Annotated in this window: 40 protein-coding genes and 2 pseudogenes (1 of these 42 running past the window's edge); 20 read left to right on the top strand and 22 right to left on the bottom strand. The window is 72.2% G+C overall.

The features are described from left to right. Together ACFY0I_RS32305 and ACFY0I_RS32300 are read left to right on the top strand one after the other, a co-directional pair. Positions 1-737, top strand: partial view of an alpha/beta fold hydrolase gene (locus ACFY0I_RS32305; RefSeq protein ID WP_388902385.1) — the 3' portion only. Its footprint begins 820 nt before the window's first position; 737 of the gene's 1557 nt are visible here — the last part of the coding sequence; the start codon falls outside the window, past its left edge; the stop codon is at positions 735-737. A 12-nt stretch (positions 738-749) separates the two neighbouring features. Continuing rightward, on the top strand, positions 750-2375 hold the full coding sequence (locus ACFY0I_RS32300; protein WP_388902383.1) for an alpha/beta fold hydrolase: 1626 nt from the start codon (positions 750-752) through the stop codon (positions 2373-2375). A gap of 66 nt (positions 2376-2441) precedes the next feature. On the opposite strand, the gene ACFY0I_RS32295 is transcribed toward ACFY0I_RS32300, so the two are convergent. From ACFY0I_RS32295 to ACFY0I_RS32285, 3 genes and pseudogenes are all read right to left on the bottom strand, one after another. Further along, positions 2442-3875: a serine/threonine-protein kinase gene (locus ACFY0I_RS32295; RefSeq protein WP_388902381.1), complete on the bottom strand. Its 1434-nt coding sequence runs from the start codon at positions 3873-3875 to the stop codon at positions 2442-2444. Beyond that, on the bottom strand, positions 3872-4681 hold the full coding sequence (locus tag ACFY0I_RS32290; RefSeq protein ID WP_388902380.1) for a serine/threonine protein kinase: 810 nt from the start codon (positions 4679-4681) through the stop codon (positions 3872-3874). The genes ACFY0I_RS32295 and ACFY0I_RS32290 overlap by 4 nt, the downstream gene beginning before the upstream one ends. 477 nt (positions 4682-5158) lie before the next feature. Continuing rightward, a pseudogene (locus ACFY0I_RS32285) lies at positions 5159-5317 on the bottom strand (M23 family peptidase); the annotation flags it as partial. A gap of 1226 nt (positions 5318-6543) precedes the next feature. On the opposite strand from ACFY0I_RS32285, the gene ACFY0I_RS32280 reads away from it, so the two are divergent. From ACFY0I_RS32280 to ACFY0I_RS32265, 4 genes are all read left to right on the top strand, one after another. Then, on the top strand, positions 6544-9645 hold the full coding sequence (locus ACFY0I_RS32280; protein WP_388902378.1) for an amino acid adenylation domain-containing protein: 3102 nt from the start codon (positions 6544-6546) through the stop codon (positions 9643-9645). Positions 9646-9755: 110 nt separating this feature from the next. Then, positions 9756-15383 carry an amino acid adenylation domain-containing protein gene (locus ACFY0I_RS32275; RefSeq protein WP_388902376.1) on the top strand — a complete coding sequence of 1876 codons (5628 nt, stop codon included), beginning with the start codon at positions 9756-9758 and terminating at the stop codon, positions 15381-15383. Then, a complete protein-coding gene (locus ACFY0I_RS32270; protein ID WP_388902374.1) occupies positions 15380-18718 on the top strand; it encodes an amino acid adenylation domain-containing protein in 3339 nt (1112 codons plus the stop codon). The genes ACFY0I_RS32275 and ACFY0I_RS32270 overlap by 4 nt, the downstream gene beginning before the upstream one ends. A 95-nt stretch (positions 18719-18813) precedes the next feature. Next, complete coding sequence (locus ACFY0I_RS32265; RefSeq protein WP_388902372.1) at positions 18814-21873, top strand: AMP-binding protein; 3060 nt, start codon at positions 18814-18816, stop codon at positions 21871-21873. 212 nt (positions 21874-22085) lie between these two features. Here the strand turns inward: ACFY0I_RS32265 and ACFY0I_RS32260 are convergent, their stop codons facing one another. From ACFY0I_RS32260 to ACFY0I_RS32220, 9 genes are all read right to left on the bottom strand, one after another. Beyond that, positions 22086-23072 carry an endo alpha-1,4 polygalactosaminidase gene (locus tag ACFY0I_RS32260; protein WP_388902370.1) on the bottom strand — a complete coding sequence of 329 codons (987 nt, stop codon included), beginning with the start codon at positions 23070-23072 and terminating at the stop codon, positions 22086-22088. After that, a complete protein-coding gene (locus ACFY0I_RS32255; RefSeq protein WP_388902368.1) occupies positions 23069-23731 on the bottom strand; it encodes a spherulation-specific family 4 protein in 663 nt (220 codons plus the stop codon). Before ACFY0I_RS32255 ends, ACFY0I_RS32260 begins: the two co-directional genes overlap by 4 nt. Beyond that, the gene (locus tag ACFY0I_RS32250) at positions 23728-24633 is read right to left on the bottom strand and encodes an NAD-dependent epimerase/dehydratase family protein (protein WP_388902366.1); all 906 of its coding nucleotides are present in this window, start codon (positions 24631-24633) and stop codon (positions 23728-23730) included. The genes ACFY0I_RS32255 and ACFY0I_RS32250 overlap by 4 nt, the downstream gene beginning before the upstream one ends. A 7-nt stretch (positions 24634-24640) precedes the next feature. Beyond that, positions 24641-25354: an NDP-sugar synthase gene (locus ACFY0I_RS32245; RefSeq protein ID WP_388902365.1), complete on the bottom strand. Its 714-nt coding sequence runs from the start codon at positions 25352-25354 to the stop codon at positions 24641-24643. 82 nt (positions 25355-25436) lie between these two features. Beyond that, positions 25437-26438 (bottom strand): GDP-mannose 4,6-dehydratase, encoded by a 1002-nt coding sequence (locus ACFY0I_RS32240; RefSeq protein WP_388902363.1) that lies wholly within the window; start codon positions 26436-26438, stop codon positions 25437-25439. 75 nt (positions 26439-26513) lie between these two features. Further along, the gene (locus tag ACFY0I_RS32235) at positions 26514-27923 is read right to left on the bottom strand and encodes a hypothetical protein (protein ID WP_388902361.1); all 1410 of its coding nucleotides are present in this window, start codon (positions 27921-27923) and stop codon (positions 26514-26516) included. Next, a complete protein-coding gene (pelF, locus tag ACFY0I_RS32230; RefSeq protein ID WP_388902359.1) occupies positions 27920-29617 on the bottom strand; it encodes a GT4 family glycosyltransferase PelF in 1698 nt (565 codons plus the stop codon). Before pelF ends, ACFY0I_RS32235 begins: the two co-directional genes overlap by 4 nt. Before the next feature lie 81 nt (positions 29618-29698). Continuing rightward, entirely contained in the window at positions 29699-31834 is a 2136-nt protein-coding gene (locus ACFY0I_RS32225; protein WP_388902357.1) for a hypothetical protein, read from the bottom strand. Between the two features lie 400 nt (positions 31835-32234). Continuing rightward, positions 32235-32759 (bottom strand): hypothetical protein, encoded by a 525-nt coding sequence (locus tag ACFY0I_RS32220; RefSeq protein WP_281210893.1) that lies wholly within the window; start codon positions 32757-32759, stop codon positions 32235-32237. Between the two features lie 608 nt (positions 32760-33367). On the opposite strand from ACFY0I_RS32220, the gene ACFY0I_RS32215 reads away from it, so the two are divergent. Beyond that, on the top strand, positions 33368-34069 hold the full coding sequence (locus ACFY0I_RS32215; protein WP_388902355.1) for a M24 family metallopeptidase: 702 nt from the start codon (positions 33368-33370) through the stop codon (positions 34067-34069). Positions 34070-34194: 125 nt separating this feature from the next. Here the strand turns inward: ACFY0I_RS32215 and ACFY0I_RS32210 are convergent, their stop codons facing one another. The 3 genes from ACFY0I_RS32210 to ACFY0I_RS32200 form a co-directional block, all read right to left on the bottom strand. After that, the gene (locus ACFY0I_RS32210) at positions 34195-34581 is read right to left on the bottom strand and encodes an excalibur calcium-binding domain-containing protein (RefSeq protein ID WP_388902353.1); all 387 of its coding nucleotides are present in this window, start codon (positions 34579-34581) and stop codon (positions 34195-34197) included. Positions 34582-34585: 4 nt separating this feature from the next. Beyond that, entirely contained in the window at positions 34586-36187 is a 1602-nt protein-coding gene (locus ACFY0I_RS32205; RefSeq protein WP_388902351.1) for a prepilin-type N-terminal cleavage/methylation domain-containing protein, read from the bottom strand. Between the two features lie 68 nt (positions 36188-36255). Continuing rightward, positions 36256-36900, bottom strand: coding sequence for a hypothetical protein (locus ACFY0I_RS32200; protein WP_388902350.1), 645 nt, complete (start codon positions 36898-36900; stop codon positions 36256-36258). 342 nt (positions 36901-37242) lie between these two features. On the opposite strand from ACFY0I_RS32200, the gene ACFY0I_RS32195 reads away from it, so the two are divergent. Both ACFY0I_RS32195 and ACFY0I_RS32190 read left to right on the top strand, forming a co-directional pair. Beyond that, a complete protein-coding gene (locus ACFY0I_RS32195) occupies positions 37243-38418 on the top strand; it encodes a hypothetical protein (protein WP_388902557.1) in 1176 nt (391 codons plus the stop codon). A gap of 320 nt (positions 38419-38738) precedes the next feature. Next, positions 38739-40730 carry an FG-GAP-like repeat-containing protein gene (locus tag ACFY0I_RS32190; RefSeq protein ID WP_388902348.1) on the top strand — a complete coding sequence of 664 codons (1992 nt, stop codon included), beginning with the start codon at positions 38739-38741 and terminating at the stop codon, positions 40728-40730. 179 nt (positions 40731-40909) lie between these two features. Here the strand turns inward: ACFY0I_RS32190 and ACFY0I_RS32185 are convergent, their stop codons facing one another. Continuing rightward, complete coding sequence (locus tag ACFY0I_RS32185; protein WP_388902347.1) at positions 40910-41461, bottom strand: PadR family transcriptional regulator; 552 nt, start codon at positions 41459-41461, stop codon at positions 40910-40912. 154 nt (positions 41462-41615) lie between these two features. Then, positions 41616-42434, bottom strand: coding sequence for a prepilin peptidase (locus ACFY0I_RS32180; protein WP_388902345.1), 819 nt, complete (start codon positions 42432-42434; stop codon positions 41616-41618). Here ACFY0I_RS32180 and ACFY0I_RS32175 point away from each other — a divergent pair. Then, positions 42433-42555, top strand: a complete 123-nt coding sequence (locus ACFY0I_RS32175; RefSeq protein ID WP_388902343.1) for a hypothetical protein — start codon at positions 42433-42435, stop codon at positions 42553-42555. The two genes, ACFY0I_RS32180 and ACFY0I_RS32175, sit on opposite strands and share 2 nt — an antisense overlap. Before the next feature lie 22 nt (positions 42556-42577). On the opposite strand, the gene ACFY0I_RS32170 is transcribed toward ACFY0I_RS32175, so the two are convergent. After that, on the bottom strand, positions 42578-42907 hold the full coding sequence (locus ACFY0I_RS32170) for a competence type IV pilus major pilin ComGC (RefSeq protein WP_388902342.1): 330 nt from the start codon (positions 42905-42907) through the stop codon (positions 42578-42580). A 325-nt stretch (positions 42908-43232) separates the two neighbouring features. On the opposite strand from ACFY0I_RS32170, the gene ACFY0I_RS32165 reads away from it, so the two are divergent. From ACFY0I_RS32165 to ACFY0I_RS32140, 6 genes are all read left to right on the top strand, one after another. After that, positions 43233-45026 carry a GspE/PulE family protein gene (locus ACFY0I_RS32165; RefSeq protein ID WP_388902340.1) on the top strand — a complete coding sequence of 598 codons (1794 nt, stop codon included), beginning with the start codon at positions 43233-43235 and terminating at the stop codon, positions 45024-45026. Positions 45027-45141: 115 nt separating this feature from the next. After that, the gene (locus ACFY0I_RS32160) at positions 45142-46353 is read left to right on the top strand and encodes a type II secretion system F family protein (protein WP_388902338.1); all 1212 of its coding nucleotides are present in this window, start codon (positions 45142-45144) and stop codon (positions 46351-46353) included. Beyond that, positions 46350-46784, top strand: coding sequence for a prepilin-type N-terminal cleavage/methylation domain-containing protein (locus ACFY0I_RS32155; RefSeq protein ID WP_388902336.1), 435 nt, complete (start codon positions 46350-46352; stop codon positions 46782-46784). The genes ACFY0I_RS32160 and ACFY0I_RS32155 overlap by 4 nt, the downstream gene beginning before the upstream one ends. Further along, positions 46781-47305, top strand: coding sequence for a type II secretion system protein (locus tag ACFY0I_RS32150; RefSeq protein ID WP_388902334.1), 525 nt, complete (start codon positions 46781-46783; stop codon positions 47303-47305). Before ACFY0I_RS32155 ends, ACFY0I_RS32150 begins: the two co-directional genes overlap by 4 nt. Further along, complete coding sequence (locus ACFY0I_RS32145) at positions 47302-51192, top strand: hypothetical protein (RefSeq protein WP_388902332.1); 3891 nt, start codon at positions 47302-47304, stop codon at positions 51190-51192. The genes ACFY0I_RS32150 and ACFY0I_RS32145 overlap by 4 nt, the downstream gene beginning before the upstream one ends. Further along, positions 51189-52301 (top strand): type IV pilus twitching motility protein PilT, encoded by a 1113-nt coding sequence (locus ACFY0I_RS32140; protein ID WP_388902331.1) that lies wholly within the window; start codon positions 51189-51191, stop codon positions 52299-52301. Before ACFY0I_RS32145 ends, ACFY0I_RS32140 begins: the two co-directional genes overlap by 4 nt. Positions 52302-52498: 197 nt before the next feature. On the opposite strand, the gene ACFY0I_RS32135 is transcribed toward ACFY0I_RS32140, so the two are convergent. The 4 genes from ACFY0I_RS32135 to ACFY0I_RS32120 form a co-directional block, all read right to left on the bottom strand. Beyond that, positions 52499-53056 carry a DUF1062 domain-containing protein gene (locus ACFY0I_RS32135; protein WP_388902329.1) on the bottom strand — a complete coding sequence of 186 codons (558 nt, stop codon included), beginning with the start codon at positions 53054-53056 and terminating at the stop codon, positions 52499-52501. 532 nt (positions 53057-53588) lie between these two features. Beyond that, the gene (locus tag ACFY0I_RS32130; RefSeq protein ID WP_114041062.1) at positions 53589-53792 is read right to left on the bottom strand and encodes a cold-shock protein; all 204 of its coding nucleotides are present in this window, start codon (positions 53790-53792) and stop codon (positions 53589-53591) included. Positions 53793-54080: 288 nt separating this feature from the next. Continuing rightward, on the bottom strand, positions 54081-54644 hold the full coding sequence (locus ACFY0I_RS32125; protein ID WP_388902328.1) for a winged helix-turn-helix domain-containing protein: 564 nt from the start codon (positions 54642-54644) through the stop codon (positions 54081-54083). 221 nt (positions 54645-54865) lie between these two features. After that, positions 54866-54949 carry a putative leader peptide gene (locus ACFY0I_RS32120; protein WP_388902556.1) on the bottom strand — a complete coding sequence of 28 codons (84 nt, stop codon included), beginning with the start codon at positions 54947-54949 and terminating at the stop codon, positions 54866-54868. Between the two features lie 233 nt (positions 54950-55182). On the opposite strand from ACFY0I_RS32120, the gene ACFY0I_RS32115 reads away from it, so the two are divergent. From ACFY0I_RS32115 to ACFY0I_RS32100, 4 genes and pseudogenes are all read left to right on the top strand, one after another. Then, entirely contained in the window at positions 55183-56388 is a 1206-nt protein-coding gene (locus ACFY0I_RS32115; protein ID WP_388902327.1) for an acyl-CoA dehydrogenase, read from the top strand. A gap of 79 nt (positions 56389-56467) precedes the next feature. Further along, complete coding sequence (locus ACFY0I_RS32110) at positions 56468-56926, top strand: RrF2 family transcriptional regulator (RefSeq protein WP_388902326.1); 459 nt, start codon at positions 56468-56470, stop codon at positions 56924-56926. Between the two features lie 164 nt (positions 56927-57090). Further along, the gene (locus tag ACFY0I_RS32105) at positions 57091-57162 is read left to right on the top strand and encodes a putative leader peptide (RefSeq protein ID WP_388902555.1); all 72 of its coding nucleotides are present in this window, start codon (positions 57091-57093) and stop codon (positions 57160-57162) included. A gap of 289 nt (positions 57163-57451) precedes the next feature. Next, positions 57452-57671: pseudogene (locus tag ACFY0I_RS32100) on the top strand (sulfate ABC transporter substrate-binding protein); the annotation flags it as partial.

Raw genomic sequence — 57671 nt, 5'->3', positions numbered from 1 at the left:
CGGCGCAGCCCGCCTGCAAGAGCCGGTACCCGCGGCTGCGGCAACTGCTGACGGAGCAGGTGCGCAAGCTGGAGGCTCGCCCCCTGACCCTGGACGTCACGCCGCGGGAGAGCGGCAAGCCGGTCAGGACCGTCCTCGACGGCGGCGCGCTGCTGAACCTGATCGTCGCCTCCACCCCCCGGCCCAAGGACATCCCCGCGGCGCTCGACGAACTCGGCCGCGGCAACCCGGAGCGCTTCGCGCAGGCCCGCGCGGGCGGCTCGGTCCAGAGGGTCGGCGAGTTCGCGCACGGCCTGACGAACTCGATCGTGTGCGGCGAGTGGGCTCCCGGGTACTCGGAGTCCGACGTGCTGAACGCAGGGCGCAAGACCTACCCCGGGTGGCCCGACACGGTGCTGGCCCAGGTGCCGCAGCTGCCCTTCCAGTACGAGGCGTGCCGGATCTGGAACGTCGCGGACCGCTCGTCCGGCCAGCGGGTGCCCACGGTCAGTTCGGTGCCGGCGCTCGTCATCTCGGGCACGTTCGACGTGAAGACCGGGGCGAGTTGGGCCAAGGGCGTGGCCCGCGACCTGTCCCGCTCGACCTCCGTGCAGGTCCCCGGAATCGGCCACTGGGTGGTCCCGCAGTCGCCCTGCGCGCAGCGCGTGTTGGCATCGTTCTTCGCTCACCCGACCGATCCCGACACCTCGTGCGTGGACGGTCTCGAACCCCCACCGTTCACCATCGTCCCGAGATGACCGGGAGACCCGATGACACGCCACCACGCGCCCCGTCACCACGCGCCCCGTCACCGCCGCACCGTACGACGCCTGCGCGCCGCTTCGGCCGCCGTGGCGACCGGTCTCCTCGTCACCGGACTCCTCGCGGCGCCCGCACGGGGGCAATCCCCCACCGACGCCACCCCCTCCCCGCAGCCGCCGGTCGGTACGGTGGCGCGGACGGCGGGTGACGCCCGCTTCGAGCCGGGCCCCTGCCCGAGGACGCCGGAACCGGTCGAGGCGCTGGAAGGGGCCCGCTGCGGAACGCTCACCGTGCCCGAGAACCGCGCCAAGGCCGGCGGTCGAACGATCGAACTCGGTGTCGCGATCGTGCCCGCCGCTTCCGACACGCCGAAGCCCGACCCCATCGTGTGGCTCGCGGGCGGGCCCGGCGACGACGCGGTGGGAGAGGCGCAGATGGCGATCGACGGCGGCCTGAACCGCGACCGTGACGTGATCTTCATGTCCCAGCGCGGTACCTACTCGGCCGACCCGACGCTCCTCTGCCCCAACATCGACGAGTTCAACGCGCGCTCGGTCGGCCTCGTGTACGACGCTCCGTCCACCGAACGTCTGCACGTCGCGGCCACGAAGGCCTGCCGCGACCAACTGGCGGGCCGCGGGATCGACCTCGCCGCCTACAACGACATCGAGAGCGCGGCCGACTACGACGACCTGCGCACCGCGTTGGGCGTCGAGCAGTGGAACCTGTACGGGATCTCCTACGGCACGCACCTGGCGCTGACCTCCATGCGCCTGCATCCCGAGGGCCTTCGCTCGGTGGGCATCGACGGCATCCTGCCGCCGTCCAGGGCCGGGTCGGTCGCGACCTGGAGCAGTGCCCGGCAGGGCTTCGACGGCCTGTTCAAGGCCTGTGCGGAGCAGCCCGCCTGCAACGAGCGCTATCCGAACCTGTCGGCCGGCTTCGACCGGCTCGTCCGCGAACTCGAGGCCGAGCCGGTCACCACCACCGTCACGCCGCCCGGCAGCGACAAGCCGGTGAAGGTCGTACTGGACGGCGGAGCCCTGGTGAACTGGATGACGTCCGCCACCCACGTGGCGCCCCAGGTACCCGCCGCCCTCGACGAGCTGGCCAACGGCAAGCCGCAGCGGATCGCCCGGCAGTGGGCGGGCGGCAAGCTCAGCCCCCAGGCCATGGGAAGGGTCGCGCACGGTCTTGTCTACGGCGTCTTCTGCGGCGAGTGGACGCCGTACGAGAGCCAGACGCAGGCGCTGCGCGGCGGACAGCAGGCGTTCCCGTCGTTCCCCCGCTCGGTGCAGGCCCAGGCCCCGCAGCTCACCTTCCTCCGTCCGGACTGCGACGTCTGGAACGTGCCCGCCGCGCCGCCGTCGATCCGGGACGTCACGCGGGGCGACATCCCGACCCTCGCCCTGTCGGGCGGGTTCGACGCCCAGACCGGGGCGGACAACGGGCCGTACGTGGCCCGTACGCTGCCCAGGGCCAAGGTCGTCACGGTCCCGTACGAGCCGCACGTGGTGTTCGCCACCTCGAAGTGTGCCCAGGAGATCGCCGTCTCGTTCTTCGACGACCCGGCCGCACCGAACACGAAGTGTCTTAAGGACCTCGAGCCGCCCGAGTTCGAGATCGGGCGTTGACATCCCCTCCCCCTCCTCGGAGTCGCCGTGGCGGGTCCCGGTGGGCGCCCCAGGAGGTGCCCCCTGTCAGCGCGCCGCCGAGGGGTGCGGGCATTTCGGCAGCGCCGGCCGGTCCTTGGTGCGTACGGCGGGCAGCCAGGCCGACGTCGGCGCGGAGCCGGCCGGCAGGCTCACCCGGTACCAGCGGGTGGACTGCCGGTCCTCCTCGTCGACGATGGGTCGCCCTCCGGGCAACTGGCAGTTCGCGGCGAGGACGTCGCCGTGCCAGACCCTGGTCGGTACGACGTTGTCGGCGGTGTAGGGCCGCAGCGGATCGATCGCCAGGCCCAGACTGCACTGCGGTGCCCGATCGGCCCGCTCCCGGCAGCTCTGCTCCGCGTTGAAGATCCGGACCGTGCCGGCTGCCGCGCCCGCGAGGTCGGGCGGTGCGGGCGTGGCGGCCCGTACCGAGTCCGAGCACAGGGTCGCGCCGGCCATCCCGCACAGCGCGGTGGCGAGGACGGCCGCGCGGGCCCTGCTCCTCAGGCGCCCCGCCCCGAGCCCTTCCTGCCGGGCGGCGATGCGGGCGAGCAGGCTCCCGGCGGTGTGCGGGGCGCGGGCCTCGTGGGTCGGGGCGAGGCAGTCGGCGGCCAGCGCGCGCCAGAACGGGGGTACCGCGTGGTCCATGCGCAGCGGGGCCCGACCCTCGCCGTACTCCTGGACCGCGGCGCCCCGCGCCATGGGCGTGGCTCCGGAGAACGGCGAGCCGCCCGCCGCGAACACCTCGTGGATGACGATGCCCAGGGCCCAGATGTCGGCGCTCGGCCGGATGCGCACCCCGAGTTCACCGAGGGGGGCCCGCCAGCGCTCGGGCGGGAGGTAGTCCAGGGTGCCCATGGGCGGCGCGTAGCCGTGGGTCCCCGTCAGTTCGGTCGCCAGACCGAAGTCCGAGAGCTTCACGGAGCGGTCATCGTCCAGGAGGACGTTCTCCGGTTTGAGGTCCGCGTGGACCCAGCCCGACCGGTGGAGGTGGGCCAGGCCCTCGCAGATTCCCGCGATCAGGCGGCCGCGATCGGCGTCGGGCACCCCCGCGTCGATGAGTTCCCGCAGGCTGCCGGAGGCCCGTTCCATGACCAGGACGATCGCGCCGTCCAGGGCGGGCCGGTCGGGAGCGGCGACGACGAACGACTCCAGGAGGCCGATCAGTCTCGGATGGCCGGCCCTGCGCCCGAGCTCGACCTCGCGGCGGGCGGATTCCACGATCCTGCGTGCCTGCCGCGGCGCGAGCCCGGCGGTCGGCATGATCTTGAGCGCGACCTCGGTGCGGCCCGGAGGCCGGTCGGCCGGGGCGCCGGAGGCCCGTCCCGGGTGCCGGTCGGCCGGACGCGCCGCGTAGACCGTGGACCAGCCTCCGGAACCGATCAGCCCGGTGACCACCCAGTCGCCCACCTGTTGGCCGGGGGCGATCGGGTCGATCCGGTCGCACTCCGTGGTGCCCTCCAGGCCGTGCCGCAGCGTCATCGCACGGCCTCCCGCTCGCGCCCGCCGGACCCCGTGAGGGGCGGCAGCAGCCCGAGGTTCTCCTCCCGTACGAGTCCGAACCGCAGCGCGAGCCCGACGATCTCCTCCCGCTTGCCGTTGCGGCGGTCGCCCTTGCCCGGTTCGTGGGCGTCGGGGAGGCTGATGCGCAGTTTCTCCTCGGAGAGGTAGTCGATGTGCGAGCTGACCGCGCGCGCGGTCAAGGTGGCGCAAGTGGCGTGGCCCCTGAGCCGCTCCACGATCTGGGGGGTGGTGGGGACGGCCACGCGGGACTGGTCGCGCAGGCGCGGCTCGCAGAGCGCGACCAGGACGAGGAAGTACGTGGCCGTCTCGTCCAGGGAGTACGCGGTGACCGTGCGGTTCCCCCAGGGGACTCCCATGGCGTCCGGGTCCAGGTAGACGTGGTCGGGGGCGAACACCTGGAAGGACACGGCGACGTCACCGCGGGTGGGCAGGACCACGCGGGAGAACTCGAACGGGATGGGCGCGCCGACCCTGCGCGGCGGAACCCTCAGGTACTCCCCCGCTCCCTCCGGGTTCTCCACGAGGTAGCTGTGGGTGGTGCTGTGGTTCGTCAGCTGCCAGTGGTCGTCGGTGACCCGGATCTCCCCGGCCAGCCGGGAGATCGCGGGGTCGGCGAGGCGCAGCTCGACGGGGACCGTCGCGGAGCCCCGTCCGAAGCGGGCGACCTCGCCGGGCCCGAGCCGTAACGTCACCGCGTCACCGTGCGGTTCGCCGCCTTCGGCGCCGCCGCTTCCCCGCGGCAGATGAACGACCACGCCGCTCACCGCTCCCCCCGTTCCACCCGTCGCACTTGCCGGACGAGCGGAACGATACTCATCGATCAGGGGAGTTCACCGGCGTAGTTTGGCCACTTCGCCGGACGGCCTCCGGGGGCGGACCGCGCCGGGCCTCCACGACTCGGTCATGGGACCGGCGTGGGTGGCGGGTGCCGGGCTCCGCCCGGCCGTTCGGCCGTAACCCCCACGCCGGGACGCGGGGATCCGTCCTCCCGAACCGGGTACGGATGCCTCCTTCTGGACGTACAAGGTGGGCAAGGTCACTGCGGGTGGCGGGTCGGAACCGGGCTCGGGGGAGATTTGCGGGGCGGGCGCAGCACATGTGCCCCCTTCACTTGGCGAGATCCACACCTTCCCTCAGGGAACGGGAGGGTCCCGCGCCCACCCGACGAGGGGACCGGGCGTCCCCGGAGGCCGCGGCGGCGCGGCCGGCCAGGGATCGTGTGCGGGGTGGTCGGGTGCCGGTCACTTGTGGGTGGGGCCGGGGGTGCTGTTGAGCCAGGCCCATGCGGACCAAGTGGCGAAGCCGGTCTGCCCTCGGTGGAAGGTCCCGGTGTTGTTGGTGCCGAAGACCTCGATGCGGCCGTCGGCGTTGGCGGCGGCGGTGACCTCGGTGCCGCCGGTGGCGTGGGCCGGGTTCAGTCGCTGCTCCCGACCGCCCCACCAGTCCTGCTGCTGGAACAGGCCGAGGCTGGTGTGGTCGACGGCCCGGGAGTAGTTGTTCCTGCTGGTTTCCACGATGATCGTTGCGATGGCGATCGCCGCGGCCCTCGGGTTGAGGCCCCGCTCCTTCACGGCCTGTGTGACCATCCGTGCGCAGGACATCCTGTAGGCGTCCAGGTAGCCGGCCATCTTGGCGCTCAACTCCGGGTTGAGCTGGACGGCCCTGACGGCGTCGGTCGCCGACGGACCGGCCGGATCGCACGGCTCGGTGGGAATGGCCAACCCTTGGGGGCCACTGAAGTACCGGGAAACACCGGTCCGGTCGTCGCCCGGATCCGGAAGGGGGGATGGCGAGCGCGGCGGCGACCTCGTCGTCCCGCAGGCCGCAGCCGACCGCGGAGAGCACCTCGCGCTCCTGGTGCCCGAGCACCGTGGCGGTCCGGCGGTCGGTCGGGGCCGTCGTCGGCATCGCTGCTCCCCGGGCTCCGGACAGGTCGCCCTGCCGGGCGCCGTCGACAAGGTAGGGCCGGCGGCGGCGGTCGGGGCATCCGGAACGATCCGGAGTGGCACGCGCACACGGGCCTGCGGCAGCGGCGGGACCGGGCTTGCCGCACGGCGATCGGCTCGGCGTCCTCGCCGGGAACCCCGTCACATGTGTCACTCGGTGACGACCGACTCTCCTTGATCACCGACTCGCGACGGCTTCGGATGTGCACCAGCGAAGGCTTCGCCCCCCATCCCGGACACGGTCGATCGGCAGTCATGAGATGCGAAATGACGCTCCGTCAAAGTCAATTCCGACTACGGACGTTCAGGCGAACGGGCTTGCGGTTCGGCGCGCGCACGACGGTCGATTCCGAGCCATGGTCAACCCTTGACGGTGTGTGGGTGTTGTGCGAATCTCTCGACAGGTCTGGACCATTTGTCTTCATCGGGCGGAGGCCTGATCCACCGACCACCTCGGGGAACCCGGGATGTTCGGCGGTCCTGACCACGCACGGCCTTCGGCCGGTCCTCGGGGGTGGGCCGGGCGCCACACGATGGCCGAAACCGCTGCCCAACCCATATGCCGCAGGCTGCCGTTGCCGTCCCGCGCCTCGACGTGCGCCAGCCCGCGCCCCATGCCGCGTCCGCACGTTCACCGTGCTGCTCCTCCGCTCCGCTCCCACGTCCTAAGTGAGCCGCCGATGTCCGCAGTCCTCCCACCACCCGACCTCATCCCGGCCTCACCGGCCCAGCAGGGCGTCTGGCTCACCGAACGGCTGGGACTGGCCCACGAGGCGTTCCACATGCCGGTGCGCATCTCCTTCGACCGGATCGACACCACGGCGCTGGCCAGCGCGGTGGCCGCCGTGACCGGACGCCATCCGGCCCTGTCCGCACGGTTGGTGGAACGTGACGGCTGCGTCCGGCAGGAACCCGCGGAGCGGCGGCCCGAACTGGAGCAGCTCGAAGCACCGTCGGACGAGGCCGAGTTGGAGAAGCTGCTGGAGGAGGAGGCCGCTCGTCCGTTCGTCCTGGAGACCGGACCGCTCAGCCGCTTCACCCTGCTCCGACGCGCCGACGGCAGCGCCGAGCTGCTGGTCTCCGCCCATCACTCGGTCTTCGACGGCAACTCCAAGGACGTCCTGACCCGGGACCTCGCAGCCGCGTACGGCTCATTGCCCCTGCCCCCGCCCGCGACCACCGCGGCGGTCGCGCCGGCCGCCGAGCCGGACACCGTGCGGCGGGCTGCCGAGTGGTACGGGCCGCGTTGGGCCGCCGCCACCGAACCGGTACTGCCCGGCGCGCCCCGCACGCCGACAGCGGCCGGGGCCGGTGAGGCGGTCGAGTGGCGCCTCGAAGGTTCCGGAGCAGCCGAGTTGGCCACCGCGGCCGACCTGACCGGGACCACCGTCTTCGAGTTCCTGCTCACGGCCCTGCACGGGCTGCTGCGCCGCTACGGCGGCGAAGCCGTGCCCGTGTCCGTACCGCTCTCCACCCGGACACCCGAACTCGCCCATGAGATAGGGCTGTTCGTCAATGAACTGCCCGTCCACGCGCCTGCGGCCGATGCGGACCATACCTTCGCCGTGTTCGCCGCCGCCGTCCGGGCCGAGCTGCGGGCCGGCTACCCGTACCGCGACGTCCCCTTCGGCACCGCCGTCGCCGGACTGGGCCCCCGCGTCGGGCTCACCCCGGTCTCGCTCGGCTACCGCCGGCGCGGCCCGGACCCCGACTTCGCCGACACGGGTGCCCGGGTGGCCTGGGCGGTGCACAACCGTACCGCCCGCAACACCCTTCACCTCCAGATCGTCGAAGCCCCCGACACCCCGGGCGGCGCGGGCGCTCCGGGCGGCGGCATCGACTTCAGCCTCCAGTTCGACCCGGCCGTGCTCGCCCCGGACGCCGCCCGCCGGATCGCCGGCCACTACCGGACCCTGCTCGCCGGCGCGGTCTCCGCACCCGGTACCCGGCTGCTGGACCTGCCGCTGCTGGACGCCGCCGAACTCCGGGCCGTCACCACCGCGCCGAACGCCACCGACCGGCCCTATCCGGCCGACCGGACCGTGCTCGACCTGTTCCGCGCCCAGGCCGCCGCCACCCCCGAGGCCATCGCCGTCAGCACCACCGGCCGCGCTCTGCGCTATCGCGAACTGCTGTCCCGTACTGCTCAGTTGGCCGCTGCCCTGCGGACCGGCGGCGTCCGCCCCGGCGACCTGGTCGCCCTCCACCTGGACCGCACCGCCGACCTGCCGGCCGCGCTGCTCGCCGTCCTCGCCACCGGCGCGGCGTACCTGCCACTGGACCCCGGCTATCCGGCCGAGCGCCTGGCCCTCGTCCTGCGCGACTCCGGAGCCGTTCTGGTGCTCGCCGACCGCGAGCCCGCGCCCGTGGTGGCCGCCGCCGCCCCCGCGGTCCTGCGGCTCCCGGCCCCCTCGGCGGTCGACCACGACCCGGCCGGAGCCGCCCCCGCCTCCGCTCCCGGTCCGCAGGACGTGGCGTACGTCCTCTACACCTCCGGCTCCACGGGCCGGCCCAAGGGCGTGGCGGTCGGCCACCGGGCGCTGGTCAACCTGCTCACCTCCTTCGCCGACCGGCTCGAATCAGGCCCTCGGCACACCTGGCTCGGCCTGACCTCGCTCTCGTTCGACATCTCCGCGCTGGAGCTCTACCTGCCGCTCATCACCGGCGGCCGGCTGGTCCTGGCCCCCGACGGCCTCGGCGTCGACGGCCCCGGCCTGCTCGCGCTGATCGGCTCCGAGGGCGTGACCCACGTCCAGGCCACCCCGTCCGGCTGGCGGGTGATGCTCACGGCGGGGACCGGCGCCGGCGCGCTCACCGACGTCACCGGCCTGGCCGGCGGCGAGGCGCTGCCGCTGCCGCTCGCCCGCGAACTGCGCGCGCGCACCGCCCGCCTGTTCAACGTGTACGGCCCCACCGAGACCACCATCTGGTCCACCTGCGCCGAAATTCCGGCCGCGCCCCGGCAGATCGGGATCGGCCGCCCGATCGCCAACACCCGGACCTACGTCGTCGACGAGCAGCTGAACCCCACCCCGTTGGGCATCCCCGGAGAGCTGCTGATCGGTGGCGACGGCGTCGCGCACGGCTACCTCGGTCGACCCGAACTCACCGCCGAACGCTTCGTGCCGGACCCGTTCGGCCCGGCCGACGCCCGGCTCTACCGCACCGGGGACCGCGCCGTTCGGACGTCCGACGGCGAACTCGAATTCCTCGGCCGGATCGACGACCAGGTCAAGATCCGCGGTCACCGGATCGAGCTCGGCGAGATCGAGTCCGCCCTGCTGGACCACCCGGCCCTGACCCAGGCCGCCGTCGCCGTCCACACCGAGGAGGACGGTGAGCCCTTCCTGGCCGGCTATCTGGTCCCGGCCGCCGGCGCCCGGCCGCCCGCCCCCGCCGACCTGCGCGACCACCTGCTGCGCACCCTGCCGGCCGCGATGGCGCCGCAGCGCTGGCTCATCGTGGAGCGTCTTCCCCTCACCCCCAACGGCAAGCTGGACCGGCGGGCCCTGCCGGTACCGCCGCGCGAGGCTCCGACGCGGCGGGCCGCCGATGGCGACGACGGGACGACCGGGACGATCCGCCGGATCTGGGCCGAGGTGCTGAACCTGCCCGATGTCGGCCCCGAGGATGACCTGTTCGACCTCGGCGGCCACTCCCTCACGGTGATCCGGATCGCCGCCCGGATCCGCGACGCGTTCGGCGTGGAGCTGGACTTCGACGTCTTCTTCGACGTCCCGACCCCGGCAGGCATCGCCGCCGCCGTCCGCGAGCGCCGGTAGGCCAGGTGACCGGTACGCCGGGCGCGGGCCACTGCCCCGTGCCCGGCCCCCGCCGCGTCCGCACCCTCCCACTCCCCCGCCGAACGCCCGAACGCCCGAACAGGAACCCGATGACGGATACCCAGGACCTGCCCACCGACTGGTCCGCAGCCAAGCGCGCCCTGCTCAGCCGGCGGCTGCGCGGCGCCGCGGCGCCCGCCCGGGTGGTGGAGCCCCGCCCGGTGGGCACGGCGCCGCCCCTCTCCAGCGGCCAGGAACGGCTCTGGTTCATGGACCAGCTCGCGCCCGGCTCCACGGCCTACACGCTGGCGCCGGCCCGCCGGTTCCGCGGCCCCTTCGACCGCGACGCGCTGGACGCCGCGCTGACCGATCTGGTGGCCCGGCACGAGAGCCTGCGCATGACCTTCCACACCACCGAGGCCGGCACCGCCGAGGTCCGGATCGCCGATCCCGCGCCGTTCGCCGCCCAGCACATGGACGTCGGCGCGGACCCGGACCCGCAGGCGCGCGCCGCAGCCGAACTCGGCGCGCTGATCGCCGAGCCCTTCGACCTCCAGGTCGGCCCGCTCCTGCGCGCCCTCGTCGTCCGGATCGCCGAGGACGACCACGTCCTCGCCCTGGTGATGCACCACATCATCGGCGACGGCTGGTCGATCGACATCCTCCACCGCGAGCTCGACCTCCGCCACGCCCACCACGCGCACGGCGCTCCGGGTGAACTCCCGCTCCTGCCGGTTCAATTCGGGGACTACGCGACGTGGCAGCGGGATCGTCTGGAGAGCGGCGCTCTCGCCGCCTCGCGCGAGCACTGGCGCAGCCAACTCGACGGCGTACCGGCTCTGGAGCTGCCTTCCGACCGACCCCGCCCGCCACTGTTCACCTTCGACGGGGCGGCGGTCGAGTTCCGCTGGAACGCCGAGCTCTCCCGCCGGGTGGGTGAGGTGGCGCGGGCACACGGCGCCTCCACGTACATGGTGCTGATGGCCGCGTTCCAGGTCCTGCTGGGCCGGCACACCGGCCGGCGCGACTTCGCCGTCGGCTCCGCCGTCGCCGGTCGTCTCCACCACGAACTCGAAGGTGTCGTCGGCGCGTTCGTGAACATGCTGCCGATCCGAGCCCGGCTCTGCGCCGACCTCGACTTCGGCCGTCTGATCAGCCGGGTCCGCGACACCACGCTCGACGCGTACGCGCACCAGGAGGTGCCGTTCGAGCAGATGGTGAGCGATCTCGCGGTGGAACGCGACGTGAGCCGCGCCGCCGTCTTCCAGACCACCTTCGCCTTCCAGAACTACGGCGGGCGCGCCACCACCACCGCGGGCCCGGAGTCCGAGGGCTTCGGCTACGAAGCCACCACCACCCACGCCGACCTCGCCCTCTACATGCGCGAGGAGGCGGACGGCGGCCTCTACGGTCTGCTCACCTACCGCACCGACCTCTTCGACGCGGGCACCGTCGAGCGCCTCGCCGAGCGGTTCCGGTTGCTCACCGCGGCCGGCGTCGCCGACCCCGCACTGCCGATCGACCGGCTCCCCCTGCTCGGTGCGGCCGAGCGGACGGCCGTGCTGGAGACGTGGGCCGCCGGCCCCCCGCTGCCGGACGGCGGTCCCGCCACGCTCACCGGGGCGTTGTCCCGGGCGGCGGCCGGGACGCCCGGGGCGCCCGCGCTGGTCTTCGAGGACCGCACGCTGACCTACGGCGACCTCGACCGGCGCGCCAACGCCATGGCCCGGCGGCTACGGGCGCTGGGCGTGGGGGCGGACGACCGGGTGGCCGTCTGCCTGGAGCAGTCCGCAGAACTCGCCGTCGCCCTGGTCGCCGTCCTCAAGGCCGGCGGCGGATACCTGCCGCTCGACCCCGAGCAGCCCCCCGCCCGGCTCGCCCACCTGGTCGCCGACGCCGGAGCCAGGGTCCTGATCACCGACAGCGCGCTGCGACCGCGGTTCGGTGACCACCCCGCGGTCGACCTGCTGACGCGCGACGACGACGCGAGCGAGGGGGACGGGTCGCCGCTGGAGGAGGTCTCCGGCGCCGACGACCTGGCGTACGTGATCTACACCTCGGGCTCCACCGGCACGCCCAAGGGCGTCGCGGTACAGCACCGCCAGGTCCTCAACTACCTCGCGGGGGCCGGGGAGCGACTGCGGATCGAACCCGGCTCCTCCTTCGGGCTGTTGCAGTCCCTCTCCTTCGACTTCAGCATCACCATGCTCTACCTGGCCCTCACGACCGGCGGCCGGGTACACCTGCTGCCGCGACGGATCGCGGGCGTGGAACTGGCCGCGGAGATCGAGCGGGCCGGCATCGACTACCTGAAGATGACGCCCTCGCACCTGGCCGCACTGTCCGCCGACGCGCCGCTCGCCCGGTTGCTGCCGCGCCGAGCACTGGTCCTCGGCGGCGAGGCCGGCAACTGGTCCTGGGCGGCGGGCATCGCCGCACTGGGCCGGTGCGCGGTGTTCAACCACTACGGACCGACCGAGGCGACGGTGGGGATCACCGTTCACGAGGTCACCGCCGACGGCGTGGGCGCGCCGGGCAACACCCCGATCGGCAGTCCGCTGGCCGGCGGGCGCTGCTACGTGCTGGACGAGAACCGCGACCCCGTTCCGCCGGGCGTCACCGGGGAGTTGTACGTGGGCGGGGACCGGCTCGCCCGCGGCTACCTCGGGCGGCCGGACCTGACCGCCGAACGGTTCCTGCCCGACCCGTACGCCGACCCGTACGACTCGGGGCCGTCCACGGCCGACCCGTCCGGCGCCGCCCCCGGCGTCCCGGGAGCCGACGGCCCGCGGATGTACCGCACCGGCGACCTCGCGCGCTGGCGGGCCGACGGATCGCTGGACTACCTCGGCCGCGTCGACGACCAGATCAAGGTCCGTGGCTACCGGGTCGAGCCCGGCGAGATCGAGGCCGCGCTCACCGCGCTGCCCGGCATCACCCAGGCGGTGGTCCTGGCCCGCGGCGAGGGCGTCAAGCAGAACCTCGTCGCCTACCTGGAGCGCCCCGCCGGCGGCGAACCACCGACCGCCGCCGACCTGCGGGCCGCCTTGGCAGAGGTCCTGCCGGACTACATGGTCCCCGCCCGCTACGTGGTGCTGGACCGGCTGCCGTTGCTCGCCCACGGCAAGGTCGACCGGAAGGCGCTGCCCGCGCCCGCGGACGCCCCGGCCGCCGGCGCCCACGTCGATCCCGAGGGCGGGACCGAGCAGGTGATCGCCGCCATGTGGGCGGACCTGCTGGACCTCCCCCGGGTCGGCGCACTGGACGACTTCTTCGCACTGGGGGGCCACAGCCTGCTCGCCACCCAGGTGGTCGCCCGGATACGCCGTGCCTTCCCCGACCTGGCCACCCCGGTCGGCGTGATGGACCTCTTCAAGTACCCGACGGTCCGTCGACTGGCCGCGCTGGTGACCGCTCCGGAGGCAGAGCGCGGCCCGCGACGGCTGCTGCACCTGCTCACCCCCGAGCGGCGCGAGCCGGCCGCCAGTGTGGTCTGCGCCCCGTACGGCGGCGGCAGCGCGCTGATCTACAAGCCGCTCGCCGACGCCATGCCGGCGAACTGGGCCCTGCACTCCATCGCCGTCCCCGGCCACGAGCTGGGCGAGGAGGCGCTGGACATCGACGAGGTCGCCCGGCTCTGCGCCGAGGAGATCGTCGCCCACGTCGAGGGACCGCTGGTGCTCTACGGGCACTGCGGGGTCGGCGTCCGGTTGACCGTGGAGATCGCCCGCCGGGTGGAGGCGGCCGGGCGGGAGATCGACGCCGTCCACCTCGGGGGCATCTTCCCGTTCGCCCGCCCGAAGGGACGTGGAGCCGCGCTGGCCGAGCGCTTCGCCGAGCTGTCCGGCCGCCTGCGCAGCGACCAGGGCATGATCAACGCCCTGGCGGCGGCGGGCCTGGACGTGGACGAGGTCGATGAGGACCAGCTGCGACTGATCGTGCGCAACCGCCGGATCGGCACCAAGGGCGCCGAGCGCTACTTCGGCGAGCTGTACGAGAGCGAGGGCGGCCGCATCACGGCGCCGGTGATCGCCGTCTGCGGCGACCGCGATCCGGCGACCGAGTTCTACGAGGAGCGGTTCCGCGAGTGGCACCGGCTCACCGGCACCGCGGCCGTGGTGGTCCTGGACGAGGCCGGGCACTTCTACCTCAAGTACCGCGCCGAGGAGTTGGCCGCCATCCTGACCGGGGTGCACCGCTCGATCGCCACCGGCGAGGAGGCGCGCCACGAGCGCACCGCCGACGCCACGTGGTGGTTGGCCGGCCTGTCCCGCGACGCCGCCGGGGCGCAACCCGGCCTTGAACCGGCTCCCGGGCGAGAAGCCGCACGGCCGCAGGAGTCGGTGCGTGCCGGGACGCCGGGCAAGGCCCGAAAGGGCCGCGAGCGCGGCCCCGTCCGCCCGACGATGGGCCGCTTCCTGGCCGTCGCCACCGGTCAGCAGCTCTCGATGATCGGCTCGGCGCTCACCGAGTTCGCCCTGCCGATCTGGGTGTACCTGCAGACCGGTTCGCTGTTCCAACTCGGTCTGCTCGCGGCCTTCGGCCTCGTACCCGGCATCGTCGTCGCCCCGTTGGCCGGCGCCATCGTCGACCGCGGCGACCGCCGCCGGGTGATGCTGTGGGGTGACGTCGCGGCCGGCCTGACCCAGGCGGCGCTGCTGGCGCTCCACCTCAGCGGCTCGCTGGAGACCTGGCACTGCTACGTGATGATCTCCCTGCTCTCCGCCTCGCTCGCCTTCCAACGCGTCGCCTGGGGCTCGGCGGTGCCGCAGTTGGTGCCCAAGCGTTTCCTCGGCCGCGCCAACGGCGTCGTCCAGATGGCGTTCGGTCTGGCCCAGTTCCTCGTTCCGCTGATCGCGGTCGCCATCCTGAACGTGATCGGTCTCGGCGGCATCCTGGTCTTCGACGTCGTCAGCTACCTGATCGCCACCGGCGTCACGCTGGCGGTGCGCTTCCCCGACGCGATGGCCGCCACCCGTCGCGAGAGCGTCGCCGCCGAGATCCGGGCGGGCTTCCGACGGGCCCTCGGCAGCCGACACTTCAGGGCCATGCTGTTCTGGTTCGCGGTGCTCAACGTCTTCCTCTCCCCGCTCTTCCTGCTCGTCACCCCGCTGGTGCTCTCCTTCTCCTCGACGGCGGCGGCCGGTTGGGTCTCCACCGCGGCCGGTCTGGGCGCCGTCCTCGGCGGCCTGACCCTGCTGGTCTGGGGTGGTCCGCGCCGGATGCGCCTGCGCGGGGTCCTGCTCGCCACGCTCGGCCTCGCCGCCGCCTGCGTCGTCACCGGCCTGCGGCCCTCGGTGACCGTGGTCGCCGTCGGCGCGTTCGGCATGACCTACGGGCTGGCGCTGCTCAACGGCATCTACGCGACGGTCGTCCAGACCAAGGTGCCGATGCGCTTCCACGGCCGGGTGATCGCGGTGAACACCATGGTCGCCTGGTCCACGCTGCCGATCGGCTTCGCCCTGGTCGCCCCGGTCGGCCCCGAATTGCTCCAGCCGCTGATGGACGAGGGCGGCGCCCTGGCCTCCACCGTCGGCGCGCTGATCGGCACCGGCGACGGGCGGGGCATCGGCCTGCTCTACCTGGTGTTCGGCCTCGCCATGGCCGCACTGGTCCTGATCAGCCTCTGCATTCCCGTTCTGGCCCGCTTCGACCGGGAAGTCCCGGACGCCGAGTCCGACGACCTGATCGGCCTGGAGACCCTGCGGGCCCGCACGAAAGGCGAGATGAGCACATGACCTCCCCGAACCCGAACCCGGCCCCGGCCCCGGCCCCGGCCCCGACCGATACCGCGACCGCGTCCTCGACACCGTCCCCGTCACCGACCTCGACCCCGATCGCCCGGTATCCGCTGACCGACGAGCAGCGTCGCCTGTGGTTCCTCCAGCAACTGGGGCCCCAGGACTCCGGGTTCAACATGTACCTGAACCGGCGCTGGAACGGCCCGATCGACCCACGGGCACTGGGCACGGCGCTCACCCGGCTCACCGCGCGCCACCGGGTGCTGCGCACCCGGTTCGCCCTGGACGGTGAGCAGCCCGTCCAACTCGTGGAACCCGTGAGGGACCTCGAGCTCACCCGGATCGCGATAGCGGACGCCGTGGAGGAGTCCTTCACCGCGGCCTGCGCCCCTTACGTCAACGCCCCCTTCGACCTGGGCGAGCGCCCTCCGCTGCGGGCCGTCCTGGTCAGCGCCGGCGAGCGCGAGCACGCCCTGTGCGTGGTGGTCCACCACATCGTCTCCGACGGCTGGTCGTTCACCGTGCTGTGGCGCGAACTGCTCGCGCTGTACCGCGAGGAGATCGGCGAGGGCTCGGCCGAACTGCCCGAGCTGAAAATGGAGTTCGGCGACTTCGCACTCGCGGAACGGGCCAGGCTGGACGGCGGCGGCACCGAGGAGGCGGTCCGGTACTGGAGCGGGCGGCTGGCCGGCGTCGGCCCCCTGCGGATGCCGTTGGACCACCCCAGGCCGGCCGATCCCACCCACCCGGCCGGCTTCGCCGACCTCGCCCTCGGTCCCGACCTCGTCGCCGGGCTCGACGGCCTGGCCCGCGAGCAGCGCTGCACACCGTTCATGGTGCTGCTCGCCGCCTACCAGAGCGTGCTGGCCCGCTGGAGCGGCAGCTACGACTTCGCCGTCGGCACCCCGCTGGCGGGCCGCAACGAGACCGCCCACGAGGCCCTGCTCGGCTACTTCTCCCGCACCGGGGTGATCCGCGCGGACCTCACCGGCGAGCCCGACTTCCGTACCGTCCTGCGCCGGGTGCGCTCCGCCACGATGGCCGCGCTGAGCCATCAGGACGTTCCGGTCGAGCGGGTGGCCGCCGAACTGGGGCTGCCGGTACTGCCCGGTGTCGGCCCGCTCCACCAAGCGGTGTTCGTCCACCAGAGCCAATACGATCCGGCCGGCGCCGACGAGCGGTCCACGCTGCCCGCGGACGTCCGTACGGCGAGCATGGACTCCGGATTCGACCGGGCCAAGACCGATCTGCTACTGGACAGTTGGCGCACCGCGGACGGCGGGATGACACTGTCGTTCTGCTTCGACCGGGAGCTGTTCGAGCGTCCCACGGTCGAGGCCCTGGCACGTCGGATCCGCGACCTGCTCGCCCGCGCCGTCATGGACGTGGAGGTCCCGCTGCACGGTGACTGGTTGCTGACCGGCGAGGAGCGCGCCGCGCTGCTGGCCCTCGGCGCCGGGCCGGCCGTCACCGAGGAAGCCCGCCCGATCCTGCGCGGCTTCGCCGACCAGGTCGCCGTCCGTCCCGACGCACCCGCCCTCGAGTGCGGGGGCAGCGTCCGCACCTACGTCGAACTCGACCGTGCGTCCGATGAGTTGGCCCGGAGGTTGGGGCCGGTGGCCGGCCGCGCGGTGGGCGTCGGGATGGAGCCGTCCTTCGAGCTGGTCACCGCCCTGCTGGCGATCTGGAAGGCGGGCGCCGGCTACCTGCCGCTCGACCCCGCGCACCCGGCCGAGCGCCGCCGGCTGATGCTCCGCGAGGCGGACGCCGCCCTGCTGCTCACCGGAGGCGAACGTCCGGACCTGGGGGTCCCGGTGCTGACCGTCGGCGATCCGGACACCGGGGACGGAGCCTCGGGCGTCGAGTCCGTGGGCGCGGAGCCGGCGGGTGCCGCGCCGTCCGCCGAGGACCCGGGCGGCCTCGCCTACGTCCTCTACACCTCGGGCTCCACCGGCGCCCCCAAGGGCGTCGCCGTCGAGCACGCCGCCCTGGCCGAGCGCGTCCGCTGGATGGCCGGGCCGCAGGGGTACGGGCTCGGGCCGGGCGACCGGATCGTCCAGTTCGCCTCCCTCGGCTTCGACACCCACGCCGAGGAGATCTGGCCGGCCCTCACCGCGGGCGCCTGTGTCGTCCTGCTGCCCGGCGGCGGCCGGATGCTGCCCGACCTGCTGCGCACCGGGGCCGGGCGGTCCGTCACCGTCCTCGACCTGCCGACCGCGTACTGGCAGGAACTGGTGTCCCTCGAAGACCGGACCCCTTGGCCACCGTCGCTGCGCCTGGTGGTCCTCGGCGGTTCCGAGGCGCGCGCCGTGACCCTCGCCCAGTGGCGGGAGCGGCACGGCGACACCGTCCGGCTGGTGAACACCTACGGCCCGACCGAGGCCACCGTCATCGTCACCGCGGGCGAGCTCGCCGGCGGCCGTGCCGGCGCCGGCAGCGGCCCCGCCGCCGAGCGGCGCCCGCCGCTCGGCCGCCCGCTGCCGGGGGTGCGGCTCTACGTCCTGGACGAGCGCGGCGGCCTGCTGCCCGCCGGCTCCGAGGGCGAGCTGTACATCGGCGGGAACGGCCTCGCGCGCGGTTACTCGGCCCGGCCCGATCTGACGGCGGAGTCCTTCCTCCCGGATCCGTACGCCGGCGCCCCGGACGCCCGCATGTACCGCACCGGCGACCGCGCCCGGTGGCGCACCGACGGGCAGTTGGAGTTCCTCGGCCGCGCCGACGACCAGGTGAAGATCCGCGGATACCGGATCGAGCCCGCCGAGATCGAGGCCGCCCTCACCGCCCACCCGGCGGTCGGCCGGGTGGCCGTGCTGGTCCGTGACGGCCGCCGACTGATCGCCTACGCCGTCCTGCGACCGGACCCCGGTCAGGAGTCCGCGTCCGCGCCGCCGGCGGGCGAACTGCGCGAGCACCTGGCGCTGCGGCTGCCGGCCTTCATGGTGCCGGACGCCGTGGTGCTGCTCGACACCCTCCCGCTCACCGCCAACGGCAAGCTCGACACCGCGGCCCTGCCCGACCCGGACCCGGTGGGCAGCGCCGCCGAGTACCTGGCGCCGCGCACCGATGCCGAGGCCCTGGTGGTCGACCTCTGGCAGGAGGTGCTCGGCCTGCCGAGGGTCGGCGTACTGGACGACTTCCTCGCCCTCGGCGGGGACTCGCTCCTGGTCACCAGGGTCGCCGCCCGGATCCGGGCCGGCGTCGGCCTCGACGTGTCGATCCGCGACGTCTTCGAGAGCCCCACTCCCGCGGCCCTGGCGGCCCGGATCGAGGCGCTGCTGATCGCGGAGATCGACGCCCTCAGCGAGGAGGAGGCCGCCGACCGGTTGAACTGACCGCACCTGCCCGCGCCCCACCCCCCTCCCACCGAACCGAACCGAACCGCATCGCATGCCATCGCACCGCATCGGAGAACGCCATCGCCACCACCGTGCCGCCCGCCGCGACGACCGTCCCCGAGCTCCTCGACGCGCGGGCCGCAGAACACCCGGACCACGTCGCGCTGCGGGTCGTCGGCGGCGGGGAACTCACCTACCGCCGTTGGCGCGAGGAGGCGTTGCGCGCCGCCGTCGCACTGGCCGCCGCCGGGGTCGCACCGCGCGACCGGGTGGTGCTGCGGTTCCCCGACGCGCGCTGGGAGCGGTACGCCGTCGCTTTCCTCGCCGTCCAGTACGCGGGCGCCGTGCCCGTCCCGGTCCGCGAGGACCTGTCCGAAGCCGATGCCGCCGCCCTGGCCGCGCTGGCCGAAGCCGGCGCGGTCCTGCGGGAGGGTGGGCCGCCCGCCCTCCCGGGGCCGGCGGACCTGTGTCTGGACGCCCTGCTGGCGGCGCACCCCGAGCCGCCGGCCGGCCCTCCGCACCGGGTCGGCCCGGCCGACCCGGCCCAGGTGATCGGCACCTCCGGCACCACCGGCGCGCCCAAGGGCGTGCTCGCCGCACACGGAAACCTGACCGCGGGCCTGGCAACCCACCCCCGCCGGCGCGCCTACGCGCACTCCCGGCACGCCCTGCACGCCTTCCCGATCGGCACCAACGCGGGCCAGGTGATGCTGCTGGGCGCGCTGACCGCCGCGCCCACCACGCTCAGCCTGCCGCGCTTCGACGCGGACCGGTTCGGCGCCGCGGTGGAGGAGTTCGGGATCGGCACCGCGTTCCTGGTGCCCTCGATGGCGATCGAACTGGTCAACGCGGGCACCGCCGACCGGTACGACCTGAGCAGTCTGCGCCTGGTCAACTCCTCCGCCGCCGCACTGCCCGTGCCGGTGGCGACGGCGCTGGCCGCGGCGCTGCCGGGCGCGACGCTGGTCAACACCTACACCTCCGCCGAGGCCTCGCCCGCGCAGATCTCCACCGTGGTCGATGCCCGCCGCCCCGGCTCGCTGGGCCGCCCGACGGACCCCCGGGACCTGCGGATCCTCGACGCGGACGGGCTGCCGCTGCCCGCCGGGCAGGTCGGCGAGGTCTGGCTGCGCCAGCCCGGACCCGCACGTGCCTACCTGGGCGACGCCGGGCAGAGCGCCCGGGTGTTCCGGGACGGCTGGGTTCGGATGGGCGACGTCGGACGTCTCGACCCGGACGGCTACCTGTACCTGGTCGACCGGGAGAGCGACGTCATCAAGAGCGGTGCGCTGAAGGTCTCCACGCTGCGGATCGAGGAGGCGCTGCACGAACACCGCGCGGTCGCCGACGCCGCCGCGTTCGGCCTGCCGCACCCCGTGATGGGCGCCGTCCCGGTGGCGGTCGTGGTGGCCGGTCCCGACGGTCTGGACCTGGACGAGCTCCGGCTGTTCCTGAGCGCCCGGTTGAGCCGGCCCGAACTGCCGGTCCGGATCCTGCTCGCCGGGGACCTGCCCAGGAACCCGAGCGGCAAGGTGGTCAAGCACCGGCTCCGCCCGCTGTTCGACGCGCCCGCGGAGTCAACGGGGCCCGCGGTCGCCCCCGCCACCCCGACGGAACTGCGGTTGGCCGGGCTCTGGCGGCGTCTGCTCGGCCGACCGGTCACCGATGTGGCCGCCGAGTTCTTCGCGCTCGGCGGCGACTCCTTCCGGGCCGTCCAGCTGGCCACCGGCATCAGCGCCGAGTTCGGGGTCCGGGCCCGGACCGCCGTGGTCTTCGAGCGGCCCTCGCTGCGCTCCCAGGCGGCCTGGGTGGACCACCCCGACCGGCGTCAGCCCGCCTCCGACGGAGCGTCCGCCGGCACGGGGACCGTGACGCCGTACCTGGCCGCGCTCCGTGCGCAGCCGCACGCCGTCGCACTCACCTCCCAGCAGGAGAACTTCTTCCGCTGGATGGCCGAGGCCCCCGGGCGGGACGCCGGCGCGGTGACGGCCCTGTTCCGGGTGGTCGACCGGCTGGAACCGGAAATCCTGGGTCTGGCGCTCACCGAGGCGGTCCGGCGCCATCCGGCACTGCGCACCCGGTTCGAGGCGGTGGGCGAGGGCGTGGTGCGGGCGGTGTTGGACGAGGAGCCCCGGGTGCGGATCACGCTGACCCGGGCCCCCGGGGCCACCGACGCCGAGGTTGACGCCCTGCTGCTGGCCGAACGCGACCGTCTCACCGACCTGGCGCGTGACCCGATGGCACGCCTCCTGGTGGTCAGCCGATCGGAGACCGACCACGTGGTGCTGGTCGCGATGCACCACATGGTCGCCGACGGCTGGTCGGTCGGTGTGCTGCTGGCCGACCTGGGGGTGTTCTACTCCGCGCTGCGGCGGGGCCGCTCCGCCCCGCCGGCCCGCTCGGGCCCGGGCTACGCCGAGTTGGTGGACTGGGCGAACACGCACTGGCCGGTCTCCCGGGCCCACTTCGGGGGCGCGCTGGCCGGGGCGCCGGAGGCCGTCGAGGAGTTCGCCGGCCGCCGGTCGGTGAACGAAGTGCTCACCGCCGCGCACGAGTTCGAGGTACCGGCGGCGTTGGCCGAAGCCCTGCGGGCCCGGGCGGCCGAGCTGGGCGCCACGCCCTTCCTGGCCGTCACGGCGGCCTGGACGGGACTGCTGGCGAGCCGCGGGGGACGTCCCGACCTGGTGGTGATGACCCCGGTGCCCGGTCGCCCGCGCCCGGACGCCGAGCGGACGGTGGGCTGCTTCGTCCAGTCGTTGCTGCTGCGGGTGGACGCGAGCGGGGCGCCCGGTTTCGCCGAACTCGTGGACCGGCTGCGGACGGTCCACAGCGAGGCGCTGGACCACCAGCTGTACCCGTTCGCCGAGTTCAGTCCGTCCGTGCCGTTCGCGGCCTGGCTCCGCTACGAGGCGTGGGCCGCGCCGGCTCAGCTGCCCGGCCTGGCGTGCGAGCCCTGGGAGCTGCCGCGCGGGAGCACCGTGCCCTGGCCGCTGCCGGGCGGTGACCGGGGCGTGCCCGAGCTGACCGTGGTCGAGCAGCCGGACGGCGGCATGCGGTGCTGGCTCCAGTACAACGCGCTGGCCTTCGACCTCCCCGTGATCACCGAACTGGCCGGGGAGTTCACCGCCGCGCTGAGCGCCGCCTGCGGGTGAGCCGCGGTCGCTGCCAACGGGAGGAGGCCCGGCCCCCTCCGCGGGCCCGCCCGGCGGATTCGGCAGATCCGGCGCGCCGGTGTCGAGGAGCCGGGCGTCGTCCGTGGTTTCCGGGCGGGTGGTAGCGCCTCGCGGCGGGTGACCGCGAACCCTCGCCACCCGCCCCGGCGGCCGAGCCGCCGGGGGGAGAGAACCCGCTGAGGTTCCCTCGTTCAGCAGGGTTTGCGCCAGGTGTCCAGCTCCAACTTCTTCAGCATCGACGACAGTTTGAGGCGGCGCGACTCGCCACAGAATCCCGAGGTGGATCCCTCGTATTCGACGTGGAACACGGCCTTGCCGGCCGCGATGAAAGGGGTGAGCCGGTCGCACTCGTCGAACTGGGCGCACTCCTCGTTGACCGCGAAGTCGAAGTGGTCCACCAGTTGCGGGATCTGCGGCAGGTCGTTCTTGAGTCCGACGGACAGTCCGCGCGCGTGGGCGATCTCCGCGATCATCCGGTTGTAGGCGAGTTGATGGTCGGCGGTCAGCGGGAAACCGGTCTTGTTGCCGTAGCCCTCCATCAGGTCGGGTTCGACCGCGTCGAAGCCCTTGTCGCGGCACATGTCGAAGCGCCGTTCCATGATCGGACGGAGCAGGTCGATCCGCCGGATGTCCAACCACTTCTCGCCCTTCCAGCCGTTGGGCTCCCCGAGGAGGACGGTGGGGAAGGCGGTGTGGTCGGGTCGGAAGTCCTCCCAGGCACCGACGTTGACGTAGCAGATCACCTTGCGGCCGTCCCGGTGCAGCCGGGCCACGTCGGCCGCCGTGTTCTCGAAGCCGTCGATGTCGTACACGGGAACGTCGACCGAGGGGTCGGAGCGGCCGTCGAGCTGCCATTGCCAGGCCAGACCGGGTTGTGGTTTCCAACGGGACGCGGCCTGGTCCCCCGGGGCCGGTGTCGTCCCCGGGGCCGCGGAGCCGGACGGCGTACCGGGCGGGGGCGTCGCGCTCCCCGACGCCGATGGCGGTGACGCGGACGGGGACGGGGGCGCGGAGGAGCCGGCGGGCGGGTCGGGCGCCGGGTCACGGGTCGCCGTGGGCCCGGACGGGTCCGGTGCGCCGTCGTCGTCATCGTCGTCGTTCGCGCCGGAGCAGCCCGTGAGGGCCAGGGCGGTCACGAGGGCCAGGAGGCCCAGGCGGGTCGACAGGGTACGGCTCATCGTTCCATCCCGGGGAGTGCGGGGGTCAACTGTTTCCATGGGTTGGGGAGTTCGCCCGTGACCGGTCCCGATACGGCCGCTCCGCGCTCGCGCGCGGTGCGCACGGCGAGCGGGACCAGTGCTTCGGGCACCCCGTAGACGAGGTGACAGAACCGCTCGGGGGCATGGCGCGCCGTCCAGGCGGGTTGGGTGAACGCCGAGACGTACGTCGACCAGTGGCCCTCGAAGGTGACGGTCAGATCGGCGAGGCGCACGTAACCGGCCGCCGGATGGACGCCCGGGTTCAGGACCACGGGTGTCGCGCCCAGCCGGCGCAGCGAGCGGACCAGGCGGCGGGTGGCGGGAAGTTCCTTCGGCGTCGCGGCCACCCGGTCCAGGAAGGCGCCGTGGGCGCCGTACCACTTCTGGTGGCGGATCATCTCGTGGACGACCTCGGCCGGGCCGCGCTCCCCGTACGCGGTGTCCACGTAGCCGAGGAGGCGGGCGCCGGCGGTGCGCAGGGCGGCCGCTGCCGCGGTGAACGCCGGGTCGGGGCGCTCCCCCGGCCCGTCGCCCGGGTTGATCACCACCCCGTAGGTCGCGGAGGCGCCGGTGATGAGGCGGTGCCAGGCGCCCGGGTCCTCCGCGGGGTGGACGTACAGTGGTACGAGCAGCGTCATGGTGTTCGGGATCCCGCCCCGGTGGCGGCCCACAGCGTGGCGAGCGCGTCGCCGAGCGCGTGGACGGGACGCCAGCCGAGGGCCTCGTCGGCGGCGGTGATGTCGGAGCACTGCCAGGACACCTGGGCCGATCGGGCGGATCCGCCCGAGTCCTCCTCGATCCGGCCGCGGAAGCCCGCTCGCTCGGCCAGGACCCGGACCAGTTCGCGGACCGGCACGGCACGGCCGGCGCCGATGTTCAGTACGGGGGGCAGCGAACCGGGCGCGGTGACCGCGAGGGCCACCGCGTGCGCGACGTCGCGTACGTCCACGAAGTCTCGGTGCGCGGAGAGGTCGCCGAGCCGCAGCACCGCTTCGGGGTCCGTTCCGGCGTCGCGCAACAGGGCGGCGATCCGTCCGGGCAGTCCGCTGGGCGGGGCGCCGGGCCCGACCGGGTTGCCCACCCGCAGGACGACGCCGTCCAGTCCGGAGGAGGCGATGGCGACGGTGCCGGCCAGTTTGGTGGCGCCGTACGGGGTGACCGGACGGGTGGCCGCCGATTCCGCCACCCGGGTGTCGGGTTCGCCGGGCCCGTACTCGGCGGCCGAGCCGAGGTGGACCAGGCGGGCCCGGGGCGCCGCCACCCGGAGGGCGGCGCACAGTACGGCGGGGCCGCGGGCGTTGACCTCGGCCAGCGTCACGGCGTCCCCGCCGGTCGCGCCCGCGCAGTTGACGACCGCGTCGGGTGCGGCCGCGGCGAGGACGCCCGCGAGCCGTTCGGGCCGATCGGCGGCGAGGTCGACGCCGAAGTCGGCGTCGGGTGAGCGACCGCCGTCGAACACCCGCGCGCCCGGGAGGGCGCGCAGGCGGTCGACGACATGGGCGCCCAGGTAGCCGGTTCGGCCCAGGACGAGAATGCGCATGAGGTGGTCAGGCTCCCTTGAGCAGCAAGGACTTGCGGCTGGTGAACTCGGCGTTGGCCCTGTCGTAGTCGTCGGGACGACCGATGTCGAGCCAGTAGCCGTCGAACGCGTAGGACTGCGGGAGGTTCTGGGAGGCCAGCAGGTCCAGTACGAGTTCGTCGAATCCGAGCGGCAGCCCGGGGGTGTAGTGGTCGAGGGTGGAGCGGCTGAGGCCGTAGACGCCCATGGAGACGTGGTAGTCCATGCTGGGCTTCTCGGTGAAGGCCACCACACGGCTGGCGTCGGTGGTGAGCACTCCGAAGTCGATGTGGACCTTTCTCGGGTACGTCGCGATGGTCAGCGGCGCCCCCGATTCCTCGTGCCGGTGCAGCACGTCGGCGTAGTCGAGGTCGGTGAGCACGTCGCCGTTCATCACGAGGAAGTGCTCGGGGAGCCGGTCGCGCAGGTTGAGCAGGGGACCCATGGTGCCGAGGGGGCTCTCCTCCGTGGCGTAGTCGATGTTCATGCCCCACTGGGAGCCGTCGCCGACGTAGGCCCGGATGATCTCGCCCAGGTGGCCGATGGCTATGGTGCAGCGGGTGAATCCGGCCGTAGAGAGCTGACGCAGCACGATCTCCAGGATCGCGTGCTGGTCACCGATGGGCACGAGGGGCTTGGGCAGGGCCGTGGTGTAGGGCCGCAGCCGGACGCCCTTGCCGCCCGCCAGGATCACTGCGTACATGGGTCTCCTCCTTGGATTGCGTGGGGGGACGATGAGTTGAGTGACGTGGGGATGTGTGGATCGTCGGCGGAACGCGTGCGGGTCAGATGTTGTAGATGCCGGTCTTGTAGCGGGCCAGGTTGGCCGGGTCGCGGAAGAACTCGACGGTGTGCGCGAGTCCCTCCTCCAGGGTGTGTTCGGGCTGCCAGCCGGTGGCGGCGGTGAGTCGGCTCGCGTCGGCGACCAGGCGCATGACCTCGGAGGCGGCCGGTCGGATCCGTTCGTCGTCCTCGCGCACCTCGATCGGGACGTCCATGACCTTGCCGATCAGCGTGACCAGGTCGGCGACGGAGATCTCGCCGCCGGTACCGGAGTTGAAGGTGCGCCCCACGACGCGCTCGGCGGGGGCGGTGCCCGCGGCGAGGAAGGCCTGCGCGGTGTCCTTGACGAAGCTGAAGTCGCGGGTGGGGCGCAGGTCTCCGAGGGTGATGACGCGTTCCCCGGCGGCGACCTGGCCGATGACGGTGGGGATCACCGCGCGCATCGACTGGCGCGGGCCGTAGGTGTTGAACGGCCTGAGGGTGACCACGGGGGTGTCGAAGCTGGCGTGGTAGCTGTCGGCCAGCCGGTCGCCTCCCGCCTTCGAAGCGGCGTACGGGGACTGGGTGTTGATGGGGTGGTCCTCGGTGATGGGGACGGTCTGCGCGGTGCCGTACGTCTCGCTGGTCGAGGTGTGCACCAGGCGGGGCGTGCCGAGCGCGCGGACGGCCTCCAGGACGTTGAGGGTTCCGGTGACGTTGGTGTCGACGTAGCTGTGCGGTGCCCGATAGGAGTACGGGATCGCGATGAGCGCGGCCAAGTGGTAGGCGGCGTCAGCGCCTTCGAGGAGCCCTCGGACGGATCCGGGGTCCCGGACGTCGCCGAGGACGATCTCCACCTGGTCGAGGACGTCCGGGGCCAGTGTCTCCAACCACCCGTACGAGGAGAAGGAGTTGTACTGGGCCATGGCGCGGACCCGGTAGCCCCGGGAGACCAGGGCTTCGGTGAGGTGAGAGCCGATGAAGCCCTCGGCCCCGGTGACGGCGGCGAGCGGTGCGGAGGTCAACTGGTGTGCCTTTCCGTTTCGTTGGAAGGTCGTACGGGCGTGCGTGGTGGGCGGGTGTGGCGCCACGCCGGGCCGTCAGGCGTGCCGGGCCGGGCGTCCGAGGATCCACACGGTGCATCCGGCCAGGGCCGCCGCGGCAAAGCCGCAGGCCAGGGTGAGGACCCCCGCTCCGGACGCGGGCGCCAGCAGGGCGGCGGCGCCGGCGGCGCCGGCGGCCGCCAGGCAGATGACCGCCGGCGGCCAGGCCACCCCGAAGGCCTGGAGCAGCAGCGCGGTCCACAGGGTGGCGGCGAGCAGCAGCAGTGCGGCGGGGCCGGCCCCGGTCAGCAGGGCCACGGGCAGCAGGAGCAGGAGGTAGCCGGTCAGACAGAGGCCGAGGACCCCGGCCGACCGCAGCAGGAACCCGGCGGGGGTCGCGGCCGCGCCGAGGGCGGTGACGGACAGGCCGCGGAAGCGGTACAGCAGCCATTCGGCGGGGCCCATGCTCACGGTCAGCGCGATGACGGCGTACGGTTCGGCCCGCCCCTCCAACAGCACGAGCAGCGCCGCCCCCAGACCGAAGAGCCCGTACGGCAACGACCGGCGCAACGGCGGCCGTTCGCCCCCGGCGGCGGCGGCCGGGGCGGCGTACGCGGCGCGCAGCGCCCGGGCGACGGCGGCTCCCGTCGCCAGGAGCGCGGCGGCCGGGAGCCCCGCCCGCAACAGGGTTCCCGGTTCCCACCACGGCAGTACGGCGCCGCCGGCGATGAGCGGGGTGAGCGCGAGCAGGAGGAGTCGCTCGCGTCCCAGGACCAGCAGGATGCCGGCGGCGCCCAGGTAGAGCGACTGGGCGGCGGCGGCTCCGGTGGCCGCCCCGCCACCGCCGGCAGCCGCCGCGGCGGCTGCCGTGGCGAGGGCGGCTCCGACGGGCGTGCCGATCAGCAGCGTGCGGGCGGCCTCCCGCTGTCCGGCCACCATCCTCAGGTAGGCCCGGTGTCCGAGGGCCTGGCCCCAGGCCCAGGAGACGATGCCCGCGACGACGAGCCCGGTGGCGTGTCGGCCCGGGTTCCAGAGCGGGGCGGTGAGCAGGTAGGCCAGCCCGGGCAGGGCGAACAGCAGACCGCGCAGCAGGCACCGTACGGTGTCGGGCCGCCACGGGTCCGGGGTACGGGCGGGCTCCGGGAAGACCCGGGGCACCCGCTCGTACAGCGCCGCCGCCAGGGAGAAGATGTTGGGGTGTCCGTAGCGTTCCCGGATCACCTCGGCGGAGAGGCCTTCGGCCTCCAACAGGGCGGCCACCTCGTACGGGTGGACGGCCGGGCCGACGCGGTCGGCCAGTTCGGCGGCGAGCTGGTTGACCGCCTCCTCGTCGGGGCCGGGCAGCCTCAGGGTCAGGGTGGTTTCCGCCCACAGCCTGCGGGGCGGACGCGCGGCGGTGTCCGCCAGCCTCAGCGCCAGCGTGTCCTGGTTGGTTCCGCCGGGTTCGAGTGACATGGGCCCGCTCATCCGGCGCGGCTCCCCGTGCCGGTGGCCGCGGAGATGCCGGCCTCGTGTGCGGGTTGCGCGCCGGGGTCCTGGGCCCACGAGGGCGGTACGGAGGGGCGGGCCCGTTCGTAGCGGCGCGAGCGGCCGTCGGCGACGGACACGGCGGTGAGGACCACGGGCGCCGGCGGCGCGGTCGCGGGCTCGGGTGTGCGTACGTCGGCGGTCGCCCGGACACGCGGGACCCGGGTGAGGCTACGGGTGCGCGGGGTGCGGTCGAGTTCGGGGAGTTCCAGATAGATGGAGCGGAAGGTGTCGATGGTCTGGCGCAGGGTGAACTGTTCGATGACCCGCAGCCGGGCCGCCTCGCCCATGTCGGCGCGGCGCCGGGGGTCGCCCAGCAGTTCCAGGGCGGCGTCGGCCATGGCCTGCGGATCGCGCGGCGGGACCACCAGGCCCGCCTCGCCGACCGCTTCGCGTACGCCGCCCACGTCGGTGGACACCGTCGCCCGTCCGCAGGACATGGCCTCGATGAGGGTGAACGGGAAGCCCTCACTGATGCTGGACAGCATCACGACGTTGCCGGCCGCGTAGGCGTCCTTGATGTCGTCGACCCGGCCCTCGAAGGTGACCGCGTCGGCGTGTCCGAGGTCACGGGCAAGGGTCTCGCACCGCTCCCGGTAGGCCTCCCCGCCGCGCGGGGTCCCGCCGAACAGGCGCAGTCGGGCATCGGGCACGCGTGCGCGGACCAGGGCGAAGGCCCGGATCAGGGTCTCCAGGTCCTTGATCGGGTCGACCCGGCCGGCCCAGCTGAGGGTCGGTGCCTGCGGTTCCGGCCCGGCGGGCGGGAAGGCCGCGGGGTCGACGCCGTTGTAGACGGTACGGATGGCCTGCGGGTCGGCGCCGCCCTGTTCCTCCCACAACCGGTTGTAGCGGTTGCCGGGGGTGACGAGGGCGGCCCGCCTGTAGCTCTCCTCGGCGAGCAGCCGGAAGAAGCCGAGGACGACGGCCTTCACCGGCCAGCGGTAGGGCGCGGTGCGGTAGCCGAGGTAGCGCTCGCGCAGGTAGACGCCGTGTTCGGTCAGCAGCAACGGGACCCCGTGCCGCTCCAGCGCGGCGAGTCCCGGGAGTGCGGCGACGCCGCCGCTGACCGCGTGGGCCACGCCGTGCTCCGGGAGCGGGGCGGCCAGGGGCCGCAGGGCGTGTTCCAGCAGGGAGGTCGCGGTGAGCGCGTCGTGCAGGGTCGGTCGGGCCTCGCGCACGGCGTACCCGGGGCGGTTCCAGACCGCCGCGAGGACGGCGATGGCGTGGTCGCTCCGCAGGAACGGACTCAGTACGCCATCGGCGGCGGCCCGCGCCATCGTGTAGAGCGCGGGGGCGAACCCGGCTTCGGCGCAGGGGTCGAGGAGGGCGGTCAGGAACTGTTCGTAGGCGCCGGACAGTCGGCGGTGGCCGCGCCCGCGGGGGGCGCGACCCTCCGGGGCGGGGCCCCACATCGGGACGGTGCTGACGCCCAGGACGTGCCCGGGCAGGTCCCAGACCAAGGGTTCGCGGCCGGTGCCGGTGACGGCTATGACCTCGAAGTCGACGTCAGGCATGCCCTGGACGAGTTGATCGCACCAGACGCTGACGCCGCCGTGACTGTGGGGATAGGTGCCTTCGGTAAGGAGGGTGACGTGCGTCGCATGCCGTCGGCGCGCGCCGTGGTGAACGTGCATGGGTGGGCTCCACGGCCAGTGTGGTGGGGGTGGTCGGACCGGTCCGGGCCGCGGAGGCGGCCCGGACCGGCGGACGCGGGTTCAGCGCCGGGCGGTGTCCTCGGCGCCCTCGCGCACGGCCGGCGGGACGGGCGTGCCGGGTGCCGGCGCCGTCGCGGGTGCCGGGTGGGCGGCGGCCACCGCGGACGGGGCCGCGGGCGCCGACGACGGCAGGGTGAGGGTGAGCGGCGTGCCGGTCGAGGCGGTCCAGCCGGAGACCCGGCCCGCGTAGGGGGTGCCGTAGGCGGCGCCGCCCCGCTGGGTGCCGGTGGGCAGGCTCGCGGTGACGTCGAGGCCGCTGGGTGCCAGGACGGTGACGGTGTCGCCCACCCGGTGGGCGGTGACCTGGCCCGCCTGGACGGCGCTCTTCCAGGCGCCGCGGCGCTTCAGTTCGACGCCGATGTCCCGCATCCGCTCGTTCACCAGCGGGGTGTTGGCCGCGAACAGCGCGTCGTAGCCGTCGACGACCCCGCTCAGCACCGGGTAGGCGAGGCGTTCCTCGGCCAGGTTGGACTGGTGGATGAAGTGCGGCTTCGGGTCGTTGGCGAGCACGTGCCCGAGCGCGGTGCCGATCTCGGTCGGCACGATCCGGGTGGCGTAGCCGGTGGTGGTGTCGAGGGGTGCGGTGAGGCAGGTGGTGGTGTCCGCGTGGTCCTCGCAGATGCCGCTGCCGCCCTGGGCCCGGGAGGTGTAGATCCAGTTGTACTCGTCCACCGCTTCGGCGGCCGTGCCGACGTTGTAGTAGACGTTCATCGGGTAGCGGGCGACGGTGGAGGCCGAGCCGATCTGGCGCTGCTCGGGGTCGCGGGAGTTGTCCGAGGCGAGCCACTTGACGCCGTTGCCGGTGAGGGAGGGCGCCAGGTTCGGGTTGTCCTGCGGCTGTTGGGGCAGGACGGCCATGCCCGAGTGTTCGCCGGTGACCAGTTCGTCGTTCTGCAGGGGCAGTCCGAAGTTCTGGCCCCAGACCCGGTTGAGGGCGATCTCGTCGTCGATGGCGTTGCGGCTGATCCACTTGGTGGAGCCGTTGGCGTTGGTGGCGCACCGCCAGGGCACCACGCCGGTGTCCTGCTCGCAGCCGAGGAAGGCGTGCGTGTAGGTGTGGTTGATCCAACGGAATTGGGCGCGGTCGGCCTGGAGCTTGTCGGCCAGTGCGTCGACGCCGTTGTTGTCCTCGCGCTGGTCGAGGCTGCCGGCCCCGTTGTAGACCATGTCGAGCGTGATGCCCCGTCCGGCCTGCCAGGTCCTGGCGTACTCGGCGTCGGCGGCGGTCATCCGGATCGGGTTGGGCGTGCCGGCGCCGGCCGCGCAGTCCACGTCGCCGGGGGTGCAGTTGAGCTGGGTGTCCCAGCGGTCGTCGGCTGCGAACACGTCGTCGACGTGGACGGAGAAGTAGTTGCGGGAGGCGCCCAGGTGCACTCCGCCGGTCATCCACTCGACGATGCCACGGGCCAGCAGTCGGTACTGCTGCTGGTAGCGGTTGTAGACGAAGGTCACGACGAGTTCGCGTCGCCCGTCGTGCCGGTACTCGCCGACCAGCGAGCCGCGCCGGGCCGTGCCCGGGATGGGAGCGTCGACGTACGTGGTGAAGTCCGCTCCGGCGGCGGGCTGTGCGAGGTAGGCGTAACTCTCTCCGACCGTGGGCGAGTTGTCCTCGAAGGGCACCGCCCCGTCGAGGTAGCCGAACGGGCCCGCCTGACCGGCGGCGGTGACCGCGGCCCGGACTCCGTCGACGCTGCCCGCGTACCCGCCGGGGACGAAGTACTGGAGGCCGACCTGGGGTCGGGCGTAGGTGTAGGCGTCGACCTGCGGGATCGCGTACGTCTGTTCGTAGGCGGCCAGGGCCGTCATCTCGGCGGAACCCGCCGCGAAGGGGTTGTCGTTGGGCAGGACGACCGCCTGGTACTTGGCGCGCGGCCGGCCGTCCACGGTGTCGGCCAGGAAGGCCGGGTCGATGGTGGGCCGGTCCGACCGCGTGAGGTCGACCTGCGTATACGGCGTGCCCGCCGATTCCAGCTCGGCCGCGATGGCCTGGACGGCCGGACCGCCGTCGGTCACGACCAGAACGCGCAAGTCCACGCGCGGTGTTGTGGTGTCGGCTTGTGCCGTGCCGGCCGGCAGGCCGAAGGCTGCGATGAGCGCGCCCACCGATAACGCGGCGGTGCGTATGCTTCGCTTCATGCGGTGTTGTCCCCTCCCCGGGCAGGGGGCAGCGCGGCTCGCACGAAGCGGACGCCCCCCAAGTGCGCGACGCCGGTGTCCCCCTCAGAAACCAGTCGTCGACGCATCCGTCGGGTCACATAGTGATGCACCTGTGTAGCTTTCGTGGGGATGTCGCGAAAACCGACGGAAAAACACAGGTAACCAACTGGACTCGATCGGGGTTGAGTTGCCCTTCCACGCCGTTCTGTCGCCCCATGCGCCGAGGCTCCGGTCGGCCTTGGGCGCCGGTCCGGAGCCGGGTGGGGCATCGGCGGACCGAGTCGGCCCGCCGACGCCCCGCCCTGATGGTTCGGACCACGTCACCGATGGGATCCAGCAGTTTCAAGCCACCGCTCGGACGGGGAACCGGAACCGGGCGTCAGGCGCAGAGCACCCTGGTCTCGGGCGTGTACACGGGGCCGGCACTGGTGCTCGAACTGTCGCTGAACTCGGCGTAGTAGTAGGAGTAGAAACCTATGTTGCCGTTGCAACCGGAGTCGGCGGCCACCTGGAGGGTCAGGGTCACGGTGCGGCTCTGACCGGGAGCGATCGTCGCGCCGTAGTTGCCGCCGAGGTCGGACGGGCCGACGCCGGAACAGGAGGCGGCGCCGGTCGGGGTCGCCACGCTGCACCCGGTGAAGCTGTACTTCAGGTCCGCGCGCTGGGTGGTGAGCCAGGTCGGCGCGATCGACTGGTAGACGAACCAGATGTCGTAGGTCTTGTTGTTGGTGAGCGTCATCGAGAGGTTCACCGTGCCGCCGGGGGTGACGGTGGCGGCGTTCGTGGTGAACGTCAGGGCGGCCGGCGCCGGGTCGGCGCTCGCCGCGGGGGCGAGTCCGAACAGGGCCAGGACGAAGGCGAGGACGCCGGCGAGGCCGAGGCGACTCTTCAGAGGTGATCGCATGGCCCGGGAGGCTAGGACGACGGCTCGCGCGCCGTCTGCCCCCAGCAGGCGCACGCGGGCGCGGAACGGCCAGAAGTGTGCGCCCCGTGAAGGCTCTCCGGCGAACCTGTGAGCAATGACCACGCACCGTGTACGACCAGCCCACGCACGGTTCACGAGGGGGCGCGCGACGACCGGCCGCGCCGAAGCGCCCCGGGCGCGGGAATGGCGCGTACATAACGTCGCCAAGGTGCGGAATACCGGACACCGGTTGCCCCTCCGTGCCGCCCGAGGCGCCCGAGCCGCGCGGGCCGAGCCGTTGCGGCCGGATCGGACACCGCAGCGGGGGGGCGGCGGCGTGATCACCGTTGTCGCGCCCGCTGCCCCTGTACGACGGACCAGCGCAGGCTGCCCATATCGGGCGAGCACTGGATGATCAACCGGTGATGCCGCGCAGGCAGACGCTGTTAGGTTCGGCCAGGCCGTCAGGGCTCCCCCTTGACGCCGGTCGATCACCACCCCCGCCTCGGACCCGCTCCGGCGCTCCACGGCCGGTTCGGGCGCCGGCCCGGACGCCGGCGGGCGCGGCAGCAAGCGGCGCGAGCATGGGCTCACAGCAAGGACACACGATGGCGACGTTGGACCGGATGGACGTGGGGCTGCGGGCCCTGCACCTGCTGGAGGGCCAGCGCATGGCGCAGCGTCTGTTCGCGCACGTGATGGCCACTCAGGTGATCAAGCCCGGGCGCAGCGAGGAGGAGGTCGACAACCGCATCGCCCTGATCGCCCGGGAGGTGTTCGGCGTACGGGCGAGCCGGGTCCGCCGTAGGTTCGTACGGTCGTGGCCGAGCACCGTGGTGGGCGGGCAGTGGCCGGAACGGGTCATCGGCGCGCAGGACCTGGTCGTACTGGACTTCGAGGCGCTGTTGGCCCCGTACGAGACGGGCTTCGCCCGGACCGTGGCCCTGGGCGACGCCCTTGTGCGGCGCCGCCTCGTGCACGACCTGGCCACCGTGGCCTCCGGCGCCCGGGATGCCTTCCGGGCCGACGCGTCCATCACCGGCCGCGAGCTGTACGCGAAGGTCCGCGGCCTGGCGGCCGGGGCCGGCCGGAATCTGGCCGCCCGGCATTGCGGTCGGCTGACCGGCCCCGGGCCCGCCGCGCATGCGCAGGGGACACGGCCGGAGGACTTCATCGGTCCGGACAACGATCGCCCCTTGCGCCGGACGCTGGAGGAGGGGCGGCGGGCCCACTGGATCCTTCAGATCCACCTCGTCGACGAGCACCGTGGCCCCGCCGCCGTGCACACGGAACTGCTCGACCTCGTCTGACCGGCCGGTGGTCCGTGCGGACCTTCCGGGCCCACGTGCTGCCGGCGGGTGGGCCGGCGGGATTTTCGGACGTATGCGGCGAGCACCGGCACACGCTCGCAGCCGAGGCTCGAGTTCCACCGTCGCTACGTCGGCGGCGGTTTGATCGGCTCGATGATCGGCGCGCCGTCCACGTCGGTCATGAAGTCGCGGTGGACCGGCTTCTTGTCCGTCGGTTTGGGAAGGTTCGGGCACGCGAGGCCGTCGCCGTCCCGGTCGAGTCCGTTCGGGTCGAGTGCGTCCGCCCGCAGCACCGCTTGCGCGTCGGCCTGGCTCTTGAAGGCCTCGCAGTCGACCACGTGCCCCTTGTTGACATAGGGAGCGACGTCGAACGTGGGCCCCGGAGCCTCATGGCCGGCGCACGCGGTCAGCATGATCGCCGCGATCGCCCCGACCGCCGCGACGGAGGTACGACGACCCGGTCGTAGCCCGCGATCCCGGCTCTTGTGGAGGTTGCGTGACTGCTCTGGCATGGTCCTAGGCCGATCCTGTCCGGAACACCGCGACCGTTGCGTCCGCCGGATTGAGCGCGTACAGCTTCGACGTGGTGTTGTTCACGGCCAGCGCGCCGAAATGGCGAGGCTCGCCGAGCGTGGCTTGCGTCAGCAGTGTGGTGCCGTCGGTCACCCCGAGGCCGCCGGGCGCGACCTGCTTGCCGGTCTGCGCGTCGGTGGCGTACAGCTGCGCGCTGAAGACCCTGTTGAAGTTCTTCAGCACGGCGAGCTTGTGCGCCGTGTTCCCCATGGCATTCGAGCCTCTGCAGGCCGGCGCCTGCCCGGTGACCGTCTTCCCTTCCATTCGGCTGATGCGGCCACCGAAAGCGCCGCATTCCGGTGACGATCCGCCGCCGGCATAGATGAAGACCGCCGCCGCCGAGGCACTGTAGACCGCGTACTGGGCACCGTAGGGCGCCTCCGGCAGTTCGTCGATCGTCGTTGAACCACCGTCGCCGGGATTGATGACGATCGTCGTCCCGACCGCCCTCGTACCGTTGGGGCTCTTCAGGTCCTCGACACACCTACCGGCGAGGAGGTAGACGAGGTTGCGGTTCGGATCGAAGGCCGTGATGCCACGGGCGGAGTTGGGCGTGAAGTGCCCGTGGCCGGTAGTGCTGCTGTTGCACCCCGACTTCGTCGGGAACTCCGCCACGACCCTGGCCTGATGGGTCTGCGACGAGATGGCGTAGAGACCGATGTTGAGGCTCACGCCTTTGCCCATGCCCTGCTTCGCGAAGTACACCGCGTGGCGCGCGGTGTCGAAGGAGAAGTTCATGCTGCCGCTTATGTACGCGAGTCCCGCGGAAGGCAGAGGGACCGGTGTCGCCGTCGAGGTACCGGCCGCGATGTAGGCCACCGCCGAATTGACGTCCGAACCGCCTCCGACGTAGACCTCGCCGTTCTCGGGAGAGACGGCCAGACCGCCGACCTTCGTCGTGTAGCCGCTGACGCGGGTCACTTGATTGCCCTTGGCCGTGTCGATGATCGCGACGCCTCCCGTACCCCCGACGTAGACCTGCCCCGTGTTGGGGTTGACCGCGATCCGGTCCGGGCTGGACACGGCGCCGGAGACGTCGATCGGAGCACCGATCGCCTTGTCCGTCCGGCCGTCGATCACGGTGACGCTGTTGCCGACGCTGGACGCGACGTACACGCGGTTGGTCTTCTCATCGACCGCGACGTCGGCCGGACCCGCGCCCACCCTGATCGTGTCCTTCGCGCCCTCCGTCGGTGAGGTGTCGTACAGCGTGTACGACGACTTCGCACCCCGACCGCACTTGTTCTCCTGGCCGACCGTCAACAAGTTGTAGACCGGCTCACCGGCCAGCAGCCCGGCGGTCTTCAGATCCTCGATCGTCCCGTAGTGTCCGTGCTTCGCACAGAAGGACTCCTGCGCTGTTCGTAGGGTCGCCGCGTCCGCGGCGACCGCGCTTCCGCGGCCCTTGTCGCCGATGCCCCTGACGGAGACCACCACGATGGCGGAGAGGACGCCCAGGATCACGATGGTCACGAGCAACTCGATGAGCGTGAAACCGTCCTGGCGTCTCGTGTGCAGGGGGAACAGGCGATGGTCCGGTGTCATGGCAGTCGGGGCTTCCTTCGATCGATGGGTCAGGTTCAGCCCGAGCGCACACGCGGGCTCTTTCCGCGTCACGGTGTTCCCCGTCGCACGGGCTCGACGTCCTTGGGCCCCGGCAGGTCTCGGCACGCAATGCCCTTCCGGTCACCGTCGAGTTGATTCGGATCGGCCGGCGCGAAGCGCAGGACGGCCTGCGCGTCCGCTTGGCTGGCGAAGTCCCGGCAGTCGTAGGCGTCGTTGCCGTAGCGCACGAAGTAGCGAGCCTCGAAGGCGCGATCCGGCTGTGGGCAGAGCCCACTACGGATGTCGCGCGGACCGCACGTGAACTGCTGCGCGATCCGGGGAACCGGTGTGGTGTCTCGCGGTTCCGGCAATCCGCGGCACGCGACGCCCCCTCCGTCATCGAGGTGATTCGGATCGCCGGGGTCGGCCCGCAGCACCGCCTGGGCATCCGCCTGATTGGCGAAACCCAGGCAATCGAAGGCGTCGCCGTGAGTGAGGAATTCCTTGACGTCGAAGGGCTTGTTGTTCGGGCAGAGCCCGCTGCGCGGGGTTCCCGGCGTGCACCACTCGCGCTCCGGCCTCTGGGCCTGGGCCGGTGCGTCCGACCCGCCGCGCACGAACAGCACAACGCCGAGCGCCACCGCGAACACCGCGAGGACCACCACACCACGCCTGATCGCGCGCGAGCCCGACAGCCTGCTCAACACTGCCATACCACGCCTCTGCCCATCGTGCCGCCAGCCCCTTCTTCGCGTCCCGCAGCGGGCTGACGACATGCGTCCGCCAGGCCCGTCGCCGTCTGGATACGTGCATTACATCCACAGCGCGTGAGGTTGTCAACGATTGACTACTGGCGTTCCGCGTGAGCACCATCTAGGCGCGTGCGGCACCTTCATGCCGGAAACCTCGCAGATGCCCATGAGTTTCCGGCATTTGCCTGATCCCACCAGCAGGGTGCCCCTCCGGCAGCCGCCGCCCACCAGATCGACTAGGAGTAGCAGATGCACATAAGGTCCAGCCGCGCTCGAAGCGTTCCGCACTCCGGCCGCACCGCGATGCGACGGGTGCGGAACGCGTTCGCGGCGGGTGCCCTCGCGACGGCGCTGATCGCCGCCGCGGCACCGGCAGCGTTCGCCACGACGGATTCGGAGGTGGGTGTCGCGAACAACATGTATCCCGCCCTGAAGGACATGAAGAGTCACATCGCGACGACCAAGTCGTTCACGCCGTTCACGGCGAACACCGCATCGCAGATCGGCGGGTTCTGGAACAAGCCGGCGATCGACACGTCGACGATGCGCGGAATCACCTCGGGAAGCCTGCGGCAGCAGCTGAAGAGCGCCGGCCCCTACACCACGTGCAATCCCTCCTCCTCGAACAACTGCCTCAACGGGCCTTTGCACATCGACGCGTTCCTGTCGGCGGACGAGGCCAACGTGGACGCGGTCATCCCGACCTCGGCCGGCGGAACGTGCGTGGCGAGCGCGAGCGTCGAGTGCAACGGCGACCCCGGATCCAAGCATCTCGTAGCGGTCGGGCGCCTGGCGATCTACAGCTGTAACGGCAGCTGGGCAGGTTCGACCAAGGGCGATGACCCGTCCAACGCCGGAAGCCCGCCGTTGGCGTTCGGCGCGGACGCCAACGGCAGCGGCAACGGCAAGGCGCAGTCGCCTCGCTGCGACGCGTCGCCGGTCTCCGGCGGCGCGCCCACGACGATCCCGGGCGTGGTGACCTGGCTGACGACGAGTGGGAACCGGATCGCGGTCGCCGACCCGGCTTCCGCACCGTTCGGCGCGGCGTCCAAGCAGGCGCTGGTACAGAACGGGTTCACGTGGACCGACAGCGGGGCGGGCCAGAACGTGTTCCGGGGAAGCGCGTGCGACAGCGCGGGCACGGCGTGCAAGGTGCGCCTGGAATCGGGGATCAGCCAGGTCCGCGGCGCGGTGACGGCGAACGCCGGCGGCAACACCCAGCTCGGCCTTGTCGCGAAGTCGAACGTCGTGAGCGTGAGTTGGACGTCCAGTTCACTGAACGGCACCACGGCCAATGACCCCAACACGTGGACCGACGTCAGTCCGAGCGCGTACTCCGGCTACGGGGCCATCGAGCAGTACGGCATCGCCCTGACCGGCGGCCACGCCGGCGCCGCGACCGCCTGGAGCGACCTGTTCAACAACGATTGGGACCTCGACGCCAACATCCAGGGAACCCTCGCCGCCTACGGCTACTAGGCCCGGAACACTGGGCAACGGGCCGTCGGTCAGGCACGAACAACGCCCGCCGGCGGTCCCGGCCCGGCGATCCCCGTCGCCGCGCCCCCTGCCCATCGACGGCAGAACTGCCGGAACACGCGCCCCGCAGGACGCATGACGCGCATCGCTCAGGCCGCCCGCGTCGTCAATGGCTGACCGGCCGAGTCGATCGGCCGGCGTCATCCCGCCCTGAATTCCCACCGGATCGGTGACGACCGGCACGACATGTCGCCGATCGACGGCCGTCATGCCGGCGTCACCCGTTCCTACGCGTCAGGCCCTTAGGAGGGTCCTCACCCATGCACAGATCACCACGTCGGCACCTCACTCCGAACGCCCTCCCGGTCGCGGTCACGCGCGGGCGGCCACGTCGTCTCCCGGCCCTCGTCCTCGCGGTGGCGACCGTCGTCATGGTCGCCACCCCGGCCTCGGCGACCGGCGCGAACACGACCGGCTTCGGTACCGCTGCGCACCTCGACGACAACGGTCGCGGCAGCTCCGCCGTCGCGGTCGGCGATCTCAACAACGACGGGAAGCCGGACCTCGTGACGGCGATCCGCACCGAGGGCCTGGGCGTGTTCCTCGGCTCGGGTGGTGGCAGCTTCGGCGCCGTGACGAAGTACGCGGCACCTCAGACCGGATTCTCGAACCTCTTCCTCACCTCGGCGGTGATCCGCGACCTCAACGGCGACGGCCACCAGGACGTCATCAGCCAGGACGCGCGCGGCAACGTCGCTCTGGTCTGGCTCGGCGACGGCTCCGGCGCCCTCGGCGCGGGAGCGGCGGTACACCTCAACCCGACGCCCGGGTGCGACACCACGGGCGACAACCCGTGTGTCGTGCGCTTCCCGATCGACGTCGCCGTGGGCGACTTCGACGAGGACGGCAAGCCGGACCTCGCGACGTCCAACCCGAACACGAACAACGCCGCGGTCGTGCTCGGCAACGGGGACGGCACGTTCGGCGCGGCGACACGGTTCGCGCTGAACGGCGGCACCGGCCCGCAGGGCATCGGGGCCGCCGATCTCAACGGCGACGGCCATCTGGATCTGGTCACGTCGAACTCGTCGGCCGGCACCCTCTCCGTGCTCCTGGGCGACGGAGACGGGGGCTTCGGCACGGCGTCGAGCGTCTCGGCCGGCATGACGCTGCCTTCCAAGGTCAGGCTCGCCGACGTCAACGAGGACGGCAAGCAGGACGCCGTCATCGTGGCGCCCGGTACGCCGGGGCGCGTCGCCGTCCTGCTCGGCGACGGCGCGGGCGGGTTCGCCGCCGCGAACCTCCTGTCGGCGGGGTCGAACCTCACCTCCGCGTCGGTGGCCGACCTGAACGGCGACGGCCACGTCGACCTGGTCGTCTCCAGCTCCGGCACGAGCGAGGTCGTCGTGTTCGAGGGCGACGGCACGGGCGCGTTCGGCGGCCCGCTCGCCTTCGGGCTGAACGGCGGTACCAACCCGTATGCCGCAGCGGTGGCCGACCTCAACGGTGACGGGCGCCCCGATGTCGTCACGGCCAACAGCAACAGCTCGGCGACGTTCGTCAAGGACGCCTCGGTGCTGCTCAACGCGACGAACCGGACGCCGACGGCCGCGAACGACTCGTACGACCACGTCGGGGCGGACACCCCGCTCGTCGTCGGCGCTCCCGGTGTCCTCGGCAACGACACGGACCCCGACGGCGGCACGCTGACGGCGACGGTCGTCACCGCGCCGACGCACGGCGCCCTCACGCTCGGCCCGGACGGCTCGTTCACCTACCGGCCCACCGGCGCCTACGTCGGAAGCGACACCTTCACGTACAAGGCGACCGACGGCACCGTCGACTCGAACATCGCGACCGTGACGATCAACGTCTCGACCGGCTGCAACGGTCTCGCCGCCACGATCACCGGCAACGGGACCGTGAACGGCACGAGCGGCGCCGACGTGATCGTGACCGGCAACGGGAACGACAGTGTCAGCGGGAACGGCGGCAACGACACGATCTGCACGTTCGGCGGCAACGACGCCGTGTCGGGCAACCACGGCAACGACACCGTCGACGGCGGTGACGGCAACGACGCCATCAGCGGCGGTGACGGCACGGACGCCGTCAAGGGCGGGGCCGGCAATGACGCGCTCTCCGGTGGCAACGGCAACGACACCGTGGTCGGTGGCGCCGACAGCGACACCCTGTCCGGCGGTAGCGGCGCGGACGTCTGCGCCGGCGACGCCCATGGCGGTCCGACGCTCCCGGGCACGGATGCGATCGCGGTCGGCGGCTCCTGCGAGACCGTCGTCGAGGTGCCGTAGCCGACGACCCGTTCCCGGCTGCTGCCTATGACACGCTGATGTGCGAGAAGGGCTCGGCGATCGCGATGACGCGATCGCCGAGCCCTTCTTGGTCCTGCCGTCCGCTACCGATCGGATCGGGTCGTGGCGCGCGCGGCGTTGACGTGGACGCCGGGGGGAGGATGACCACGAGCGTCACGTCAGCGGGTCTTGACGGTCGGCTGCGTCGAGTCGACGTCGACGGCGTCGAGAAAGCGGCGCGCGGCGTGGACGTGTTCCAGCCGCAGGGCGTAGCTCGCGCGGGCGATGTGGTCGCCGGCGGCGTCCTCCTTGGCGCGCAGCGATTCCTCGATCTCGTCGATGACGACGCGCTGCCGCTCGACCAGGCGGGCCGGGCTGGTGCCGCGGCGCTGGAGCAGCAGAAGCTTGCACGTGAGCTCGGCGCGGACGTCGAACAGTTCCGTCACGGGTTCGCTGAGCCACCGGCTGACCGTCGTCTTCGCCGAGCGGGTGGCGGCGTGGATCATGCGCTGCGGTCCGCGGTCGCTTTCCTCGGCGCCGACCGGCGTGATCAGTTCGCGCTCGACCAGCCGCGTGATCGACCGGTAGACCATGGGTCGCGAGATGTACCAGAACTCACCGATCTCTGCGCCCTCCGCGGTGAGGGTGGCGATGGCGAAGCCATGGCTGGGTCGTTCGGCCAGGAGTGCGAGCACGATCCATTCGGCCAGTGGCAGATCAGGTTCCTTCATAGCGACAAGAGTAAGGATCGCCGATGGTATTCGCGATGCCGGCCGAGCCCGATGCCAAAAGGCTCGGCGTGGGCGCCGGATCCCGGGAGAACACACCGATCGGTCCGGCGGGCGGCGCACGAGGGATCCGTCGTCCGGCCCTGGCGGTGAGGGTTCAGTGGCGAACCGGCGTGAGCACCGCACCCGGCGCGTACAGGTCGCTCAGGCTCTCGTACCAGTGGATGACAGGCGCGCCCACGAGGATGGCGGCGATGGCGCCTGCGGCGAGGAACAGGCCGAAGGGCAGGCGGGTTCGGCGGGTCGCTCGCCCCGCCGCGATGAGCGCGATGCCCACAGCCAACCCGGCGACGCTGCCGGCCAGCAGCGCGAAGACGAGGTACCACGGACCGAGCCAGCCCAGCCCGGTACCGAGCAAGCCGGCCAGGCGCACGTCGCCGAATCCGAGCCAGGCCGGCCGCGCCCGGTACAGGGCGAAGAAGACGGCGAACCCGCCCACTGCGCATGCCGCGGTCACGCCGAGCCGGTGCCACTGGCCGGTGGCCGCCGCGGCCGTGAGCAGGCAGGCGGCGGTGAGTCCGAGAGTCGGGTAGATCAGCCGTCGAGGGAGCAGGAACTGTTCCGCGTCGCAGGCGGCCAGGGCCAGTAGTCCTGCGGTGAATACCAGGGCGGCCGGCAGCGTTTCCGACCAGCCGAAGCGAACTGCCTCGGCGGCGAAGAGGAGCCCGGTGAGCGCTTCGATGAGCGGATAGCGCCCGGGAATCGGAACCCGGCAGGCGCGGCAGCGCCGGCCCAGCAGGAGCCAGGACACGACGGGGATGTTGTCCCGGGCCGCGATCGGCGTGGCGCATCCCGGGCAGGCGGAGCGGGGCCGCAGGACCGATCGGCCGGCCGGCACGCGGGATACGGCGACGTTGAGGAACGATCCGACCGCGAGCCCCAACAGGCCGATAATTATGACAAATGTGGATGACATGGGCGTCATGGTGCCGTACCGGATGTTTCCCGTCACCATCCGGTCGCCGAACACGCTCGGCCGGGTGGCGCTTCCGCTGCCACCCGACCAACGCGATCACTGGACGATCGGCGACGGGTGAAGCCTGAGTGAGAAACCCCGCATCAGGGGGTGGTCGCGCAGGCCCTACCGGCGATCGGCGTGGCGACGGACTTGGTGAGGTCCGTTACCTCGTGCCACTCCGAAACGGTGGACAGGAGCCCGGCCTTGTAGAGGTCCTCCACGGTGGCGTACTTGTTGTTGTTGGCGAAGTACGCCTCTTCCGCGGTCTGGATCGTGGCCTTGTCGGCCTTGCACGCCACGCCCTGACCCTTGTCGTTGATGCCGCTGACGGAGAAGACGACGATGGCGGACAGGATGCCGAGGATCACGATGACCACGAGAAGCTCGACGAGCGTGAAGCCGGCTTCCGCGTTCTCGGTCCGTGCACGCATTCGCTGACGCAACGCGCCTTGCAGGTTTGTGAACATCTTTCTCCATCTACAGCGACCGGTCCAGGTGAACCGAGCGTTAGTAACAGCCTGATTAATCAGCGGTAGACTACTGAGCAGGTGATGGACTTACAAGGGGCGCATCCGCAGCAAGGGCGCCGAGGGTGACGCGAGGGCGTGCTGTAGTGTGCCGCTGACTAATCAGCAACTGACGACCAATGCGATTCGCTCGCGGCGGATGGTCTGCCGCTGTTCTGGATGCGTGAAAGGGGTGGGTTCCGTGGCGAACGGCCGTTTTCTCCGGCGCCGCGCGGCGACGACAAGTCCTGTGGGCGAGGACCACACCCTGCCCGATGGGGTGCAGAGCTCGGCGCCGTCGCCGGCTACGGCTGACGGACCCGCCCCGGACGCGGCGTCCGTCGCGGCGCAGCCCTCGCCCGCAGGGCGGGAGCGGCCACGCATCGGGGAACTGCTGGTGCGGCGCGGGCTCCTCACCCCGGCACAGGTCGACGAGGCGCTCTTGCAGCAGTCGGCGTCGGGCAAGCGGCTCGGCGCCCTCCTGGTCGAACTCGGCATGGTCGACGAGCGGTCACTGATCGAGGCACTGTCGGTTCAACTCGGAATCCCGGTCGCCGACCTGCACCAGAGCGAGCCCGATCCCGAGGCGGCCGCCCGGGTGCCGGAGGCGCTGGCCCGCTCGCTGGGCGTCGTCGCGGTGCGGCGGACCGACGGGACGCTGCTGATCGCGGCGGGCGACCCGGGTGACCCGCGCGTACTCGACGAGGTCGGCCGGGCCGTCGCGCCGGACCAGGTCCGGTTGGCGATCGCGGCTCCCTCGGACATCCGGCGCTCGATCGACAGCGCCTACCGGGCGTTGGCCGGCGCCGGCAGCCTGGTCGAGGCCTTCGAGGCGACCGAGACCGGTCGCAACGCCCACTCCGGTGCCAGGGTGGTGAGCGAGGACGCGCCGGTCGTGCACCTGGTCAACCTCATGCTGACCCAGGGCCTGCGCGACCGGGCTTCGGACATCCACATCGAACCGCACGCCGACCGGGTCCGGGTCCGGTACCGGATCGACGGCGCGCTGCACGACGTACTGAGCCTGCCGGAGAACATGGGCCCGTCCGTGGTCAGCCGCATCAAGATCATGGCCAATATGAACATCGTCGACCGGCGGCGTCCGCAGGACGGGCAGATCGCCACCGAGATCGACGGCAGGTCGGTCGACATCCGGGTCGCGACCACCCCCACCATCTGGGGCGAGAAAGCGGTACTGCGGCTGCTCGACAGCAACCGCACCCTGTTGCGGCTGGCCGAGCTCGGCATGCCCGCCGCGACCTACGAACGGTTCGCGTCCCTGCTGCGCTCGCCGTACGGCATGGTCGCCTGCGGCGGACCGACCGGCAGCGGAAAGACGACCACCCTGTACGCCACGCTCGGTGAACTGAACCAGAGCGAGCGCAACATCACCACCATCGAAGACCCGGTGGAGTACGTGGTCCCGTCGGTCAACCAGATCCAGATCAACGATCAGGCGGGCGTCTCGTTCGCGACCGGGCTGCGCTCGATCCTCCGGCAGGACCCCGACGTGATCCTGGTCGGCGAGATCCGAGACGGCGAGACGGCGCGGATCGCGGTCGAGTCCGCTCTCACCGGCCACTTCGTCCTGTCGTCCATCCACGCCGCCGACGCCTGCTCCGCGCTGCACCGGTTCACCGACATGGGCATCGAGCCGTTCCTGATCACCTCCACGGTCGCCGGCGTGGTCAGCCAGCGACTGGTGCGGCGGATCTGCGACCAGTGCCGCGAGCCCTACCAGCCGGGTCTGGACGAACTGGCCTTCTTCACGAAGGCCGGCGGCTCGACCGACTCCGGGTTCTGGCAGGGGCGGGGCTGCAACTTCTGCTCCCGAACCGGTTACCAGGAGCGGATCGGCGTCTTCGAACTGCTCGTCATGAGCGACACGGTCAAACGGCTGCTCGTCGACAAGGCGCCGATCAGCAGCCTGCGCGCTGCCGCCCGCGAGGAGCACATGGAGAGCCTCCTGGACGGCGGCGTCCGTCTCGTGGAGGAGGGGGTCACGACCATCGCCGAGATCATGTCCAGCGTGTACGTGGTCTAGCCGAACGCACCCTGGTGCCCGGCTCGCCGGCTGCCGCACCTGAACACCGACGAGCCGACGAACCGACGAACCGACAACGCGAACCTCTGACACCGGACACCAGGAGTGCATCGGCATGGCCACCTTCAAGTACGTCGCGGTCGGCCCGGACGGGAAACAGGCCACCGGCGTGCTCACGGGCTCCAGTGTCGACGGAGTGACCACCAGCCTGACCCGGCAGGGGTACGACGTGCGGTCGGTCACGGCCGCGGGCCGCAACCTGCTGCAGCTCGAACTCACCGCGGCGAAGGTCGACCTGGTCGAGCTGAGCAACTTCTCCCGCCAGATGGCCGCCTTCATCAAAGCCGGGGTACCCATCCTCGACGCCCTGGAGATCATCCGCGCCGAGACCAAGGACAAGAAGCTGGCCAAGCTGCTCGTCGACGTCACGGACTCGCTGCGATTCGGCGAAAGCTTCGCCGGCGCGATGGCCACCCACGCCAAGGCGCTCCCGCCGTTCTACGTCTCCGTCCTCCGTTCGGCGGAAGCGACCGGTGAACTCGACGTGGTGATGGCCCAGTTGGGCCGCTACATCGAGCGGGACGTCGAGGGCCGGCGTACCATCCGCTCCGCCCTGACCTATCCGAGCCTGGTGATGGCCCTGGCCATCGGCGTCATCCTCGTGCTCGTCATCTTCGTGCTGCCCCGTTTCAAGCTGTTCTTCGAGTCCTTCAACGCGGAACTGCCGCTGCCGACCCGGATCCTGCTGGGCTTCACCGACTTCGTCACCGTCTGGTATCCGGTCATCATCGGCGTGCTCGTCGCGCTCGTCGCGGCAGTGATCGCCGGTCTGCGGACCGAGCGGGGACGGGTACTGCGCGACCGATTCCTGCTGGCGATGCCGGTGGTCGGCGACGTGGTCCGCTACATGGTCATCGAACGGTTCTGCCGCATCCTGACCTCGATGATCAAGGCCGGCGTGCCCATCCCGGAGGCGCTCAACCTGGCCGCCTCGGGCGCCAACAACCTGGTGTACGAACGGTCCATCGCGAGGGCACGGGTGGAGATGCTCGAAGGCGGCGGCATCTCCGGGCCGATCGCCCGCACCAAACTGTTCCCCGGGGCAGTCACCCAGATGATGCGCGTGGGGGAAGAGACAGGGACCCTCGACGACCAGCTCGAGAACGTGTCGGAGTTCTACGAGAAGGAGCTGCAGCACAAACTCAAGCGGCTGACCAGCCTGTTCGAGCCGGCCATCGTCATCGTGGTCGGGGTCGTCGTGGGGTTCGTGGCCGTCGCCCTCCTCTCGGCGATCTACGGCGTCTACAACCAGGTCGAGGTCCAATGACCGGCCCGGCACGCCGCCCCCGGCGCCCCCGTGGCGAAGAGGGCGAGACCCTGGTCGAGGTGCTCGTCGCCGTGGTGCTCATGGGCGTTGCCTTCGTGGCCATCTTCGGGGGCATGGGCACCGCGATCATCAGCTCGGTCACGCAACAGAAGGTGACCGGCGCCGACTCGGTCATCCGCAGCGCCGCCGAGAAGGTCGTCGGCGCGCCGTACGTGTCCTGCGCCCGTGGTTACGAGACGCCGACACCGCCGGCCGGGTACACCGTCACCGTCACGATCGAATACTGGGACGGAGTGGGTGCGTTCGGCCCGACCTGCCCGACGGCCGACACCGGAGTGCAGAAGGTGACGCTTACCGTGCACTCGACCGGCCCGCACTCCGTCAGGGACGCCACGCTCGAAGTGGTCAAGCGGGAGTCGATGCTGTCATGACCGACCAACGACCAACGGGACGCTCGGAGTCGGGGTTCACCCTGACCGAGTTGCTGGTCACCATCGTCATCCTGGGCATCATCGGGCTCCTGCTGCCGAAGGCGATCGTCCTCGGACTGCAATTCACGGCGGGCACCGAGAAGCGGGTGGCCGCCACCAGCGCGGTGGGCACGCTGGGCCGCTACTTCTACGGCGATGTGCACAGCGCGGCCCACGTCACGACCGACCCCGCATGCGGCGTCGTCGGCGTGATCGTCCACCTGAGCCGGCCCGGCACCGACGTCGTGTACGCCTACGACCGTCCGACCGGCGCCCTCAACCGGGTGACGTGCACCGACGCCGGCGTCGTCACCACGTCGCTGGGCCGGTTCGACCCCACCACATCGACCCATCCGGTGACTCTGAGCTGCGGTGCCGAGACCTCGTGCACCTCGCCCATGGAGGTAACGCTGACCGTGCAGAGCGATCCCGCCGCACCCCCGACCGCCCTCACAGCCGTCCGACGATCGAGCGCGTCATGACCGGCCGCCCGAATCCGCGCCGCCCGAGCCCGTGCCCCCTGAATGCGCGCCGCCCGCGCGGCGACGAACAGGGCGCGGCACTGATCCTCGCGCTGGCGTTCATCGTCGTCTTCAGCCTGGTCGCGGTGTCGGTCCTGTCCTTCGCCGGCACCGGACTGAAAGCCGCGAAGGTGTACGTCGACCAGACCAAGCGGGACTACAGCGCGGACGGTGCCACGCAGCTCGCGATCAAGAACTTCTCGCAGGGCAACCCGTGCGCCGACTACACCGCCCCGCCGATCAACGGCCGGCGGATGATCGTCCACTGCGACCCCCTCAACACGTCTCCCGCGGCCACGCGCGCGACCCAACCGCAGGACGCGCTGCGCAGCCTGGGCAAGGCGGCGGACGACGGCATCCACGTGACCACGCCCGGACTGCGCGTGCAGGGCAGCGTGTTCTCCCACTCGAACATCACCACCGGCGCGGGCGCCTCGATGGTGGTGTCGGGCGACGTGTCGGCCGTCGGCAACTGCTCCGGCGCCGTGTCACAGACCCGGCTGTCCCCGAACCAGGCGCCGTACGCGCGCGACTGCGCCAACGACACCCCGCCGGCTCCCGCCGACGAGGTCGTGGGCGCCGACCCGGACCACACCCCGCCGGCCACGGCCGTTCCGGTCCGGCGGACGGTGCCCGCTTGCCCCGACCCCGGTGCCTGGCTGGTGCGGTTGCAACCCGGCTACTACGACGACGCCCGCGCCCTCACCCGCCTCACCGGTGGCGATTGCCCCGACGTCGTCGTGTGGCTGGAGCCGGGTATCCACTACTTCGACTTCACCTTCACCGGCGCCGACGCGGTCTGGACGGTCAACGACCCCACGGTCAGCGTGGTCGGCGGCACGCGGGCGGGTTGGGATCCCGGGGCCCCCACCCGCCCGACCATCCCCAACCCGGGCGGTTGCGACACGACGCGCCCCGAAGGCGTCGAGGTCGTGATGGGCGGCGGCAGCCGATTCCAGGTCGACCGTGGTCACGTCGAACTGTGCGCCCCGGTGAGCCCGGACGCGCAGCAGGTGGCGGTGTACGGGGTCCAGCCGCCGAAGCCGTCCCACACGTTGAAGCCGGCGGCGGTGGTCACGAACACCGGCTTCGCCGACCCGGGCCATGCCCTGACCAGCGGCGAACGGCCGACCCCACCCGGGTGCGCGCAGCCGACGGGCACCGCGAGCTGCACGTCCGACGCCGTCCTCGACCCGACGAAGCGACGCTCGGCCTCGATGCAGCTCGCCGGCTTCACCCCGCGGGTGCCGCCCGGCTCGGTCATCACCAGCGCGACGCTGCGTGTCAGGCACGAGGACGGCGGTGACCTGACCGCCCCCGGCGCGGTGAAGGTGACGACCGCCGTCGGCGCGGACACCTGCCGCACCGACGACCTGCCCCGGCACACGGCGCTCGCCACCGATCCTCCGATCGACCTGCTGGGCGCGTGCGGGCTCAGCGACCCGGCCCGGCTCACCGGCCTGGCGGTGACCTACGCCGCCACCCTGGACACCGGCGGCACCACCGCCACGGCACGCCTGGACGGCATCTGGCTGGAGGTCGCCTACCGCACCCCGACCACGTTCAAGCCGACCGCCGTGGCCGCGTCGACCGGGTTCACCGCCACCGGCACCGAGCCCGACAACGCTCTGGAGATCGGCGAACAGCCGACGTCGGTGGCGGGCGCCGATCTGACCAAGGCCGCCCCGTCCGCGTCGATCACCCTGGTCGGGTTCGGCCTGCCGCCCTTGCCGCCGGGTTCGACGATCCACTCCGCCGTGCTGCGGGTGGCCCATCGGGAGAGCGGTGACGCGGCGGCGCCCAGCATCAGCGTCACCCCGGCGGGCGGCGCCGGCAGGTGTACCGCCCTGCCGCTCACCGCGCGGGCCGGCCTGGCCGACGACCGCGTCGACCTGAAGGCATGCGGGATCACCAACCCCGCACAACTGACCGGGCTGACCGCGACCTACAACGCCGGGCTGACGGCGGGCGGCACCGCGGGCGCCCATTCCCTGGATGGCATGTGGCTCGAAGTCGTCCACGACCCGCCGCGGCCCCGGCCTGCGACGAGCGCGTCGTCGTCGACGTTCATCCGCGCCGCCAACGCCCAGGCGATCGACGGCGCCAACACGGCCCACGCCACTCTCGACCCGGTCGCAAGGCCGACCGCCACCATCAGCCTCGGCGGTTACGACACCCCTGCGGTGGCGCCCGGCTCGGTCCTGGACGGGGCCCTGCTCCACATCGCGCACCGCGAAGACCCCGGGGCGACCGGAGGACCGCCGCCGACGGTCGCCGTCACCCTGACCGGGCCCGGCATGCCCGGCGCCTGCACCACCCCGCAGAAGCTCGCCACGCGCCGGGGCGCCCTGGCCACCGACACCCTGGACCTGGTCACCACCTGCGGCCTGACCGATCCCGCCCAGCTGACCGGCCTGGTCGTGACCTACACCGCCGCCCCCGGCGCCGGCAGCACCACCGCCACCGCTCAGCTCGACGGGGTCAGCCTGGAACTGGACCACCGACCCGCGATCGCGGTACGACCCACCCAGGCCGTCAGCACCGGAACGCCCACCGCCACGGCGTTCCTCGACCCGAAGAACGCGCAGACGCTCGACGCCACCACCTCGACCGCGAGGCTCTCCACGGCCACCCCGACGGCGTCGATCCGGCTCGGCGCGTTCGCGATGCTCCCCCTGCCGGCGGGGGCGGTGATCGACAAGCTCGTGCTGCGTGTATCGCACCAGGACGACGACACGACCCCCGCACCACCCTCGCCTGGGGAGCCACCGTCTCCCACGGAGCCTCCCGCGCCGACGGGCCCGCCCACGGCAGCGCTGACCGTCTCCGGCACCGGTACCGCCTGCGACGCGAACCACACCCTGACCACCCACGAAAGGACGCTCGGCGTCGACCTGGTCGATCTCGGCGCCTGCGGGGTCACGAAGGCCGACCAGTTGTCCGAGCTCGCCGTCGACTACGCGGCGAGGCTGGGCGCGGTCAGTACCGAAGCCGCCGTCCAACTCGACGGCGTCGAGCTCGACATCGTGTTCCGCGCCCCGTCCATCAGGGCCCTGTCCGGCTGCCTCACCGCGGGCAACCGTTGCGCGGTGTTGAAGTCGACCGACGACGCCGACACGGCCACCCGTCACAGCCGCCTGCTGATCAACGGCACCGTGTACGCGCCGACCGCTGCCGTCGACCTGTCGATGAGCCAGGTCGGCTCGCAGGTCGTCACGCGCGGCATCATCGCCCGGACCATCGGTCTAGGCATCAGCCCGACCAGCAGGTACCTCCGCCCGGTGATCGGAGTTCCACCGGAGCCGGTGCTGTTCACGACCTATCCGGCCGTGATCGCCGAACCGGCGTCGGTCACCGCGATCACCGGGTTCACGCCCCCGGCTCCCGGCGCGCCCGTCGACGTCACGGGCGCCACCGTCCCCGGCGGTGGCCGGGCGTCCGCCACACTCGGCGGTTACGCCCAACCGGCACCGGCCACGACCGGACCGCTCGACCACGTCGTCCTCCAGGTGGCGCACCACGAGGAAGGCGACGTGGCCTCGGTGAAGGTGTCGGTCAACTTCCCCGGCAGCACCTGCGCCGGCGTCGACAACGCCCTGGACGTGCCGGTCCGTCTCGGCGCGAACGGCCCGGTGACCGACCGGATCGACCTGGCACCGTGTGGCCTGACCACAGCCTCCCAGTTGGCCGGGCTCACAGTCACCTACACCGTCACCGCCGGGAGCGGCGGCGCGACCGTGCACCTCGGCGGCGCCCGGATCGATCTGCTGTCCGGCCCGCTCGTCCGGGCCGCAGTGTCCTTCGACGGACACGCCGGCACCGTCAAGCAGTGGACGGTCCTGCCATGAACAAGCACCCCACCTTGGAGACCACCATGTCCGGGCCGAGTTCCGCGATCATCGACCACCTGCTCGGCGAGCTGTGGGAGCGCGGCGGCAGCGACCTGCTGCTCACCACCGGATCGGCGCCGTTCCTCCGCGTCGACGGCGCCCTGCGACCGCTCGACGGGGCCGCGCTGACCGAGCCGGAGGTCGATCGCCTGGTGACCGGCGTGCTGGGCGAGGAACTCACGGAACGGTTCCGCCGGGAGAAGCAGGTCGATTTCGCGTTCAGCTGGGGAGCGAAGGCCAGGTTGCGTGGGAACGCCTTCGTGCAGCGCGGCGCGTCGGCGCTGGCGCTGCGGATCATCCCTTTCAACGTGCCGTCGTCCGAGCAGCTCGGGCTCCCCCCGGTCGTCCTCGGGTGGGCGGGCCTGCCGCGCGGATTCGTGCTGGTCACCGGGCCGACCGGCTCCGGGAAGTCGACGAGTCTGGCGGCGCTCCTCGACCACGTCAACACGCACCGCCCGGTGCACATCCTCACCATCGAGGACCCGATCGAGTACCTGCACCAGCACAAGCGTTCGGCGGTCAACCAGCGCGAGGTCGGCACCGACACCGACTCGTTCCCCGCCGCGCTGCGCGCGGCCCTGCGCGAGGATCCGGACGTCCTGCTCCTCGGCGAGATGCGCGACCCCGAGAGCATCTCCGCCGCCCTGACCATCGCCGAGACCGGGCACCTCGTGTTCGCCACCCTGCACACCAACGACACGTCGCAGACGCTGGACCGCATCGTCGACGTGTTCCCGGCCGAGCAACAGCCGCAGATCCGGCTGCAATTGGCGCACACCTTGGTCGGCATCCTCAACCAGACGCTCATCCCACGGATCGGCGGGGGCCGGGTGGCGGCCTTCGAGGTGCTGGTGGGCACGTCGGCGATCCGCAACCTGATCCGCGAGGGCAAGACCCGCCAGCTGCGGAACATGATCGCGACCGGCCACCGTGACGGCATGCGGACCCTCGAAACCAGCATCAACGCCCTCGTCGCGGCGGGCACCGTCGCCCACGAGGAGGCCGTGCTGCACACGGCCCACCCGGAGGACATCCAGCGCCCCCACGTCCCGGTCGGCCGCCCCTGACCGGCCGACGGGTGGCCTCCTCCCCCGGCGACGGGTCCCTACGCGTCGGGACCTCGACGGCCGACCACGCGTTCTACGGCGTGCCCGCCCGAGCGGGTACGGAGCCGGCCTGCGCCCGGCCGACTTCGCCTCGGACCGGGCCCTGCCGGCAGATCCGATCGGATGCTGCCGGACAGGACCCGGGCTGGTCGAAGGACTCAGCGCTTGAGCGTGAAGGTGAAGTCGCTCGAGAGCTTGCCGCCCAGACGGACCGTCGACACGAGGTTCCCCTCGGTGAGCAGCCTCTCCACCTCGGCTCGCGCATGGCCGAAGCCTTCGGCGATCAGTCGCACGGGCCGCACGGGCACCCGCGCCGCGAAGCGGACCCGGACCTCGATCGCCTCACCATCCGGCCCGTCCGGCAGATCCGGCGCGCCGGTGTCGAGGCGCCAGGCGTTGTCCCAGTCGAGGGCGACGCGGTTGCGGCGCAGCAGGAGCGGGTCCTGGAGCAGTTCGGCTGCCAGGCCGGGGTCGTTGTCGTGCATCAGGTTCAGGAGCTCGGGTCGTACGGAACGCACGTGCGTCCGTTCCAGGACGGTGAGTTTGGTGGTGTCCCCGCAGCCGGCGCACAGGGCCAGGAGCCAGGCATCGAGGAGTTTGTGGTTCGCGTTGACACGGAACTTGCCGTGCGTGCGGAAGCGCCCGGAAGGACACCTGTGGCAACGGCGAAGGACGATCGGCAGGCAGGTGGGAACGACCACCCAGGTTCTGGACATGCAAATACACCGGTTCCAGTGAGAAGACCGCAGCGAAAAGGAGCACGGCGCACAGGTGCGACGCGCGACGGTTCAGCGCTCGGGGGGTCTCACTTGGTGTACAACGGCACGTCCTTGCCAGGGGGCGACTGCGGGCGGAAGCACGTTAACGGCCCACGGCAGTAGGGCTCCACTGATTTTCGGGCGGGTGGCGACGACGCCGATCTCCGTGGTGGTCGTGATCCCTGACGACGACCGGCGTCGGCGCCCCGCTCCGGTCCGGACGACCCACCGCACCCTCGTCGGGGTCGTGGCCTCCCCCGCTGACCGGGATCAGCTCGGTGGTCGTCATTGCCCCCGATGCGATCACACCGGCGCCGCTCAGTGCGCCTGACATGCCTCGCCACGTTCCGGAGGCGGTCGGCCGTCACGGCCTGACGGCATCCACGGTCGGTCGGCGGAAGAAAAGCCCGGCCGGCACGAGTGTGCCGACCGGGCTTTCATGCGACAGCGGAGCCACTGCGTGGTCGCGGCCGCTACAAGGATTGACGCATCAGGCGGGGGTGATGTTCTCCGCCTGGGGACCCTTCTGGCCCTGGGTGACGTCGAAGTTCACCTTCTGGCCCTCCTGCAGCTCGCGGAAGCCCTGGGCGGCGATGTTCGAGTAGTGGGCGAAGACGTCCGGGCCGCCGCCCTCCTGCTCGATGAAGCCGAAGCCCTTTTCCGAGTTGAACCACTTCACGGTTCCGGTGGCCATGTGTCCTCCAAGGGACTGAAAACCGGTCCCGCACGGTGCGGGAGCCGGAGGTGATCGCCCTGGTCCTCAGAGACGCCGAACAGCAAAATCGCCCGTGCAGTTGCGCTCACGGGCGACCGGTACTTCGGAACCATGACAGCTGCCCCTGACGCTACACGGACAGTGCTGCTCGCACCACGGGAACACCTCCTGCGCCACACTCCACGGACGAACTTCCGAATGGGTGCCAGTCCCGCCGCCCGGCCCGGAAGCTCTCCGTCGGGCAGCTGGACCGGCCCGGTTACGGGGCTACTGGTGGTCGGGAAGGTACTTGTAGCCGACGCGGTGCACGGTGGTGATGCGGCTCCGGTGGGCGGGACCGAGCTTGCGGCGCAGCCTGGCCACGTGGACGTCGACCGTCCGGCCGTCACCGATGTGTCCGTAACCCCAGATGTCCGAGATGAGGGCCTCACGTCTGTGGACCGTGTACGGATGGGTCACCAGGTGGGCCAGGAGGTCGAACTCCAGGTAGGTGAGGTCCAGTTCGCGTCCGTCGACCTCGGCCACTCGACGTGCGCGATCGACCCGGATGGCATGGTCGAGCCGAACGGCGTCGGGGTGCGGGGCCGGTCCCGGCTCGGGTGCCGGGAGTGTCCCGGGTGCGAGGGGACGGGTCTCCGGGCGTATGCCGTGCGCGGTCATCACCGCGACCGGGTCCACGTCTGCCGGCAGGAACACGAGGTATCCGACGAGGGCGCCGCCGATCTCGTTGGCGAAGACGCCGGGCGGACGGTCACCGACCAGCCGGAGGCGCGGCGCCGGAGGGCGGCGGACGGCGGTGGCGGGTACCGGTGCGGGAAGTGCGGTGGTCACGATGAGCCCCTTCGGCTGCTCGGAATGAGGTACGGACGCCGGGTGTTGGGCCGCGACAGGGCAGGTGCCTCCGTGACGGGTGCGGCCGGAGGGCCGGCGCCCCGCACGCCGGGCGGAACCCGTACGGCGCAGCGGGCCGGGGTCACGGGAACAGCGGGCGCGCGGGGAGGAGCGGCACCGGAAGGCCGGCGCGCATCGCGGAATGCCCTGTCGAAGAAGCCCTAGACGGGTCGGCAGGCGGCGCTGGCGACCCGACGGAGGTCAACGTGCCTGCGGCGTACGAGCAACGGCTGCGACGGGGACATGGTCACATCGTGAGGTGCCCGGCGGGCGCGCGTCAATACTTTCCTACTCGTTCACTAGGAAAGGGCGGCGAGCTGCACGATCTCTCATGGCGAGATCACGGCGTCCGCTATTCGGTCACGCTCTTGCCGGACGGGCGGCTTCGGGCAAGTATCCCTATCAATCCGATGGGAAAGGTGGGGATTCGGTGAATCGGCCGGCCGATGCCACCCAACAACGTTCCGGAGTAGCCGAAATGACCACCGCCACCCCCCATGGCACCGACGCCCGGCAATCCGTCGACGAGCAGCGCCGCACGCTCCTGCGTACCGCCCGCGACGTGGCGGACGACCTCGCCGCGGACGCCATCGCCCGCGATCAGGCGGGCAAGCCGCCGGTCGACGAGACGGCCCGGCTGCGCGAGGCGGGCCTGCCGGCGGCCCTCACCCCGCCCGGGCCCGACCGCGGGGCGGACTGGCACACAGGATGCGCCGTCATCCGGGAGATCGCCGCAGCGGACAGCTCCGTCGGCGACGTGCTCGCCCGCCACTACGTGCACACCTGGAGCGGACGCTTCTACGCGCATCACCACCACGCGACCGCCCTCGAAGAGGAGTCGGTGGGCGAGCAGTGGCTGTGGACCGGCGCGGTCCGCGCTCCGGTCTCCCACGAGGACACCGACGGACCGGAGCTCAGGCTGCGGCGGCGCACCCCCGGCTGGGTGCTGAGCGGGCGCCGGTTCGTGGACACGGCGGTGGCCGCGGCCGACCAGATCGTGTTCGACGCCGTCTGCGCGGCGAGCGGCGACGTCCTGGTCGTACGGATCCCGCCCAGCGCACGGGGCGTGACCATCGAGTCCGCCCACGACCGGCTCGGGCAGCGCGTCGCCGGCGCGGGCGAGGTCGTCCTGGACCGGGTGACCATCGCGCCCGAACAGGTGCTGGGCCGCCGGCCGCACGACGAGGAGTCGACCGCACCCTTCACGGCGCTCGCGGAGCCGGCGCTCCGGCTCGCCCTGTGTCACGTCGGCCTAGGCGTCGCCGAGGGCGCCCTCACCGAGGCGCGCGACCTCAGCAGGGGCGGCCGCGCGCACCGGCTGCCCGGCGAGGACCCCGACCTCTTCCTGACGTACGGGGAGCTCGCCTCGGCCGCCCAGACGGCCACCGCCGTGGTCACCCGGGCGACGGACGTGATGGCGCGGGCCCTCGACACGGGTCCGCACCTCGACGCGGAAGGAGCCGCCGGCGTCGCGGCCCTGGTCGCCACGGCCGAGACCGTGACGTCGAAGGCCGCCCTGCGCATCACCGCCCGGGTGCTGGAACTCGCCGACGCGCCCGGCCTGGACCGCTTCTGGCGCAATGCCCGGGTCCTGACGGCCCACCGCCCCGCCGCCCACCGCCTGCGCTCCATCGGCGAGCACTACCTCAACGGCTCCCACCCCGCGGTGGCGGCCTTCCGCTGACGCGGGCCCGAGCACCTGCCCGGCGCCGGCGGCCACCCGCGAGGGGACAGCGGCCGGATCGATGCAAGATACTGTCCGCATGCGGATCTCAGCCAGGGCGGACTACGCGGTACGTGCCGCACTGCAGCTTGCCGCGTCACAGGATGACGGGCCGGTGAAGGCAGAGGCCATCGCCGAAGCCCAGGACATCCCGCACAAGTTCCTCGAGGGCATCCTGAACGACATGCGCCGGGGCGGCCTCGTGCTCAGCCGGCGCGGCGGCAACGGCGGGTACCGGCTGGCCAAGCCCGCCCGGTCCATCAGCATCGCGGACGTGATCCGCGTCGTGGACGGGCCGCTCGTCTCGGTGCGCGGGGTACGTCCTCCGGACCTGTCCTACACCGGCCCCGCCCAAGCACTGCTCCCCCTGTGGATCGCGCTGCGGGCCAATGTCCGCGAGATCCTCGACGGCGTGAGCCTCGCCGACGTCGCGTCGTCCGACCTGCCCGCGGGGGTATCGGCGCTGGCCGACACCCCCGGCGCCTGGACCAATCCCTGACCCGTGTCCCACCTGCGCGTTCTCACATAACGAGATTCCCGCGTCCACCATTCGGTCACCCTCTTGGGACGGCTGTCCGCCTCTGCCAATATGCCTACCAACCAGGTGGGAAAACTAGGAATTCAGGGAGGCGGGCCGTGCGAACACCGCGTCACGCAGGCCGGATGCTGTCTCTGACCTCCCGCCGGCACATCGACCTGCTCCGCACGTCCGGCGCCCTCTGTCAGGCCTGCTGACACCACGCTCCGGACCTCGTTCCACGCGTAGTCGGCGCTGAGCACCGTCGGGCGGGCCTCTCGGCCGCCCACGCCGACCGCCTGGACTCCGGAGCCGGAGGTCGAGCCCGTCATACGGACTCCCGCGCTCGACTCCGTCCGACACCCTTTCGCTCCTCGGACCGACGACCGCAACCCCGTCGCCCACCGCTCACCGCTCACCGCCGGGCGTCGGTTCCGTGTGTGTCGACGGCTACGCGTCGCCCTTCTCCGCACCTCCTTGAACTCCATCCCGTGAAAGGACACCTCCGTGTCTGCCGCAAGACCGCTCACCACCCTGCGCGCCATCGCCGTCACCGCGACGCTTCCCCTGCTGCTCACCGCCTGCGGCTACGGCTCGGAGTCCAAGAAGGACGAGGGCGACAAGGCCACCAACGCCGCCGCGACGGGCGGCGCGAAGCTCTCCGCCTCCGAGGTCCGCATCGGGTACTTCCCGAACCTGACGCACGCCACCGCGCTGGTCGGCCTCC

Source organism: Streptomyces sp. NPDC001568 (genome assembly GCF_042893755.1).
Classification (GTDB): Bacteria; Actinomycetota; Actinomycetes; order Streptomycetales; family Streptomycetaceae; genus Streptomyces.
Note: the sequence above shows the minus strand (reverse complement) of the source record. Positions and strands in the feature narration are given on the sequence as shown.

Excerpts from the sequence above, each read along its gene's own strand:
- ACFY0I_RS32300 (WP_388902383.1), top strand. The coding sequence starts at position 750 with ATGACACGCCACCACGCGCCCCGTCACCACGCGCCCCGTCACCGCCGC.
- ACFY0I_RS32295 (WP_388902381.1), bottom strand. The coding sequence starts at position 3,875 with ATGACGCTGCGGCACGGCCTGGAGGGCACCACGGAGTGCGACCGGATC.
- ACFY0I_RS32280 (WP_388902378.1), top strand. The coding sequence starts at position 6,544 with ATGTCCGCAGTCCTCCCACCACCCGACCTCATCCCGGCCTCACCGGCC.
- ACFY0I_RS32275 (WP_388902376.1), top strand. The coding sequence starts at position 9,756 with ATGACGGATACCCAGGACCTGCCCACCGACTGGTCCGCAGCCAAGCGC.
- ACFY0I_RS32270 (WP_388902374.1), top strand. The coding sequence starts at position 15,380 with ATGACCTCCCCGAACCCGAACCCGGCCCCGGCCCCGGCCCCGGCCCCG.
- ACFY0I_RS32260 (WP_388902370.1), bottom strand. The coding sequence starts at position 23,072 with ATGAGCCGTACCCTGTCGACCCGCCTGGGCCTCCTGGCCCTCGTGACC.
- ACFY0I_RS32255 (WP_388902368.1), bottom strand. The coding sequence starts at position 23,731 with ATGACGCTGCTCGTACCACTGTACGTCCACCCCGCGGAGGACCCGGGC.
- ACFY0I_RS32250 (WP_388902366.1), bottom strand. The coding sequence starts at position 24,633 with ATGCGCATTCTCGTCCTGGGCCGAACCGGCTACCTGGGCGCCCATGTC.
- ACFY0I_RS32245 (WP_388902365.1), bottom strand. The coding sequence starts at position 25,354 with ATGTACGCAGTGATCCTGGCGGGCGGCAAGGGCGTCCGGCTGCGGCCC.
- ACFY0I_RS32235 (WP_388902361.1), bottom strand. The coding sequence starts at position 27,923 with ATGAGCGGGCCCATGTCACTCGAACCCGGCGGAACCAACCAGGACACG.
- pelF (WP_388902359.1), bottom strand. The coding sequence starts at position 29,617 with ATGCACGTTCACCACGGCGCGCGCCGACGGCATGCGACGCACGTCACC.
- ACFY0I_RS32225 (WP_388902357.1), bottom strand. The coding sequence starts at position 31,834 with ATGAAGCGAAGCATACGCACCGCCGCGTTATCGGTGGGCGCGCTCATC.
- ACFY0I_RS32220 (WP_281210893.1), bottom strand. The coding sequence starts at position 32,759 with ATGCGATCACCTCTGAAGAGTCGCCTCGGCCTCGCCGGCGTCCTCGCC.
- ACFY0I_RS32215 (WP_388902355.1), top strand. The coding sequence starts at position 33,368 with ATGGCGACGTTGGACCGGATGGACGTGGGGCTGCGGGCCCTGCACCTG.
- ACFY0I_RS32210 (WP_388902353.1), bottom strand. The coding sequence starts at position 34,581 with ATGCCAGAGCAGTCACGCAACCTCCACAAGAGCCGGGATCGCGGGCTA.
- ACFY0I_RS32205 (WP_388902351.1), bottom strand. The coding sequence starts at position 36,187 with ATGACACCGGACCATCGCCTGTTCCCCCTGCACACGAGACGCCAGGAC.
- ACFY0I_RS32200 (WP_388902350.1), bottom strand. The coding sequence starts at position 36,900 with ATGGCAGTGTTGAGCAGGCTGTCGGGCTCGCGCGCGATCAGGCGTGGT.
- ACFY0I_RS32195 (WP_388902557.1), top strand. The coding sequence starts at position 37,243 with ATGCGACGGGTGCGGAACGCGTTCGCGGCGGGTGCCCTCGCGACGGCG.
- ACFY0I_RS32190 (WP_388902348.1), top strand. The coding sequence starts at position 38,739 with ATGCACAGATCACCACGTCGGCACCTCACTCCGAACGCCCTCCCGGTC.
- ACFY0I_RS32185 (WP_388902347.1), bottom strand. The coding sequence starts at position 41,461 with ATGAAGGAACCTGATCTGCCACTGGCCGAATGGATCGTGCTCGCACTC.
- ACFY0I_RS32175 (WP_388902343.1), top strand. The coding sequence starts at position 42,433 with ATGGGCGTCATGGTGCCGTACCGGATGTTTCCCGTCACCATCCGGTCG.
- ACFY0I_RS32180 (WP_388902345.1), bottom strand. The coding sequence starts at position 42,434 with ATGTCATCCACATTTGTCATAATTATCGGCCTGTTGGGGCTCGCGGTC.
- ACFY0I_RS32170 (WP_388902342.1), bottom strand. The coding sequence starts at position 42,907 with ATGCGTGCACGGACCGAGAACGCGGAAGCCGGCTTCACGCTCGTCGAG.
- ACFY0I_RS32160 (WP_388902338.1), top strand. The coding sequence starts at position 45,142 with ATGGCCACCTTCAAGTACGTCGCGGTCGGCCCGGACGGGAAACAGGCC.
- ACFY0I_RS32155 (WP_388902336.1), top strand. The coding sequence starts at position 46,350 with ATGACCGGCCCGGCACGCCGCCCCCGGCGCCCCCGTGGCGAAGAGGGC.
- ACFY0I_RS32150 (WP_388902334.1), top strand. The coding sequence starts at position 46,781 with ATGACCGACCAACGACCAACGGGACGCTCGGAGTCGGGGTTCACCCTG.
- ACFY0I_RS32145 (WP_388902332.1), top strand. The coding sequence starts at position 47,302 with ATGACCGGCCGCCCGAATCCGCGCCGCCCGAGCCCGTGCCCCCTGAAT.
- ACFY0I_RS32140 (WP_388902331.1), top strand. The coding sequence starts at position 51,189 with ATGAACAAGCACCCCACCTTGGAGACCACCATGTCCGGGCCGAGTTCC.
- ACFY0I_RS32135 (WP_388902329.1), bottom strand. The coding sequence starts at position 53,056 with ATGTCCAGAACCTGGGTGGTCGTTCCCACCTGCCTGCCGATCGTCCTT.
- ACFY0I_RS32130 (WP_114041062.1), bottom strand. The coding sequence starts at position 53,792 with ATGGCCACCGGAACCGTGAAGTGGTTCAACTCGGAAAAGGGCTTCGGC.
- ACFY0I_RS32120 (WP_388902556.1), bottom strand. The coding sequence starts at position 54,949 with ATGTCCCCGTCGCAGCCGTTGCTCGTACGCCGCAGGCACGTTGACCTC.
- ACFY0I_RS32115 (WP_388902327.1), top strand. The coding sequence starts at position 55,183 with ATGACCACCGCCACCCCCCATGGCACCGACGCCCGGCAATCCGTCGAC.
- ACFY0I_RS32110 (WP_388902326.1), top strand. The coding sequence starts at position 56,468 with ATGCGGATCTCAGCCAGGGCGGACTACGCGGTACGTGCCGCACTGCAG.